At 65.3% G+C, this 55,297-nt stretch carries 60 protein-coding genes, 1 tRNA gene and 1 other RNA gene (2 of these 62 only partly in view); 27 read left to right on the top strand and 35 right to left on the bottom strand.

From position 1 onward, the window contains the following. Positions 1–61 carry the end of an NAD(P)/FAD-dependent oxidoreductase gene (locus tag DES52_RS11435; RefSeq protein WP_110886946.1) on the top strand. Its footprint begins 956 nt before the window's first position, so the window shows 61 of its 1,017 coding nt (coding positions 957–1,017); the start codon falls outside the window, past its left edge; its stop codon occupies positions 59–61. Here DES52_RS11435 and DES52_RS11440 read toward each other — a convergent pair. From DES52_RS11440 to rpsF, 8 genes are all read right to left on the bottom strand, one after another. Then, positions 13–1,197: a molybdopterin molybdotransferase MoeA gene (locus DES52_RS11440; protein WP_245900944.1), complete on the bottom strand. Its 1,185-nt coding sequence runs from the start codon at positions 1,195–1,197 to the stop codon at positions 13–15. The two genes, DES52_RS11435 and DES52_RS11440, sit on opposite strands and share 49 nt — an antisense overlap. Before the next feature lie 119 nt (positions 1,198–1,316). Continuing rightward, positions 1,317–3,311 (bottom strand): transketolase, encoded by a 1,995-nt coding sequence (gene tkt / locus DES52_RS11445; RefSeq protein WP_110886947.1) that lies wholly within the window; start codon positions 3,309–3,311, stop codon positions 1,317–1,319. 224 nt (positions 3,312–3,535) lie between these two features. Then, the gene (locus DES52_RS11450) at positions 3,536–4,345 is read right to left on the bottom strand and encodes a helix-turn-helix domain-containing protein (RefSeq protein ID WP_110886948.1); all 810 of its coding nucleotides are present in this window, start codon (positions 4,343–4,345) and stop codon (positions 3,536–3,538) included. A 227-nt stretch (positions 4,346–4,572) separates the two neighbouring features. Then, positions 4,573–5,322 (bottom strand): metallophosphoesterase family protein, encoded by a 750-nt coding sequence (locus DES52_RS11455; protein ID WP_110886949.1) that lies wholly within the window; start codon positions 5,320–5,322, stop codon positions 4,573–4,575. Positions 5,323–5,461: 139 nt separating this feature from the next. Beyond that, the gene (gene rplI / locus DES52_RS11460) at positions 5,462–5,908 is read right to left on the bottom strand and encodes a 50S ribosomal protein L9 (protein ID WP_110886950.1); all 447 of its coding nucleotides are present in this window, start codon (positions 5,906–5,908) and stop codon (positions 5,462–5,464) included. Next, positions 5,905–6,168, bottom strand: a complete 264-nt coding sequence (gene rpsR / locus DES52_RS11465) for a 30S ribosomal protein S18 (protein WP_110886951.1) — start codon at positions 6,166–6,168, stop codon at positions 5,905–5,907. Before rpsR ends, rplI begins: the two co-directional genes overlap by 4 nt. Before the next feature lie 60 nt (positions 6,169–6,228). Next, positions 6,229–7,104, bottom strand: coding sequence for a single-stranded DNA-binding protein (locus tag DES52_RS11470; protein WP_110886952.1), 876 nt, complete (start codon positions 7,102–7,104; stop codon positions 6,229–6,231). A gap of 151 nt (positions 7,105–7,255) precedes the next feature. Further along, positions 7,256–7,564, bottom strand: a complete 309-nt coding sequence (rpsF, locus tag DES52_RS11475; protein ID WP_110887044.1) for a 30S ribosomal protein S6 — start codon at positions 7,562–7,564, stop codon at positions 7,256–7,258. A gap of 127 nt (positions 7,565–7,691) precedes the next feature. Between rpsF and DES52_RS11480 the strand changes: the two genes are divergently transcribed. Next, positions 7,692–8,726, top strand: coding sequence for an AfsR/SARP family transcriptional regulator (locus DES52_RS11480; RefSeq protein ID WP_110887045.1), 1,035 nt, complete (start codon positions 7,692–7,694; stop codon positions 8,724–8,726). 130 nt (positions 8,727–8,856) lie between these two features. Beyond that, on the top strand, positions 8,857–9,525 hold the full coding sequence (locus DES52_RS11485; protein WP_110886953.1) for a response regulator transcription factor: 669 nt from the start codon (positions 8,857–8,859) through the stop codon (positions 9,523–9,525). Positions 9,526–9,587: 62 nt separating this feature from the next. On the opposite strand, the gene DES52_RS11490 is transcribed toward DES52_RS11485, so the two are convergent. From DES52_RS11490 to cmk, 3 genes are all read right to left on the bottom strand, one after another. Continuing rightward, positions 9,588–9,971, bottom strand: a complete 384-nt coding sequence (locus DES52_RS11490) for a Fur family transcriptional regulator (protein ID WP_110886954.1) — start codon at positions 9,969–9,971, stop codon at positions 9,588–9,590. Between the two features lie 307 nt (positions 9,972–10,278). Beyond that, on the bottom strand, positions 10,279–10,866 hold the full coding sequence (locus DES52_RS11495; RefSeq protein ID WP_110886955.1) for a lysophospholipid acyltransferase family protein: 588 nt from the start codon (positions 10,864–10,866) through the stop codon (positions 10,279–10,281). Continuing rightward, complete coding sequence (gene cmk / locus DES52_RS11500; protein ID WP_110886956.1) at positions 10,863–11,483, bottom strand: (d)CMP kinase; 621 nt, start codon at positions 11,481–11,483, stop codon at positions 10,863–10,865. Before cmk ends, DES52_RS11495 begins: the two co-directional genes overlap by 4 nt. A 77-nt stretch (positions 11,484–11,560) precedes the next feature. On the opposite strand from cmk, the gene DES52_RS11505 reads away from it, so the two are divergent. From DES52_RS11505 to lon, 5 genes are all read left to right on the top strand, one after another. Continuing rightward, positions 11,561–12,358, top strand: a complete 798-nt coding sequence (locus tag DES52_RS11505) for a peptidylprolyl isomerase (protein ID WP_110886957.1) — start codon at positions 11,561–11,563, stop codon at positions 12,356–12,358. A gap of 139 nt (positions 12,359–12,497) precedes the next feature. Next, an RNA gene (gene ffs, locus DES52_RS11510) (signal recognition particle sRNA small type) lies at positions 12,498–12,596 on the top strand. Positions 12,597–12,693: 97 nt separating this feature from the next. Next, positions 12,694–13,311 (top strand): ATP-dependent Clp protease proteolytic subunit, encoded by a 618-nt coding sequence (gene clpP / locus DES52_RS11515; protein WP_110886958.1) that lies wholly within the window; start codon positions 12,694–12,696, stop codon positions 13,309–13,311. Then, the gene (gene clpX, locus DES52_RS11520; RefSeq protein WP_110886959.1) at positions 13,304–14,500 is read left to right on the top strand and encodes an ATP-dependent Clp protease ATP-binding subunit ClpX; all 1,197 of its coding nucleotides are present in this window, start codon (positions 13,304–13,306) and stop codon (positions 14,498–14,500) included. Before clpP ends, clpX begins: the two co-directional genes overlap by 8 nt. Positions 14,501–14,597: 97 nt before the next feature. Continuing rightward, positions 14,598–17,027 (top strand): endopeptidase La, encoded by a 2,430-nt coding sequence (lon, locus tag DES52_RS11525; protein ID WP_110886960.1) that lies wholly within the window; start codon positions 14,598–14,600, stop codon positions 17,025–17,027. Between the two features lie 54 nt (positions 17,028–17,081). On the opposite strand, the gene DES52_RS11530 is transcribed toward lon, so the two are convergent. The 4 genes from DES52_RS11530 to DES52_RS11545 all read right to left on the bottom strand — a co-directional run bounded on the left by DES52_RS11530 (position 17,082) and on the right by DES52_RS11545 (position 21,734). Beyond that, on the bottom strand, positions 17,082–19,133 hold the full coding sequence (locus DES52_RS11530; RefSeq protein WP_211317915.1) for a prolyl oligopeptidase family serine peptidase: 2,052 nt from the start codon (positions 19,131–19,133) through the stop codon (positions 17,082–17,084). A gap of 78 nt (positions 19,134–19,211) precedes the next feature. Further along, positions 19,212–19,451 (bottom strand): hypothetical protein, encoded by a 240-nt coding sequence (locus DES52_RS11535; protein ID WP_110886961.1) that lies wholly within the window; start codon positions 19,449–19,451, stop codon positions 19,212–19,214. 148 nt (positions 19,452–19,599) lie between these two features. Continuing rightward, entirely contained in the window at positions 19,600–20,691 is a 1,092-nt protein-coding gene (locus DES52_RS11540; protein WP_110886962.1) for an LptF/LptG family permease, read from the bottom strand. Further along, the gene (locus tag DES52_RS11545; protein ID WP_170131018.1) at positions 20,688–21,734 is read right to left on the bottom strand and encodes an LptF/LptG family permease; all 1,047 of its coding nucleotides are present in this window, start codon (positions 21,732–21,734) and stop codon (positions 20,688–20,690) included. The genes DES52_RS11540 and DES52_RS11545 overlap by 4 nt, the downstream gene beginning before the upstream one ends. 76 nt (positions 21,735–21,810) lie before the next feature. On the opposite strand from DES52_RS11545, the gene DES52_RS11550 reads away from it, so the two are divergent. Next, on the top strand, positions 21,811–21,993 hold the full coding sequence (locus tag DES52_RS11550) for a hypothetical protein (RefSeq protein WP_110886964.1): 183 nt from the start codon (positions 21,811–21,813) through the stop codon (positions 21,991–21,993). Here DES52_RS11550 and DES52_RS11555 read toward each other — a convergent pair. After that, complete coding sequence (locus DES52_RS11555; protein WP_110886965.1) at positions 21,981–22,337, bottom strand: 2Fe-2S iron-sulfur cluster-binding protein; 357 nt, start codon at positions 22,335–22,337, stop codon at positions 21,981–21,983. The genes DES52_RS11550 and DES52_RS11555 overlap by 13 nt on opposite strands. A gap of 122 nt (positions 22,338–22,459) precedes the next feature. On the opposite strand from DES52_RS11555, the gene DES52_RS11560 reads away from it, so the two are divergent. Continuing rightward, positions 22,460–23,524 carry a DNA topoisomerase IB gene (locus tag DES52_RS11560; protein WP_110886966.1) on the top strand — a complete coding sequence of 355 codons (1,065 nt, stop codon included), beginning with the start codon at positions 22,460–22,462 and terminating at the stop codon, positions 23,522–23,524. Positions 23,525–23,790: 266 nt separating this feature from the next. On the opposite strand, the gene DES52_RS11565 is transcribed toward DES52_RS11560, so the two are convergent. Continuing rightward, a complete protein-coding gene (locus DES52_RS11565; RefSeq protein ID WP_170131019.1) occupies positions 23,791–25,260 on the bottom strand; it encodes a serine hydrolase in 1,470 nt (489 codons plus the stop codon). Positions 25,261–25,346: 86 nt separating this feature from the next. Next, entirely contained in the window at positions 25,347–25,580 is a 234-nt protein-coding gene (rpmB, locus tag DES52_RS11570) for a 50S ribosomal protein L28 (protein ID WP_110886968.1), read from the bottom strand. Positions 25,581–25,787: 207 nt separating this feature from the next. On the opposite strand from rpmB, the gene mntC reads away from it, so the two are divergent. The 10 genes from mntC to DES52_RS11620 all read left to right on the top strand — a co-directional run bounded on the left by mntC (position 25,788) and on the right by DES52_RS11620 (position 34,796). After that, positions 25,788–26,669: a manganese ABC transporter substrate-binding protein MntC gene (mntC, locus tag DES52_RS11575; protein WP_110886969.1), complete on the top strand. Its 882-nt coding sequence runs from the start codon at positions 25,788–25,790 to the stop codon at positions 26,667–26,669. Continuing rightward, positions 26,666–27,424 carry a manganese ABC transporter ATP-binding protein MntA gene (gene mntA / locus DES52_RS11580; RefSeq protein WP_245900945.1) on the top strand — a complete coding sequence of 253 codons (759 nt, stop codon included), beginning with the start codon at positions 26,666–26,668 and terminating at the stop codon, positions 27,422–27,424. Before mntC ends, mntA begins: the two co-directional genes overlap by 4 nt. A gap of 7 nt (positions 27,425–27,431) precedes the next feature. Beyond that, positions 27,432–28,241: a manganese ABC transporter permease MntB gene (gene mntB / locus DES52_RS11585; RefSeq protein ID WP_110886970.1), complete on the top strand. Its 810-nt coding sequence runs from the start codon at positions 27,432–27,434 to the stop codon at positions 28,239–28,241. 56 nt (positions 28,242–28,297) lie between these two features. Beyond that, positions 28,298–28,984, top strand: a complete 687-nt coding sequence (locus tag DES52_RS11590; RefSeq protein WP_110886971.1) for a metal-dependent transcriptional regulator — start codon at positions 28,298–28,300, stop codon at positions 28,982–28,984. Further along, a complete protein-coding gene (locus tag DES52_RS11595; RefSeq protein ID WP_110886972.1) occupies positions 28,981–30,207 on the top strand; it encodes an Nramp family divalent metal transporter in 1,227 nt (408 codons plus the stop codon). The genes DES52_RS11590 and DES52_RS11595 overlap by 4 nt, the downstream gene beginning before the upstream one ends. Before the next feature lie 13 nt (positions 30,208–30,220). After that, the gene (locus DES52_RS11600; protein WP_110886973.1) at positions 30,221–31,123 is read left to right on the top strand and encodes a metal ABC transporter solute-binding protein, Zn/Mn family; all 903 of its coding nucleotides are present in this window, start codon (positions 30,221–30,223) and stop codon (positions 31,121–31,123) included. Positions 31,124–31,131: 8 nt separating this feature from the next. Further along, positions 31,132–31,905, top strand: a complete 774-nt coding sequence (locus DES52_RS11605) for a metal ABC transporter ATP-binding protein (RefSeq protein ID WP_245900947.1) — start codon at positions 31,132–31,134, stop codon at positions 31,903–31,905. After that, positions 31,898–32,794 carry a metal ABC transporter permease gene (locus DES52_RS11610; RefSeq protein WP_110886974.1) on the top strand — a complete coding sequence of 299 codons (897 nt, stop codon included), beginning with the start codon at positions 31,898–31,900 and terminating at the stop codon, positions 32,792–32,794. Before DES52_RS11605 ends, DES52_RS11610 begins: the two co-directional genes overlap by 8 nt. Then, on the top strand, positions 32,791–33,708 hold the full coding sequence (locus DES52_RS11615) for a metal ABC transporter permease (RefSeq protein WP_110886975.1): 918 nt from the start codon (positions 32,791–32,793) through the stop codon (positions 33,706–33,708). The genes DES52_RS11610 and DES52_RS11615 overlap by 4 nt, the downstream gene beginning before the upstream one ends. Before the next feature lie 107 nt (positions 33,709–33,815). Beyond that, positions 33,816–34,796, top strand: coding sequence for an alpha/beta hydrolase family protein (locus tag DES52_RS11620; protein ID WP_110886976.1), 981 nt, complete (start codon positions 33,816–33,818; stop codon positions 34,794–34,796). 10 nt (positions 34,797–34,806) lie between these two features. Here DES52_RS11620 and DES52_RS11625 read toward each other — a convergent pair whose 3' ends face one another. From DES52_RS11625 to purE, 7 genes are all read right to left on the bottom strand, one after another. Continuing rightward, positions 34,807–35,280 carry a response regulator gene (locus DES52_RS11625; protein ID WP_110886977.1) on the bottom strand — a complete coding sequence of 158 codons (474 nt, stop codon included), beginning with the start codon at positions 35,278–35,280 and terminating at the stop codon, positions 34,807–34,809. Positions 35,281–35,350: 70 nt separating this feature from the next. Further along, positions 35,351–36,148 carry an enoyl-CoA hydratase-related protein gene (locus DES52_RS11630; RefSeq protein WP_110886978.1) on the bottom strand — a complete coding sequence of 266 codons (798 nt, stop codon included), beginning with the start codon at positions 36,146–36,148 and terminating at the stop codon, positions 35,351–35,353. Between the two features lie 9 nt (positions 36,149–36,157). Continuing rightward, complete coding sequence (locus DES52_RS11635) at positions 36,158–36,709, bottom strand: 5-formyltetrahydrofolate cyclo-ligase (RefSeq protein ID WP_110886979.1); 552 nt, start codon at positions 36,707–36,709, stop codon at positions 36,158–36,160. Next, complete coding sequence (gene mltG / locus DES52_RS11640) at positions 36,706–37,704, bottom strand: endolytic transglycosylase MltG (protein WP_110886980.1); 999 nt, start codon at positions 37,702–37,704, stop codon at positions 36,706–36,708. Before mltG ends, DES52_RS11635 begins: the two co-directional genes overlap by 4 nt. After that, a complete protein-coding gene (locus DES52_RS11645; RefSeq protein WP_110886981.1) occupies positions 37,701–38,690 on the bottom strand; it encodes a carbohydrate kinase family protein in 990 nt (329 codons plus the stop codon). The genes mltG and DES52_RS11645 overlap by 4 nt, the downstream gene beginning before the upstream one ends. Then, positions 38,680–39,795 (bottom strand): 5-(carboxyamino)imidazole ribonucleotide synthase, encoded by a 1,116-nt coding sequence (gene purK / locus DES52_RS11650; RefSeq protein WP_110886982.1) that lies wholly within the window; start codon positions 39,793–39,795, stop codon positions 38,680–38,682. The genes DES52_RS11645 and purK overlap by 11 nt, the downstream gene beginning before the upstream one ends. Continuing rightward, complete coding sequence (purE, locus tag DES52_RS11655) at positions 39,792–40,325, bottom strand: 5-(carboxyamino)imidazole ribonucleotide mutase (protein WP_110886983.1); 534 nt, start codon at positions 40,323–40,325, stop codon at positions 39,792–39,794. Before purE ends, purK begins: the two co-directional genes overlap by 4 nt. A gap of 36 nt (positions 40,326–40,361) precedes the next feature. On the opposite strand from purE, the gene DES52_RS11660 reads away from it, so the two are divergent. Further along, positions 40,362–41,546, top strand: coding sequence for a bifunctional folylpolyglutamate synthase/dihydrofolate synthase (locus DES52_RS11660; RefSeq protein WP_110886984.1), 1,185 nt, complete (start codon positions 40,362–40,364; stop codon positions 41,544–41,546). On the opposite strand, the gene DES52_RS11665 is transcribed toward DES52_RS11660, so the two are convergent. Then, entirely contained in the window at positions 41,534–42,004 is a 471-nt protein-coding gene (locus DES52_RS11665; RefSeq protein ID WP_110886985.1) for a DinB family protein, read from the bottom strand. The genes DES52_RS11660 and DES52_RS11665 overlap by 13 nt on opposite strands. Positions 42,005–42,076: 72 nt before the next feature. Here DES52_RS11665 and DES52_RS11670 point away from each other — a divergent pair, with 72 nt between their 5' ends. From DES52_RS11670 to DES52_RS11685, 4 genes are all read left to right on the top strand, one after another. Further along, positions 42,077–43,066, top strand: coding sequence for a helix-turn-helix transcriptional regulator (locus DES52_RS11670; protein WP_110886986.1), 990 nt, complete (start codon positions 42,077–42,079; stop codon positions 43,064–43,066). 15 nt (positions 43,067–43,081) lie between these two features. Beyond that, positions 43,082–43,157: transfer RNA gene (locus tag DES52_RS11675), tRNA-Lys, on the top strand. Between the two features lie 143 nt (positions 43,158–43,300). Beyond that, positions 43,301–44,149: an IS5 family transposase gene (locus tag DES52_RS11680; RefSeq protein WP_110886987.1), complete on the top strand. Its 849-nt coding sequence runs from the start codon at positions 43,301–43,303 to the stop codon at positions 44,147–44,149. Between the two features lie 96 nt (positions 44,150–44,245). Beyond that, positions 44,246–45,121, top strand: coding sequence for an alpha/beta fold hydrolase (locus DES52_RS11685; protein ID WP_110886988.1), 876 nt, complete (start codon positions 44,246–44,248; stop codon positions 45,119–45,121). Between the two features lie 217 nt (positions 45,122–45,338). Here the strand turns inward: DES52_RS11685 and DES52_RS11690 are convergent, their stop codons facing one another. The 4 genes from DES52_RS11690 to DES52_RS11705 all read right to left on the bottom strand — a co-directional run bounded on the left by DES52_RS11690 (position 45,339) and on the right by DES52_RS11705 (position 48,683). Further along, positions 45,339–45,629: a hypothetical protein gene (locus DES52_RS11690; protein WP_110886989.1), complete on the bottom strand. Its 291-nt coding sequence runs from the start codon at positions 45,627–45,629 to the stop codon at positions 45,339–45,341. Between the two features lie 414 nt (positions 45,630–46,043). Beyond that, complete coding sequence (locus DES52_RS11695; protein WP_110886990.1) at positions 46,044–47,156, bottom strand: L-dopachrome tautomerase-related protein; 1,113 nt, start codon at positions 47,154–47,156, stop codon at positions 46,044–46,046. A gap of 116 nt (positions 47,157–47,272) precedes the next feature. Further along, positions 47,273–48,475, bottom strand: a complete 1,203-nt coding sequence (locus DES52_RS11700; protein ID WP_110886991.1) for a zinc-dependent alcohol dehydrogenase — start codon at positions 48,473–48,475, stop codon at positions 47,273–47,275. A 16-nt stretch (positions 48,476–48,491) separates the two neighbouring features. Next, on the bottom strand, positions 48,492–48,683 hold the full coding sequence (locus tag DES52_RS11705) for a hypothetical protein (RefSeq protein ID WP_146237268.1): 192 nt from the start codon (positions 48,681–48,683) through the stop codon (positions 48,492–48,494). A gap of 408 nt (positions 48,684–49,091) precedes the next feature. On the opposite strand from DES52_RS11705, the gene DES52_RS11710 reads away from it, so the two are divergent. Then, the gene (locus DES52_RS11710; RefSeq protein ID WP_110886993.1) at positions 49,092–50,084 is read left to right on the top strand and encodes a WD40 repeat domain-containing protein; all 993 of its coding nucleotides are present in this window, start codon (positions 49,092–49,094) and stop codon (positions 50,082–50,084) included. Between the two features lie 228 nt (positions 50,085–50,312). On the opposite strand, the gene DES52_RS11715 is transcribed toward DES52_RS11710, so the two are convergent. After that, a complete protein-coding gene (locus DES52_RS11715; protein WP_110887049.1) occupies positions 50,313–50,744 on the bottom strand; it encodes a hypothetical protein in 432 nt (143 codons plus the stop codon). Positions 50,745–50,953: 209 nt separating this feature from the next. Here DES52_RS11715 and DES52_RS11720 point away from each other — a divergent pair, with 209 nt between their 5' ends. Next, on the top strand, positions 50,954–52,135 hold the full coding sequence (locus tag DES52_RS11720; protein ID WP_110886994.1) for a YaaC family protein: 1,182 nt from the start codon (positions 50,954–50,956) through the stop codon (positions 52,133–52,135). Positions 52,136–52,138: 3 nt separating this feature from the next. On the opposite strand, the gene DES52_RS11725 is transcribed toward DES52_RS11720, so the two are convergent. The 4 genes from DES52_RS11725 to DES52_RS11740 form a co-directional block, all read right to left on the bottom strand. Continuing rightward, positions 52,139–53,023 carry an ion transporter gene (locus DES52_RS11725; protein ID WP_110886995.1) on the bottom strand — a complete coding sequence of 295 codons (885 nt, stop codon included), beginning with the start codon at positions 53,021–53,023 and terminating at the stop codon, positions 52,139–52,141. Between the two features lie 194 nt (positions 53,024–53,217). Beyond that, entirely contained in the window at positions 53,218–54,336 is a 1,119-nt protein-coding gene (locus DES52_RS11730; protein WP_110886996.1) for a DUF8189 domain-containing protein, read from the bottom strand. A gap of 56 nt (positions 54,337–54,392) precedes the next feature. Continuing rightward, complete coding sequence (locus DES52_RS11735) at positions 54,393–54,608, bottom strand: YwbE family protein (RefSeq protein ID WP_110886997.1); 216 nt, start codon at positions 54,606–54,608, stop codon at positions 54,393–54,395. Then, on the bottom strand, positions 54,605–55,297 hold the 3' portion of the coding sequence (locus DES52_RS11740; RefSeq protein WP_110886998.1) for a ring-cleaving dioxygenase. Its footprint extends 246 nt past the window's final position; only the last 693 of its 939 coding nucleotides appear in the window; the start codon falls outside the window, past its right edge — the gene reads right to left on this strand; it ends in the stop codon at positions 54,605–54,607. The genes DES52_RS11735 and DES52_RS11740 overlap by 4 nt, the downstream gene beginning before the upstream one ends.

Below are 55,297 nucleotides of genomic sequence, written 5' to 3' on the forward strand. Positions count from 1 at the left end.
CGTGATCGCGCACTACGAGAGCAGCATGACCTCGACCTCGTCGCCCACGTCCACGGCTTGACCCTCGGGAATCACCACGAGGGCGGGCGCGTCGCTGAGAGACCTCAGGACGCCGCTGCCCTGCTCGCCGTAATCGCGCACGCTTCCTTCCTCGACCACGCCACGCCAAAAAGCCGTTTTGTCGGGCAAGCTCTTGAACTTCGACGCGGCGCGCAGACGCACCGTGCTCGGGGCTCGACCGGTCAGGGCGGGCTTCACGATGACCTCGAACACCACGAGCGCCGACACCGGATTGCCCGGCAAGCCGAACAAGGGCAAGCCGCGCCACACTCCGAGAATGGCGGGGCCGCCCGGACGGACGCGCACCTTCCAGAAGTCCACCTCGCCCTCCTCGACGAGCAACGTTCGCACGAAGTCGTAGCGCCCCATGCTCACGCCGCCCGACGTGAGCAGCAAGTCCGCGCCGCCCGCGTCCTCCAAGCGCGCCGAGAGCTTTGCGGTGTCGTCCGGCGCGCTTCCGAGTTCGATCACCTCCGCGCCGACTTCCTGTAACGCTCCGACGAGGCCGAAGAGGTTCGAGTTGTACACTTGCCCGGGCGCGAGGGGTCGCCCCGGCTCCACGACTTCGTCGCCCGTCGAGAGGACCGCTACGCGAAGAGGGGAGAGCACGGGCACCTGCGGGTATCCCAGCGCCGCCGCCAGCGCGACCCTCGACGGAGATAGTCGCTGCCCCGCGCGCAAGATGACGTCACCCGCCTTGAAGTCGTGACCTTCGCGTCGCACGTCCGATGGTGACGCGGGAGAGAGAAGCTCCACGAACGCTCCGTCGTCCCGCAATTTCTCCACGGGGCAGATGGCGTCGGCACCTTCGGGAAGAGGCGCGCCCGTGTAAATGCGAATCGCCTCGCCCGCCTCTACGCGTCCCTCGAACGCCGCGCCCGCCCGCGACTCTCCCACGAGCTTCAACCGAGCGGGCGTGTCCGCCGAGGCGTGCGCGGAATCGTCCGCGCGACACGCCACGCCGTCAAGCGCGCTCTCGGTCGCGCTCGGGTGGCTCACGAGCGCCGCGAGGTCACGCGCGAGCGTCCGCCCGTACGCCGCGCGAAGCGGCATGAGGACGTCAGGGCGAACGGGAAGGCGCGCCGCGAGCTTCGCGCGCGCCTCCTCCACGCTCACGAACATCGGAAAGGGCGGCATCCCTCACCCGCCGATCCCCTCTCCCGCCACGGGAGAGGGGGAGGAGATCGGGGAAGCTGGACGTGGCGCTTTCCCCGCTCGCGGCTGGGAAGCAGGAGGCTGGCGAAGTGAGGAGTCCCTCAAAGCAGTCCCTTGGCCACCTTCGCGATGTTCTGACCGGTGAAGCCGAACTTCTCCAGCAAAGTCTTGTAGGGAGCGCTCGCTCCGAAGCCTTGCATGGCGACGACCGCGCCGTCCACGCCGACCCACTCGTGCCAACCGAACGGAGTCGCCGCTTCGATCGCGACGCGCTTCACGCCCGGCGGGAGGATGCTGTCGCGGTATGCCTGATCTTGCGCCCGGAAGACTTCCATGCTCGGCATGGACACAACGCGCGCCCCGACGCCCTCGGCGGAGAGGACGTCAGCGGCTTCGAGGGCGACGGAGACTTCACTGCCCGTCGCGATCAAGACGACCTTGGCGCCACCGTCCGCTTCCTTCACGACGTACGCGCCGCGCCGTACGCCTTGATGGTTGCGCGGCAAGATCGGGAGGTCTTGGCGTGAGAACACGAGGGCGGTCGGGCCGTCCTTTCGCTCCAGAGCCATCTGCCACACGGCGGCCGTCTCGTTGGCGTCGGCGGGACGGTAGACGTGGGTGTTCGGCGTGGCGCGCAGTTGAGCGAGTTGCTCGATCGGTTGGTGGGTCGGGCCGTCTTCGCCCAGACCGATGGAGTCGTGCGTGAACACGAAGATGACCGGCTGGTGCATGAGGGCTGAGAGACGCAAGCTCGGCTTGAGGTAATCGCTGAACACCAAGAAGGTCCCGACGTAGGGACGCAGACCGCTGAACAAGCTGATGCCGTTGGCGGCGGCGGCCATGCCGTGTTCGCGCACCCCAAAGTACAAGTTGCGGCTCGCGAAGTCGTGCGTGGCGACGAACGGCTCGCCGTTGATGGTCGTCTTCGTGCTGCCCGCGAGGTCCGCGCTGCCTCCGATGAGGTTCGGCACCCGCTTGGCGATCGCGTTGAGGACCGTGCCGCTCGCGTTGCGAGTCGCCATGGGCTTGCCGCCCGCCTCGAAGGTCGGAATGTCCGCGTTCCAGCCTTCGGGCAACTCGCCTTTGAGGGCGAGCTCGAGTTCTCCGGCGAGTTCCGGATGCGCTTGCTTGTAGCGCACGACAAGATCGTTCCAGGCTGCTTCGAGTTCGGCGCCGCGCGCCGTCGCGTCCATGTGCGCCTTCACTTCGCTCGGCACCGTGAACGGCTCTTCGTACGGCCAGCCGAGCGCCTCCTTCGTCGCCTTCACGGCGTCTGCCCCGAGCGGTTCGCCGTGGGCCTTGCTGGTGCCCGCCTTCGGTGAGCCGAACCCGATGATCGTCTTCACGCGGATGAGCACCGGGCGGTCTTGGTTTTCGCGCGCCGTCCGAAGCGCGGATTCGAGCGCTTCGAGGTCGTTGCCGTCCTCGACCAGCAAGACGCGCCAACCGTACGCTTCGAAGCGTTGCGTCGTCTCGTCGCTGAATGAAACGTTCGTCGCCGAGTCGAGCTGCACGTCGTTGTCGTCGTACAACCACACGAGCTTGTCGAGCTGCAAGTGACCCGCGAGGCTTGCCGCTTCGTGGCTGATGCCTTCTTGGAGGTCGCCGTCCGACACGATCGCGTACGTGACGTTGTCGAAGAGCTGGAAGCCGTCCTTGTTGTAACGAGCGGCGAGGTGCGCCTCGGCGAGCGCCATGCCGACCGTCATCGCGCAGCCTTGCCCGAGCGGGCCGGTCGTCGCGTCGAGGCCGTGAGTGTGGAAGAACTCCGGGTGGCCGGGCGTCTTGGAGCCCCACTGGCGGAAGTTCTTGATTTCGCTCAAGGGCATGTCGTACCCGGCGAGGTGCAGCAGCGAGTAGATCAGCATCGACGCGTGGCCTGCCGAGAGCACGAAGCGGTCGCGGCCCATCCAGTACGGATTCTTGGGGTTGTGACGCAAAAAGCGTTGCCACAGCACGTACGCCATCGGCGCGGCGCCGAGCGGCGCGCCGGGGTGGCCGGAGTTCGCCTGCTGCACCGCGTCGATGCTGAGGGTACGAATCGTATTGACCGAGAGCTGGTCGAGGTTCGTGGAGGGCTGAGGCGTGGCAGTCATGGCGCCAGTGTAACCCGCTTCTCATGGAAGGTTGGCAGGAGTGTTAGAGCTTTCGTGAAGGTTTCGCGCTCTCCGCTCGGCGTGTAAAGGGCCCACACGACGAGCCTCGCGGCGAGCACGAACGAGGCGGCGGGAGTGAAGCGCGCCTACAGCGGCTCCGCGAGCAAAGGTCGGACGACGGCCCGCCCTTGCCGTGACGGCTCTGCGGCGTCAGCACGCCCGGGTCACGCCGATTCTTCCTGCAGGTCGCGACGCCGCTCGACAAATCGCGCGTACTCGCTGGGGCTGACGTGGGCGAGCGCGCGAAATTCTCGCGCAAGGTGAGCCGAGTCCGAGTATCCGAACGCGTACGCGACGTCCGTCAGGGACCGCCTCGGATCGAGCCACAAAGCGTTGTACGTCTCCTCGAAGCGAATGAGGCGCGCGAGCTTCTTTGGCGACACGCCGACGTCCGACCGGAAGCCTCGTTCCAAGGCGCGCGGCGAGAGGTGGTGCCGCTCGGCGAGCTCCGCCACGCGGGCCTGTCCACGCGAGCGGTACAAGTCCGCCGCCGCCCGTACGGCCTTGCCGGGCTCGCGCGCCTCACTTGCAAAACGCCGCCGCAACCACGTTTCCAGAGCTTCGACGGCTGCGTCCACTTGGTTCGAGGCGAGCAAGCCGCTTAATTCGCGCTCCACACTCGCCAAGCCCCACGCCTTCGGTGGAACGCGCAGGGTCGTCTCGACCGTCTCGAGCCCGAACAAGGCCATGGCGCCCCACGGAAACAAGTCCACTCCGAGCGCGCGCGTGAAGCCGCGCGACACGGCGAGCAGTGGCGAGTCGTGCAGCCCGACGAGGTATGCCGAGGGCAGAGGTCGCATAGCCCGGGCCGCGTCGCTCACGTACGACTCGCCACTGTAGAACGTGAGGCGCACCGCCCGCTCGGGCAGGAAACTATGCAGTTCCGTCCGCCTGTCGTGCCATTCCTCCACGAGCCAATACGACCGCACGACGTCCTGTAAGTCCGGGTGCGACGCAATCTCGTGGTAGGCCATGCTCCAGCTTAGCCTTCGCGCTTCGCGGCCCGCTTGGACAAACGCGACATGTCACGGTCTCGCGGCGCCTTCGTCGGTACGACCTCTGCATCATCGAGGGTAAGGTCAAGATCGTCCCGAGTCCGCCGCGCTTCTCGAAGAGCCGTCGTACGCGGCGAACTCTTCGAGGTGGGCGGTCGGGACTTTGGAAAAGCACGCGGACGATGCCCGCCACTTCACCTCGTGGGCTAAGACGCGTCCTGCGTCTCGTCGAGCAGGCTGCCTCTCGAGCGGCGCTTTTGGTACGCGCCCGTCATGAGCTCCAAGATGTACTCGCGCGTGAACGGCATTCCGCTCGTTTCGGCCGCCGCGATCTCGCCCGCACGGTCGTACGCGAGACGCACGAAGGACGCGCTGTATCCGCACGCGCCGAATTCCAGCACGAGGTAGCACGCCAAGGTCGAGTCGAGCGGGTTTCCGACCGAGCCGCAGTTCATGAGGGGCCGCCCTTCGACGTCCAGCATGAGCGCCTCGTGGATATCGGCGTACACCAAGGCGTCCGCGCGATTGGCGAGACCCGCCTCCGGGTTCGGCTCGAACGCCTCGAGTTGCTCGGCGAGGCTGGCGTGCGGATACAGGCGGTGAAAGACGCTTTTGGCAGAGGCGTGCAAAAAGCGCCAGCTCAAGCCGCAATGACGCTCCTCGAACGCGAACGGCAGCGTCGCGAGGTAACTGAGTTGTCCTGGCGTGAGCTTCGTGCGCGGCCACAAGTCTTGCGGTCGGTGACTCGCCCCGGCGACCCGCGCGTCCCAATTTCCCTGCACGACGCGCGCGCCGTACTCTGCTACCCAATCCACGACTTCGCGCGGCCTCGGTCCCTTTCCGACGAGATCTCCCAATATCCAGATTTCGCCGATCCCCCGCTTTTTGATGTCTTCGTGGACAGCGAGCGTCGCGCTCAGGTTCGCGTGCAAATCAGCGATGACGGCCACCTTCATGCAAGCAGTGTACTCATCGCCTTCACGTTCGGCATGGCGAGATCGACAATCGGGAGTGATGACGCCGCTCGGCACTTTGCAGAGGTGCGTCAAAGAAGGAGGGCCGCTCCTACGAGCGGCCCTCCGGAAGCGCTGGTTTTTACGCTTGTTGTGCGGTGATGACGACCTTGAGCGGAATGACCACTTCCGGGTGCGCCTTGTACTGGACGTCGTACTCGCCGAGTTCCTTGATGGCCTTCGGCATGTCGAGGCGGCGGCGGTCCACGTCGAAGCCTTGCGCGGTGAGCGCACTGGCCACGTCGCTGGAGGTCACGGCGCCGTAGATCTTGCCTTCGCCGGCGCGAACGCTGAGGCTCACACTGGCGCCTTGCAGACGCTCGGCGAGCGCTTCGGCGGTCGCCTTCTCGGCGGCGAGCTGACGTTCACGCACGCGCACCTGACCAGCGAGGCTCTTGAGGTTGCGTTCTGTGGCGGGAAGCGCCAGGCCGCGCGGCACGAGGAAGTTGCGCGCGTAGCCGGGCTTGACCTTCACGACGTCGCCCGTCGTGCCGAGTTTCGCGACCGGTTCGAGCAAAATGACGTTCACTTGCGCACCAACTTCTCGGTGTACGGCAAGAGGGCGAGTTGACGCGCGATCTTGATCGTACCGGCGAGACGACGCTGGTTCTTGGCCGAGAGGCCCGTGCGGCGGCGCGGCAAGATCTTGCCGGTGTCGCTCACGAAGCGGCGCAGCATCTTGACGTCTTTGTAATCGGTGATTTCCAGTTCGCCAATGGCGAACGGATCGACCTTGGGCTTGCGGGGACGCTTCGGACCCTTGGGCCGAGTCTTGCGTTCAGTCGCCATGTAACACTCCTTGTGACTGTCCCCTCGCGAAGGTGACAAATACCTCCTGGACGGCGAGGGTTAGAACGGCAGGTCTTCTTCTTCCGGCGGGAAATTGTCGAGACCTTGATCGATATCCAAGCTCCCCGAACGGGACCCCGTGTTCGCGCGGCTGGGGGCAGCCGGGCGGGCCGTGCTCCTCGTGGTCTCACGGGTCATGGCCGGGGTGGCTGCGGACATGCCGGTGCCCGCGCCTCGGGTAAGAGCTTCGACTTTCGTCGCTTCTACTTTGGTGGAGTTGCGCTTGTTGCCTTCGCGGTCCGTCCACGCTTCGTTCATCAAGCGGCCGGTGACGAGCAGAGGATCGCCCTTCTTGAGATTCGCGGCCGCCTCGGCGAGTTCTCGCCACAGCGTCACGTCGATCCAGTGGGTCTTCTCCTGCTGGTTGCCCGTTTTGTCGCGCCACTGCTCGTTCACGGCGAGGCCGACTCCGAGCACGGCGTCACCGCCGGGCGTGTAGCGAAGTTCCGGGTCGCGCGTGAGGTTGCCGAGCACCATGACGACGTTCCAGCCGCCACCGAGTCGAATGCCGCCTCCGGCGTCCTGCACGTTCTCGGCGCTGGGCGCGATCTGTTCGATGCGCTGCGCCTTGACGCGCACTTGACTGCGCTTCTGACCGCTCTGGGCGTCTTCCCAGGAGCTGTAGTCCAGGGAACCTTCGACCATCACGACGTCGCCCGCCTTGAGGTTGCGCTCGCTGATCCACTCGGCGGGTTTGCCGAGAATGGACACGCGGTGGTACCAGGGCAGCTTGCGTTCACGGCCGTCGTTGCCGACGACGTGGTCTTCTCCCGCGATGGTCGCTTCGAAGACCGGTACACCGCTGGGGGTGTAGCGAAGTTCAGGATCGCGAGCGAGAGCGCCGACCAGGTACACGTGATTCATTCCTCGAGCCATGTCTGTTTCTCCTTCGTAGTAGGGGTGCTTAGAGTCCGATTGCGTTACAGGCTAGGCCCGAACAATGAAGCGCACATTGAATGTAGCTGCTTCGTTACCAGCATAATTGCTACGTTCCGCTTCGTCAAGAGTGGTTTCGTTCGAGATGGAATCAGGCCTTCTTCGTCTTCCACTCGGGGCGGTCCTTGACCACCAGCACGCGGCGGATGTTGTCGCGCAAGCGCAAAACGCTCGCCACGGCTCTTTCCGGGTTGCCCGTCATGTGGACTTGGTAGAACAGGAAGTAGCCTTCGCGGTCCTTCTCGACCGAATACGCGAGGCGACGGTTGCCCGCCTCGTCGAGGTTCACGATCTCGCCGCCAGCGGCCTTCACGGTGTTCTCGACGTACTCCTTCTCGGTCACGACCTGATCGGCCGAAAGGTTGGGGCTGAGGATCAGGTTGAGGTCGTACGTGTTCATCATTACACCTCCTTTCCGCGCGCGCGATACCTCGGCGCACGATCGAAGATTCTAGCAAACTCGGCGCCACTTGTGCAGCTTCGACGTCGGTGCTCGCAAGACAGCGGCCCTGAGCTACACTGAAAACATGCCGCGTGTCCTGGTCGTTGATGACGACGCCGCGATTCTCAAGCTCGTCAGTGTCATCCTGGCGCGGGCGGGATACACCATACATGCCTGCTCGCATCCTGTGGAGGCCCTCGCGTGGCTCGATCGTGAAACGCCTGACCTCGTCATCTCCGACGTCGTCATGCCCTACATGACAGGCTACGAGTTTTTGGAGCAATTGCGCGAACGCACCGAGTTGTCGCACCTGCCGTTCATGCTGTTGTCGAGTCACGCCGAGCGCGAAGACGTGCGGCGCGGCATGAACCTCGGCGCGGACGACTACCTGCCCAAACCCTTCACTCCCCACGATCTCACGGCGGCCGTCGAGGCGCGGCTGCGGCGCGTCGGCGCGAAGGTCGTGCCCACCACGCACCTCGACGCACGCGCTCTCGGCACGTGCAGCGTCTTGTGGAAAGGCGAAAGCGTGCAGTGGGTGTCACGCAAGGCGATGGAGCTTTTCTTCCTGCTCGTGGAGCGCAAGGAAGTCACGAGCTGGGAAGCGGCCGAGGCATTGTGGCCCGAGAAGGACGAGTCGCGGGCGTCCAGCCTCTTCCACACGACGCTGCACCGTCTGCGCCGCTCGCTGTCGTCCGACGCCGTCGTCAGCCAAAGCCGCCGCTACGCGCTGAGCTCGGACCTCAGCCTCAAGTACGACGTTCACCGCTTCGAGGAGCGCGTCGAAACCTTGCTGCGTGCGCCGACGTCCTTCGAGGATGCCCGCGACGTCGCCTCGCAGTACGGACGCTTTCTTCCCGACGTCGACTCCGATTGGTGCGAAGACGTTCGCCACCGCTTGGAAGAAAAGCAGCTGATGGTCCTCAACCTCGCCGCGAGCCTCGCGAACGCGGCGGGCCGCACGCGTGAAGCGGCCGCGCTGCATCAGCAGGCCCTCACCCTCGATCCGCTCAGCGAGCGCGATTGGGAAGGACTCGCCAAGACGCTGGGCGAAATCGGCGATCCGCGCGCTCAGCTCGCGCGTCGCCGCGAGCCGTGGTGGACGACCGATCTCGTGTGACGCGCGGTCGCTTGGCGGTTCTAGCCACGGCTTGCATTAAGGTTCGCCCCCGAATAGCCTTACATGCCTCCTAAGAGCATTCATTAAGATGCGTGGCGATTCCAACCGCGTGGAGTGGAGGACGACTTGCATGGAACAACGTATCCTGCTCATTGAAGACAACCTGGACATCACGCGGGTCGTTCAGTACGAACTCGAACAAGCGGGTTACAAAGTCCTGACCGCCCCCGACGGCGTTTCCGGCCTTACATCCGCCCGTGAGAACAGCCCCGACCTTGTCATTCTCGACCTTGGACTGCCCGACTTCGACGGCGCGGAAATCGCACGTCGTCTGCGTAAAACGAGTTCGGTGCCCATCATCATCTTGACGGCCATGGACGCCGTCGACCGCAAGGTGAACTTGCTGGAGGCAGGCGCCGACGATTACATCACCAAGCCGTTTCACCCCGAGGAACTCGTCGCGCGGGTGAAAGTGCAACTGCGTCACCAGCAGCACGGCGAAGTCATCACGATCGGCGCGCTGGAAATTCACCCACAAAAACGCTTGTGCCACTACAACGGGCACGAGGTGCGCCTCTCGCCGAAGGAATTCGACTTGCTGACCTTTCTCGCGCGTCAGCCCGGGCGCGTGTACTCACGCGACGAAATCGAGCGCGAAGTGTGGAACGGCGAACTTCCGAGCAACTCGAACGTCGTGGACGTGCACATGGCGAACATGCGCGCGAAACTACGCGACCTCGACGGCTACGGCATCATTCGCACGGTCCGCGGCATCGGCTACGCTCTCAAAACCCCTTGACCTTCACGCGACGAAGCTGAGCGAGGGGGCCGTGACAGCCCCCTCGCTCAGCTTTAGCCACGTCAATGCTCCTGCTGGCACTTCTCGCACAGCCCGTGGTACTCCAGCACCACTTCCGTCACGCGGAAGCCTGACGGGAGGTCGCTGGGCAGGGGCGGCGTCAAGGAGGGCGGCACGTCGAAAATCGCGCCGCACCCTCGGCACACGACGTGATGGTGATCCTCGTGGCGGTAATCGTACCGAGCGCGCTCTCCGGCACGCTCGATCACCATGACGACTCCTTCGCTCGCGAGCGCGTCGAGCGAACGGTACACCGTCCCGAGGCTGATGTTCGGCATCGCGCGGCGCACTTCCTGGAAGACCCACGCGGCGTCCGGGTGTGTTCGCGTGGAGCGCAGCACCTCCAGCACCGCTTGACGTTGCCGAGTTTGGCGCACGACTTTCATGGATTTAGAATAGCGTACCCGACTTCCGGAAGCAGGATGCGCGCCGAGCGGGGTCTCCTCGCCCTCCTCGTCAAGCGGCCCTCGGAAGGTCTCGCTTGAGCGGTGAAGCTTCATTCCAAGGAACGCGGTGTGCGTTGGCGCTCTGAAGCGGCGCGACGTGGACCACATCGTGGTCCCGTCATAAACCGCGGCTGCCTCGATAGACGGCACCAGTCCGCTTCGACCCGAAGAATGCGGTTGCACTCGGCCAGCGCTGAAAGATGCGCCGCAGAAATCGGAAGCGCGCTTGCACCTCCGGGCATGGTGTTCAGGTCGGCCTGAGCTCGGCGATGGTTCGCCCGACGCGTTCGGTCAACTCCCTGATTCGGCCCTCGGGCGGAATCGGGGCGCCGAACCGTACGAGCCAGCGTCGCTTCACCTTCGCGACGCTCACGGGCACGATCGGCGCCTTGGCTTTGAGGGCGATGAGGGCCACACCGCCGTGCAACTCCGTGCCGCCCCGCGTGCCCTCGGGGAAGATGCCGACCATGCCTTCGGCTTGCAAGATTCTCAACGCCGTTCGAACCGCGCCGACGTCGTTGCCTTCTCGGTCCACCGGAAAGCTTCCGCCCGTCCCGATGACGTAACGCAGCACGGGGTTTTGAAAGAGTTCTTTTTTGGCCATGAACTGCACCTTGCGCTCTTTGGGCAACGCCTGCGCGATGACGAACGGATCGAGGCCCGACTCGTGGTTTCCCGCGACGATGACGCGGCCCGTCAAGGGCACGTGCTCGCGGCCTTCCACGTGCAGCGTTCCTTGCAGGTAGATGGGAATGCCCGTCGTGAAGCAGACGAGGGCGTACATGAACGGGTTGACCGTCGGGGCCTTGGCGGTTGGAACGTCGGTCTTCGTCATGCGCGCACCGCCCGGAGGACGTTGGCGACGACGTCGTCGAGGCTGAGGTTCGACGTGTCGATCAGCACCGCGTCGCGCGCGGGCGCGGACTGCGCCGCGTCCTTCTCGTCGCGCAGACGCAACGCCGCCTCGACCTCGCCGATGTCCTCGTCACGCTCCTGCACGCGCCGCTGCGCTCGCACGCGCGGACTCGCCGTGAGGTAGAACTTGGCGTTCGCCTGCGGAAATACGGCCGTTCCCATGTCACGTCCCTCCACCACGAACGAGCCCTGCACGTGCCGCAGTTGCTCGTTCACCCAGTCACGCAGTCGAGGATGCTTCGCGACGTGAGAAACGGTCTCGTCGACTTCGTGGGTGTGCAGTTCGCCGGTGAGGTCTTGGTGACCGCACCATATCTCGTTGCCTTGCTCGCGTGGCCGTAAGTCCAAGGGGCAGCGACGCACGAGGTCGAGCAACGCGTCCTCGTCGTCGGGATTGACATGCTCGCGCAGACACAGACGCGCCACGCCTCGGTAAAGCAGGCCGCTGCTCACGAAGGGAACGCCGAGTTCGCGCGCTACGCGAGCGGCGACGCTGGACTTTCCGGAGGCGGCCACACCGTCGATCGTCACTATCACGAGCCCGATTGTAGAGCCTGACGGAGGGGCCCGGACACTTCGCCGCTTTTCATTCGCCGCGCGCTAAACTGCGAAACGTGAAGAAGATTGCTCTGCTCGCCCTCATGCCTTTGATGTTGCTGAGCTGCCGCAACGACAACGCCAGTTCCGACAGCAGCAGTGACACGTCCACGAAGACGACCAGCGAGGCGTCGAAGACGGACGAGACCGAACCCAAGACGGCCGCCGAGGCGCTGGAGAACGTCGCCACCAACGCCAACAAGACCACCGAAGCGGCCGCGGCGAAGCCCGGCGCCGTTCCCTCCGGGTACACGCGCGTCGCCGCCGTCAGCGCAAAGCCCGTGCGTACGTTCAAGTCCGAGCCTTCGTATCAACTCCAAGACGGCAAGGATTACGCCGCCGTCATCGACACGACGCAAGGGCAGATGGTCATCGACCTCTACGAGGACGTTCCCACGACCGTCAACTCCTTCGTGTGGCTCGCGCGAAACCACTTCTACGACGGCATCGCCTTTCACCGCGTGATCGACGGCTTCGTCGTGCAGGGCGGCGATCCGAACACCCTCAAGACCGACCGCAACGTTTGGGGGCAAGGCGGCCCGGGCTACGAAATTCCTTTGGAAGTCCGCACGAAGTACAACTTCGACGAGAAGGGCGTCATGGGCATGGCGCGCGCGCAAGATCCGAACTCGGGCGGCAGCCAGTTCTACATCACGCTGGCGCCCGCCTCCAATCTCGACGGGCAGTACACGGTGTTCGGCAAGGTCGTGCAAGGCCTCGACGTTCTCGACAAGATCAAGAAGTACGAGGCGCCCGCCGAGGGCACGCCCGACAAGATGCTCGACGTGTACATCGTCACGAAGAACAAGAGCTGAAGTCGATCGGCGGCGCGAGAGCTCGCCCTGAGCGAAGCGCCTCCGACGTCGAGGACGCCACGGCCCATTTCCGTCTCCCCTTCGCGGGGAGACGTTGCGTTGCGACAAGCGAATTTTTTCGTGCTACACTTCCTTCGCATTGCTGGCGCAGCGCAGCGGCGACGCTCGAACCTGGTCAGGGCCGGAAGGCAGCAGCCATAAGGGATGATCGTTGGGTGCCGCTGCTTACCGGCAATGCTTTTTTATTGCCTGAGCCTGCCCCCCCGTTCGGGTAGGAACTTCCCGCTTATGTGCGCTTGCACGTTCAAACGCGAATCCCGTGCGATAATGCCCGCATGAGCGTCATTCCATACGTGATCGAGCAGACGGGGCGCGGCGAGCGGACGTACGACATCTACTCGCGTCTACTCAAGGACCGCATCATCTTCCTCGGCACGCCGATCGACAGCCAAGTCGCGAATACCATCGTGGCGCAGCTGCTGCTGCTCGAAAGCCAGAATCCCGAGCGCGAGATCCAGTTGTACATCAACTGCCCGGGCGGCGAGGTGTACGCGGGTCTGGCGATCTACGACACGATGCAGTACATCAAGGCGCCGATCTCTACGATCTGCGTCGGCATCGCCATGAGCATGGGGAGCGTCATCCTCATGGCGGGCGACAAGGGCAAGCGTTTCGCGCTTCCCAACAGCCGCATCATGATTCACCAAGGCAGCGCGGGCTTTCGCGGCAACACGCCCGACCTCGAAGTGCAGGCGCGCGAAGTGCTGTACTTGCGCGACCGGATGTTCGACCTCTACGAGAAGCACACGACCGCGCCGCGCGAGAAGCTGTCGCGCGACATGGAGCGCGATTACTTCATGAATCCGCAGGAAGCCAAGGCGTACGGTCTGATCGACTCGGTGGTGGAGCACGTGCGTGACACGGGCATGGAAGTGGGGGTCTCCGATGGCTGACCGTTGCTCTTTCTGCGGCCGCTCGTATCCGCAGATCGCTCAACTGATCGAGGCGCCTTCGCGCGCCGCGTTCATCTGCAACGAGTGCGCCGAGCGCGCGCACGAACTCGTGAAGGCGAGCAAGCCCGGCAGTGGCGGCTTCGACCTTTCCGAACTGCCAAGTCCGCGCGACATCAAGGCGTACCTCGACGAGTACGTGATCGGGCAGGATGAAGCGAAGAAGGCGCTCGCCGTGGCGGTCGTGAGCCATTACCAGCGACTCGCCCATCCTGACGCGCACCTTGGCAAGTCGAACATCTTGCTGATCGGTCCGACGGGAACGGGCAAGACGCTGTTGGCGCAAAGCCTCGCCGAGATGCTGGAAGTGCCGTTCGCGATCGCGGACGCCACGACCTTGACGGAGGCGGGCTACGTCGGCGACGACGTCGAAAACGTCATCGTGCGTTTGCTGCAAGCCGCCGAGTACGACGTGGAGGCGGCCGAGCGAGGCATCATCTACATCGACGAGATCGACAAGATCGCGCGCAAGTCCGAAGGCACGAGCATCACGCGCGACGTGTCGGGCGAAGGCGTGCAGCAGGCGCTGCTCAAGATCATCGAGGGCACGGTGAGCCAAGTGCCGCCGCAAGGTGGCCGCAAGCACCCGCAGCAGGAACTCGTGCAGGTGAACACGAAGAACATCCTCTTCATCGTGGGCGGCGCATTCGACGGTCTCGACGAGCTCGCGCGTTCGCGCGCGAACGTGCGCTCGCTCGGCTTCGGCCGCGAGCTCAAGGGCGAGGAGACGACGGACTTGCGCTTCATCCCCGAGGACCTCGTGAAGTTCGGGCTCATTCCGGAGTTCGTGGGACGTCTGCCGCTGGTCGTGCAATTGCAGGATCTCGACGAGGAGGCGCTGGTGCGCATTCTGACCGAGCCCAACGGTGCGATCGCGCGTCAGTACGAGACCCTGTTCGGCTTCCAGAACGTGCGCTTGGAGTTCACGGAAGCGGTGCTGCGTGAAGTGGCACGGCGCGCGAAAGCGCGCGGTACGGGCGCGCGCGGGCTGCGCGCCGTGCTGGAAAAGGCGATGACCGACCTTCTGTTCGAGTTGCCGCTCGACGGTCTGTCGCACATCCACTTCGACGTGGAGAATCTCGACCAACCCCTCAAGGCAATTGAGTCAAAGGGACTCAAGAAGTCTGCTTAAAGCAACTTAAATTACAGCCATTTGCCTCACCGGTGCTTACAATTCGTGCATACCGGTGGGGTTATTCTTTATCATTCCACCCACCTCTAGGAGAGCAATGATCTGGGAACTTCCCGTAATCGCACTGAGAAGCACCGTGGTGCTACCTGGCACCACCACCAACATCGACGTGGGGCGTGCGAAGAGCAAGCGGGCCATCGACGAGGCGCAAGCTTCCGATCGCCGCGTGCTCCTGCTCACCCAACGTGATCAACGCACGGACGACCCCACCCTCGGCGAGATGTTCGATCTCGGCGTGCTCGCCGTCATCAAGCAAGTCGTGCGTCTGCCCGACTCCACCTTGCAAGTCCTGGTTGAAGCGCAAGAGCGCGCGCGAGTCGCCGGAACCGTTCCGTCCTCGTACCTGCGCGTGCGCGCCGAAACGCTGCCCCGCGAGGAAGGCGACAAGCGCGAAACGGAGGTGTTCCTCGCGGAAGCGAAGACGGCCTTCGAAGAGTACGTGCGCCAAAACAAGAACTTACGCCTCGACAACTACCAAGTCGACGCGATTCGCACCATGACGGACGCCGGTCTCGCCGCCGACACCATGGCGCACCACGCCACGTGGAGCGTCGAGGACAAGCAAAACATCCTCGAACTCGTCAACATCACGGCCCGCATCGAGAAGGTCGTCACGCTCCTCGGCCGCGAGCTCGAGCGCTTCAACATGGACAAGCGCATCTCCAGCCGCGTCAAAGAGCAGATGGACCAAAATCAACGCGAGTACTACCTGCGAGAGCAGATGAAGGCCATCTCCAAAGAGCTCGGCGGCGGCGAGGACGGCCCTGCCGAAGTCGAAGCGCTGCGCGAGAAGATCGAAGCGGCCGGCATGCCCGCCAACGTCAAGGACAAGGCCCTCAAGGAACTGCAACGCTTGGAGCGCACTCCCGGCGGCAGCCCCGAAGGCACCGTCATTCGCAACTACATCGACTGGTTGCTCGACACGCCTTGGAGCAAGCGCGACGAGGAAGTTCTCGACATCAAGCGCACCCGTGACATTCTCGACGAGGACCACTACGGCCTCGAAGACGTCAAAGAGCGCATCCTCGAGTTCCTCGCCGTACGCCAACTCACCCACAAGCCTCAAGCTTCGGTCGAAGGTGACCAAGCCAAAGCCGAGGACCGACCCGAGGACCGCGAACTGCGCGCCCCGATCTTGTGCCTCGTCGGCCCTCCGGGCGTCGGCAAGACGTCGCTCGGTAAGAGCGTCGCTCGCTCGCTCAACCGCAAGTTCGTCCGCATGGCCCTCGGCGGTGTGCGTGACGAAGCCGAGATTCGCGGCCACCGCCGCACGTACATCGGCTCCATGCCCGGCCGCATCATCCAAGGCATGAAGACGGCGGCCGTCGTCAATCCCATCATGCTGCTCGACGAAATCGACAAGATGTCGAGCGATTGGCGCGGCGATCCGTCGAGCGCCATGCTCGAAGTCCTCGACCCCGAGCAGAACCACACCTTCCAAGATCACTACCTGGAAGTGCCGTACGACCTCAGCCAAGTGATGTTCATCACGACGGCGAACTCTCTGCAAACGATTCCGCGTCCCCTGCTCGACCGCATGGAAGTCATCCAGATTCCCGGCTACACCATGCCCGAGAAGGTCGCCATCGCCCGGAAGTACCGCGTGCCGCGGCAACTCAAGGCGCACGGCCTCGAAGGCCGCGTGGAGATCACGGACGCCGCCCTCACGCGCGTCGTCGAGGAGTACACTGCCGAGTCGGGCGTGCGCAACCTCGACCGCCAGATTTCCAAGGTCGCCCGCAAGGCGGCGCGTGAACTGCTCGAGCAACCGTGGGACGGCTTGAAGGTCATCGACGCGACGGACGTTCCTCACTACCTCGGCGTGCCCCTGCACCGCCCCGAGCGCATGGAGAAGGAACCGCAAGTCGGCACCGCGCAAGGTCTCGCGTGGACCTCGGTCGGCGGCACGATGCTCGTCGTGGAAGCCCTCGCGACGCCGGGCAGCGGCAAGATCAACATGACGGGCTCCCTCGGAGACGTCATGAAGGAGTCGGTGCAAGCCGCCGTGGCGTACTTGCGCGCCAACGCCGAGAAGTACGGCGCGGACCCCGAGTTCTACAAGAAGCTCGACTTGCACGTCCACTTCCCCGACGGCGCCACGCCGAAGGACGGTCCCAGCGCGGGCATCACGATCGCCACGGCCGTCACGTCCGCCATCACGGGCCGCGCCGCCCGCATGGACATCGCCATGACCGGCGAAATCTCGCTGCGCGGCAAGGTCTTGCCGATCGGCGGCGTGAAGGAGAAGCTCCTCGCCGCGCACCAAGGCGGCATCCGCACCGTCATCGTGCCGCAGGACAACGAGCCGAACTTGCAAGACGTGCCGGAAAGCATTCGCGGCGAATTGACGATTCACCCCGTCGAGAACGTTTCGCAAGTCCTCGACCTCGTCCTCTTGCCCTTGCCCGAACAGCCGACCACGCCGCCCCCCTTCGCGGGACGCGACGTGACCCAGCCGGGCGCGTAAATTCCGCCTCCGGCCCCCTCTCCCCTCCAAGGGAGAGGGGGCGTTCGTATCGGCTTACAGCTCGAGTTGAAGCGCGCGCACGAGGAACGCCAAGACGTCGGCCGTTTCCTCGATGATCAACTTCGTCGGCTTGCCTTGCCCGTGGCCCGCCTTCGTCTCCACGCGAATCAGGATCGGAGCGTCGCAGCCTTGCGCGGCTTGCAAGGCCGCCGTGAACTTGTACGAGTGGGCCGGGACGACGCGGTCGTCGTGGTCTCCGGTCGTGACGAACGTCGGCGGATAGCAGGTACCCGGCACGACGTTGTGCACAGGGCTGTACTTCAACAACGTCTCGAACTGCTCGGGATCGTCGCTGGAGCCGTAGTCGCTCACCCACGCCCAACCGATCGTGAATTTATGGAAGCGCAGCATGTCCAGCACGCCCACGGCCGGAAGGCAAGCGCCGAACAAGTCGGGGCGCTGCGTCATGCACGCGCCGACGAGCAAGCCGCCGTTGCTGCCTCCTTGAATGGCGAGCTTGTCAGGGCGCGTGACGCCCGAGATGACGAGGTGCTCGGCACAGGCGATGAAGTCGTCGAAGACGTTTTGCTTTCCGTGCACGGTGCCCGCTTCGTGCCACGTCTCGCCATACTCGCCGCCGCCCCGCAAGTTTGCCACGGCGAGCACGCCGCCCATCTCCAGCCACGGTAGGCGCGTCACGGCGAAGCTGGGCGTGAGCGAGACGCCGAAGCCTCCGTAACCGTACAGCAAGGTCGGACTCGAGCCGTCGAGCGCCAAGCCCTTCTTGTGCACGAGGAACATCGGGACGCGCGTGCCGTCCTTGCTGACCACGAATTCTTGGCGCGTCTCGTAGCGCGAGGCGTCGAAGGGCATCGCAGGCGTTTCGAGCGCGGTCGCTTCTCCCGCCGCGAGGTCGAGGCGATACGAAGTCGTCGGGAAGAGAAAGGAGGCGAAGCCGAAGAAAGCCTCGGACTCGTCGGGCTCGGTGTTGACGGTCGTCACGGTGCCGAGGGCGGGCAATTCGACGTCGGCCACGAAGGCACCCCGGCGGGTAAAGCGGCGCAAGCGGTGCGTCGCGTCCGCCTCGTAAAGCGCCAAGAGCTCGCCTTGCGCCAAGTCGACGCTCACCAACTTGTGCTCGCTTTCGGCGATCACGTCCTGCCAGCCTCGCTCGGGCCGCGTCACGTCGATCGACACGAGCTTTCCGAGCGGAGCCTTCGCGTCCGTCTGCACGTAGAACGTACTGCCGTCGCTTCCGACGAACGCGTACATCGCTTCGAACGACGACACGAGCTCCACGAAGTCACCAGTCGACTCGAGGGGACGAACGGCGAGGAGGCTCTTCGGGCTCGTGCCCTTCCACGTCGTCAAAACGAGGTAGCGACCGTCGTGCGTGACGCTCGCGTGAAAGCCGCGCTCGGGATCGTCGGGACGCTCGTACACGAGCTCGTCTTGCGCTTGAGGCGTGCCGAGACGGTGCAAGTACAACTGCTGCCCGTAGTTCGCGCTCGTCAGCGCTTCTCCTTCGCTCGGCGCGGGGTAGCGACCGTAATAAAAGCCGCTCGCGTCAGGCAACCACGCCGCCCCGCTGAACTTGCTGAGCTCGAGCTTGTCGGGCAGGTCCTCACCCGTCTGGACGTCGCGCACGAACCACGTCTGCCAATCCGATCCTCCTTGGCTGACGGCGTACGCGAGAAATCGTCCGTCTCGGCTCACCGAGAGGTTGCGCAGCGACGCCGTGCCGTCGTCGCTGAATCCGTTCGGGTCGAGAAGTTCGCGTTCACCGCGCTCGTCGGAAACGAACAGGACGTCCTGATTCTGCAAGCCGGTGTTCTTGAAGCGGAAGAGCTTGCCGCCGCGTCGCCACGGCACGCCGTTCCTCGGGTAGTTCCACAACGCCGTGAGGCGTTCGCGCAAGCGGTCCCGCTCGGGAATGCCAGCGAGGTACGCGAAGGTGAGGCGATTTTGCGCTTCCACCCACGCTTTCGTCTCGGCGCTGTTGGGATTTTCGAGCGGGCGGTAAGGATCGGGGATGGTGGTGCCGTGGTAGTCGTCGACCTGGTCGCCACGCGGCGCGGAGGGATAGGGAAGGCGGGTGATCGTCACCCGCCCAGCATACAGGCGGACGCCAAACGAGCCGTGCGTGAACGACTGAGGGGTCGTTCACGCACGGCTCGTTTGGCGTCAGACTTCTGCGAAAGCCTTGAAGTTCGCGGCTTTGTCGTGCAGACCCATGCGCTCGTACGTCTCGCCGAGCTTCAAGGCGAAAAATTGAATGGCCTGCGCGTCTTCGCGGCGCTCGGCAGCTTCGAGACACTGGCGGTAATGCAGGACGGCGAGGTGCAAGGCGCCTTCGGTAGAGGCGCGCTCGGCGCGGCAGTGACACAAACGCAGTGCAACGATGTCGAGCGGGGGGCGTTCCATGAGCAACCCAAGTGTAGGCGTGCGTGCTGCTTCATGACTGCGAGTTAACGCAGTTTTACTTTTCAAACCGTATTCATTAACCTTGCGCGCCTTCGTGTAAGACTTCGTGACCAGCGAAATGGCTCGACGTTCAACAGTTTTTTAGGTCTCAACGCCGATGAGCGGCGATCAACAAGCCGCCGCCCGCCGCGAGGTACAGCAAGTTGGGCGCCCACGCGGCGAGAGCCGGGTCGAGCGCGCCTTGCTCGCCCATCACGCGAAAGACGCTGGACGTCGCGTAGTACGCGAAGGTCAACAGCACCACCCACACGAAGCCGACGCTCGTGCCACTACGAAACGAGAAGAGCGCCAGGGCCACCCCGAAGAACGCGAAGGCCAGAGCGGCGAGCGGCTGCGCGAACTTGCGTTGCAGCGCCGTCGCCTCCAAGTAGGCCACTCCGCCGTTCTTCTTGACTTCCGTGATGCGCGTTCGTAACTCGGCGAGCGACAAGTTCACCGGGGCGAGCGAGGAATTGCCGACTTGCAAGTTCGCTTGAAGGTCCTGCACGGGCAAATCGACGGACGAGAACGTCATGATCATGATGGGTTGCGCGCCTTGGTACGTGACACGCTGACCGTCCTCGAGGCGCAGGGTTCCCGTCTTGAGATCGACGCGTCCGCGTGCCGCCGTGAACACTTCCTTCGGCGGCCCGCCTTCCTCGGTCTGCACGATCCGCACGCCTTCGAACCGCCCGTCGTCCAGCACGCGGTCGAAGCTGTAAGCGCGGCCGAGGGCGTCGCGCAAGACGGTCTTCGCTTGATCCAAACCCAGCACGCGCGGATTGTCGAGCAGGATCTCGCGGCCCGTCTGCTGAGCTTGGACGGCGGCGCGCGGCACGAGCGTCTCGCCGTTGAGGAAGCTCAGGACCGCGACGAGCAGCGCCAAACCCAACAACGGCCACAACAGCCGCGTGGCGGAAAAGCCGCCGGCGGACAAGCCCTTGAGCTCCGAATCGGACGCGAGCCGTGACAAGCCCAGCAGCACGGCGAACAGCAATCCGAGCGGCAAGCCCGTCGAGAGCCCGAGCGGCACGGCATACGCGGCGAGTTGCGCGACGAGCAGCGGCGCCGCTCCCTTCGCAATGAGCGGTGCGAGAACGTCGTACAACGCGCCCAGCAAAAAGAACAAAATCACGGCGACCGTACCCCCCGCGAGCAGCGGCAGGATCTCGGCGAGGACGTAGCGTGTGACGCGCGTCATCGCAGCCTCCACGACATGCCGAGCGCGAAGAGGAGCAGCAGCACGCTCGGAAGCCAAGCCGCCGTCATCTCGGAGATCGAGCCGACCCGGACGAGCTGTGGCATGAGGCTCCACACGATGTACGTTCCGAGGATCAGCAGCACCACGCTCGCGAAGGCCCACGCGCGATTAGGCAGCAGCAATCCGAGGGCGCCCGCCGCGAGCGCGAATCCCAGCGCGGCGAACGGATCGGCGAAGCGTCGGTACAACTCGAAGCGCGCGGCGCGCAGATCGCGCACGTCTTGCGACGTGTCGGCGGCCTTGGCGCGTAACTGCGCGAGGCCGAGTTGCTCGGGAGGCTTGGTGGCGGGCCGCAAGACGTCGCCTTGCTTGAATTCACGCGGCTGCGGCACGTACGTCGGGGATCCGCCGTCGCGCGTCTCCCAATACCCGTCGAGCGTCCACGTCTGGCGAGCCGCGTCCCACGAGCCGGTGGACGCGGTGTACGTCACGCCCGTCTGCTGCACGAGGATTCCTTGCAGCAAAGCTTTGGTGGCGACCTTGGGATCGGTCTGGACGGTGCCCGCGTAAAAGAACGAATCGCCTTCGCGGTGCGCGTAGCGTTTCTCGTTGGGCACTTGCGGCACCGAGTTGTACATGCGGTACCAAGCCGAGAGCATGCGAACGTTGCTGTCGGGCGCGATGACGTTCGCGTTGACGAACGTCAGGCCGGTCACGACGAGGCCGATGACTCCGAGCGGCCACAGCATGCTGAGAGGGCGGACACCCGCCGCCGCGATCGCCTTGAACTCGCTGTCCTTCGCCATGCGTCCGAACGCGATGAGCACCGCGAACACGACGGCGGCGGGAAGGATGCGCCCGAGAATCGTCGGGAGGTAGTTCACGTAGAACTCCAAGGCAAGCAGGGGCGGCGTTTGGCTGCGTAGCATGAACCCCGCGATGGTGCTCATGAGGTCGGTCGTGGAAAGCAGCAGGAAGAGGAGGAAGCCGACCGCGTACAGCGGCACGACTTCACGGGCGATGGACCAGGCGAGCCTCGGCACGCCCGACATTTTAGAGTGCCGAAGATGAAGAGTGCTGCGCGAATCGCGCGCATACGCGTCGGCCTAGACTGTCGTCATGCCCGACAAGGACTTTCTGAGGCGGCGCAACGAGGCGTGGCGGAACTTGCGCGAAGCGAAGCCCGACACGCCCGAATTCGAGACGGCCTTACGAGACTTGCAGCGTCTCATCGCTTGGCCGAGAAACCGCATCCTGGCGGGGTTGGGATGGACGCCGGACGAGTCGATTCAAGACGGTTGAATCCACTGAGGCTCGGGCTCGATGCCTTCGGCCGGAGCCTTTCCGGGCTCCAAGCCGGAGTTCGCGGTCGTTTGCACGGGGCGCAGCGTCATGTCGCGGTCGCACGTCATCTGGCACGACAAGCGCGCCGTACCCAGCAATCCCTTGCTTTCCAGCACGGCACGCTCGGCGACCGTCATTCGCTCGGGTTCGCCGCTCGTGAACTCGACGCGGCACGTCGTGCAGCGAGCCTGCCCGCCGCAGCGATGCAAAATGTCCACGCCCGCGCGCTCCAAGGCGAGCACGAGGCGCACGTCTGATTCGACTTCGAAGCTTCCGTATCCAGCCACGTCAAGGGTCGGCATGCCGAGGAGTGTACGCCGCGCGACACCTCCACTTCCTTTCTGAATGCCACACAATCGCTGGCTGAAGCTTCCTCTATGCCGCGTAGAACCCGCCGAGCCTCGTCGTTCTCTACGCTCGGAACATGACGTCACGCACGGAATTGCTGCAAGAAGAGTACTTGCGTCGAGAAGGCGAGAAGGCAGGCGAGTTCCGGTACTTCTATCCTGACGGAACCGAGCTCGCGGACGAGGCGGCGCTCGCGCGCATCGCGAAACTCGCCGTGCCGCCCGGCTACACGGACGTGTTCGTGTCGCCCGACCCGGACGCGGAATTGCAAGCGTTCGGCCGCGACGCGGCGGGGCGGTTGCAGTACCGCTACCATTCCGATTTTCTCCAGGAAGGCGCGACGCGCAAGTGGAAGCGCCTCGCCCAGTTCGCGCGCGCCCTGCCGCAAGTTCGGCAGCTCACGAGCGCCGACCTGCGCCGCCCGGGCTTGCCGAAGCGCAAGGTGCTCGCGCTCATGACGCGCGTGCTGTACGTCGCGCACTTTCGCGTCGGGTCCGAGGAGTACGCCGCGAAGAACAAGACGTTCGGCCTTTCGACATTGCACGAACGGCACGTGAAGGTGAACGGGAAGGTCGTGGAGTTCAAGTTCAAAGGCAAACACGGCATTTGGCAGCACAAGGCGACCACCGACGCCACCCTCGCCGCGAATGTTCAAAAGATCCTCGACTTGCCCGGCAAGCACTTGTGGAAGTACGTGGACGAGGACGGGGCGGTCGTTCGCTTGAAGTCGGGCGACCTCAACGCGTACTTGCGTGACGTGATGGGGCCGTTCACGGCCAAGGACTTTCGCACGTGGGGAGGCACGCTTCTCGCCGCCGAGTACCTCGCCGAGGCGGGCGTCGCCGACAGCGAGCGCGAGGCGCGCAAAGTCGTCGTGGCTTGCCTCAAGGCGGTCGCGGAGGATCTCGGCAACACTCCGGCGGTCGTGCGGGCGCACTACGTCTGCCCCGTGATTTTCGACCGCTACTTCGAAGGCAAGGTGCTCGACGACTACGAGCCGCGCACGTCGCGCGAACAAGCCAACGCCCTCGAGGGACTGTCCCGCTCCGAACAAGCGCTGGCGCGCATGCTCGACGAGGAGTTCAAGCCCAAACGTCGCGGCCGCAAACTCGTGGTGCCAAGCGAGCAGGCCGCCGACTGATCGTCGAGAGCGGCCTCAAGGGAAAAGGCGGAGTGGCTGAAGGTGAGTCGGAAGGCCCCGTCATTCGCGGCGGGGTTTCGGCGACAGGCCGCTCCTGGAAACGTGCGGGGCCGAGTTCGCTTCGCCCACCATTCGGCAACTTTCCAACAGCAGCGCTCCCGCGCCACGTCACCTACTCGGTTCGCCGCGCCAATCGAGAAGGTGGTCGTGTTGGCGTCGCCGCTTGCTCGGGCGCGTCTATCCTCGCCGCGCTGAACCGACTCCTCTCAAGGCCGACGAGCCTGAACCGCTCCTGAACGCTTCGCCGCCGCTTGCGGCACGAGTTGACCGATCGCCGTGTTGATCCACTCGAAGGCCGCCGGGATGTCCGAGAGGGTGTTGACGGTCTTTGCCGATCCGTGGTTCATGAACGCGTACACGATGTGCTCGCCGCTCGGAAGCTCCAGGTAACCCGTCATCGTGAGAATGCGCCATCCGCTGCCACCCTTGCCCCCGAAGTACGAGAACGGGCCGAAGGCGCGCTTTTCGCAGCAGCCGAGCTTGAGCGTGTCGCGCAAGAACTCTTGCGCGCCGAGCGAGAGGCCGCTCTTGAGATGCTCGTGAGCGAGGAGCGTGGCGAACTCGAAGGGCGTGGAGGCGTTTTGAGTGTCGCGGTCGATGTCGGGCGAGTACACCTTGCTCGCGAAGTAGCGGTCCAGCGCCGACTCCACGGTGTTCGCCTGAAGCGTCTTGGCGGTCGCGTCGAGGGAACGGGCGAGCTTGAGCTGCTCTTCGCGTGGCGCGCTCGCGAAACGGGCGGCGGCGTTCTTGAGGTTCTCACGTGGAAACTCCTTGCTGAGGCCCGCCTGCGCGGTCCACCACGTCTTGGTGGGGAGCAGAAGCCTCGTGCGGCACAACCCCAGCTCGTCGGCGAGCAGTTGTGGCTTCTCGAGGCCGATGCGGCGATGCAAGAGGTCCGTCGCGGTGTTGTCGCTGCGCGAAATCATGAGGCGCAGCAGGGTCGCGACATCGTTCGCTCCCTTCGGAAAGGCGCCGAGGCTGCGGTTGGCGTCGTCCGTGACGAGCCGATCCGAGAGCTTGAGGCGTCCCGCGTCCACTTCGCGCAGCACCGCCCACAGCAACGGGCCCTTGTACGAACTCGCGAGGGGAAACTGCGCGTCCGCGTTGCGCACGATCGCTCGAAGAGGCTGGGCGGTGACAGGATCGATGACGGCCACGTACAGGCCGAGTTCTCCCGTGAGGTTCTTGGCGGCGGGTGCGCTCAAGGTCAAAACGCCCGTACGACTCGTGACGCACGCCGTTGCTGGCGTGGACGCCGTCGCGTTCAGGACGCCCGGTCCGAGGTCGACTACGAGTCGCGCGCCTTCCGGCGAGGTGCCCGTCCCGGCGATCAGCGAAACTTGGAAGGCGCCGTTCAGCGGAAGGAACGTCTCGATGGTCCACACCGACCCGCTGCCTTCGCTCGAGAGCCGAGCGGATTTCACTTCGCGGCTCGTGACGGCGGGCGCCTCGCTCAAAAGCGTGTCGAACACGATCCTCAGGCCGTTCGACGTTGGCTCGACGCGGTAAGTCGGTGACGTGATCGGCAGATCGAGAACGAGACGGGTGTAGCCGTCGTGCTGCCCGACACGTTGCGTGACGGCGACGGCACTGGGGGCGGCGACGGGAGGCGTGGGGGTCGTGGCCGAAGCGACGGACAACAGCAGCGCGGTAAAGACGAGGTGAAGATGACGCATGTTGAGTCTCATCATGCCTCACGCGTCGTCGAATCGACATGAAAAAATCCGGCTCGGAGAAGAGCCGGATTCGTCGACGCCGTGCGTCAGAGAATTTGGATGTTCTCGGGAAGGCGACGCAGCGCCTTCGTGGAAATCCACACGCGCTTGACTTCGCCGTCCACGAGGACGGTCTTCTTTTGCAAGTTCGCGTGCTGACGACGCTTGGAGATGCCCGTGGTCTTGCGACCCACGCCACCTTGCGCCTTGGCTTTACCGCGTCGAGTGACGCTGTTCACGACCATGCTGCTCTTGCCCGTAACGAAGCACTTTTTCGCCATAGTTCTCACTCCTTGCGCCCGCTGACGAGTAGGGGCCAACCTTTGCCGCGAGGGCAACCAAGGGGAAAGTGTATCAGATTTGGTGCTGTTTGTCTCGCCTCGGCTCTCGATGCTCTGCCTGCCGCCGCGTCGCAAGGTTGGCGTCATTGACTTCTTAATGCAATTGCGTTATCAATATCGCGATTGGCGTTCGCCGAAGGAGTTTCCATGCGCCCCCTGCCTATCCTCACCCTGCTGCTGCTGAGCGCGGCCGCCGCGCAAAGCGCTCCGCTTCGCGTGGTCGCGACGTTCAGCATCCTCGGCGACTTCGTCCGGGTCGTCGGCGGCAAGCGCGTGAACGTCAGCAACCTCGTTCCCCCGAACGCGGACGTCCACACCTTCCAGCTCAGCACGGGCGACATTCGGGCGCTCGCCGGAGCGCGCGTCGTCTTTCAAAACGGCTCGGGCTTCGAACCTTGGTTCGAGCAGCTTCGCAACACCGTCGACTCGAAGACGCGCGTCGTCATCCTCACGAACGGCTTGTCGCTTCGAAGCGCCTCCGGTGGGCAGGGACGCGCCGACAAAGATCCGCACGCGTGGTGGAATTTGGACAACACGGCGCGCTACGTCGACAAAATTCGAGACACTTTGACGTCCCTCGATTCGGCGGGCCGATCGGTGTACGCATCCAACGCCGCCGCGTACGTCAAGCGACTTCGCGACCTCGATGCCTACGCCAAGCGCAAGGTCGCCACGTTGCCCGCCGCGCGACGTCTGCTCGTCACGAACCACGACGCCCTCGGCTACTTCGCCGACCGCTACGGCTTCAAGCTCGTCGGCGAAGTCTTCCCGGGACGTGGGACCGAGCAGGAGCCCAGCGCCCGTGAAACTGCCCGGCTCATCGACGCCATCGGCAAGACGGGCGTGAAGGCTATCTTCACCGAGAACACCGTCAATCCGCGCCTCGCGCAGAACATCGCCCGAGAGACGGGGGCGAAGATCGCGCCGCCCCTGTACACCGACGCGCTCGGTTCGAGCGGTTCGAGCGGCGACACGTTCCTCAAAGCCTTTCGCTTCAACGTCGACACGATCGTGAGCGCCCTCAAGTGACCGCCGCGTCCGCTCTCGGCACCGAATTGTTCGCCGCGCGCGATCTCGGCGTTCGCTACGGATCACATGTGGCGCTCGAGCACGCCACGCTCTCGCTTCACCGTGGAGAGTGCGTCGCCATCATCGGGCCGAACGGAGCAGGGAAGAGCACGCTGCTCAAGGCCCTGCTCGGCCTCGTACCGACGAGCGACGGCACCCTCGCCTTCGACGCGGCGATCGCCGCCAAGCCGCGCGACGCCATCGCGTACGTGCCTCAGCAGCAGACTCTGGACTGGACGTTTCCCCTCACGGTGTGGGACGTCGCGATGATGGGCCGCACCGGACGCCTCGGCTGGCTGCGCTTGCCTCGCGGGCGCGACCGCGAGATCGTGAAGGACGCGCTGACGGCGACGGGAGTGCTGAACCTCGCGCGACGGCCCGTCTCCGACCTCAGCGGCGGCCAGCGCCAGCGCGTCCTGCTCGCGCGCATGCTGGCCCGCGAAGCGGACTTGCTGCTGCTCGACGAACCGCTCACCGGGGTCGACGCGGCGACCGGCGCGAAGGTAATGGCCTTGCTGCGCGAGCAGGCCGAGCGAGGTCGTGGCGTGCTGCTCGTCACGCACGACTTGGAGGAGGCCGCCCGCTGGGCCGACCGACTCGTGCTCGTCAACCGCCGCGTAGTCGCACAGGGCATCCCGAGCGAGGTGTACACGCCGAGCAACGTCGAAGCGACCTTCTCCAGCAGCCACCTCGGTCACACGCACGCGGAAGCTTGAGGTCGGCGTGAACTGGCTGCTCGAACCCCTTCACTACGAGTTTTTCACGCGGGCCCTGCTCGGGGTCACGCTCGTGTCCGTCATGTGCGCCGTTATCGGCGTGTACGTCGTGCTGCGCGGCTTGTCGTACATCGGGGACGCGATGAGCCACGCGGTCTTTCCGGGAATCGTCGCGGCGTTTTTGCTGAAGACGAACTTGCTGCTCGGCGCGGTCGTCGCGGCGGTCCTGACGTCGCTCGGCATCGGCTTCGTGTCGAACCGCAGCGGTTTGAAGCAGGACAGCGCGATCGGGATCGTGTTCGTGGGAATGTTCGCCTTGGGCGTGGCCTTGCTGTCGCGCGCCCAAACTTACGCCGTGGACCTGGCGAACTTCCTCGTCGGCAATCCTCTCGGTGTGTCCCGCGCCGATCTGCTGACTTCCGCCGGGGTCACGGCCCTCATCGCCTGCGTGCTTGCCGCGTTTCACAAGGAACTCGTGCTGCTCGCCTTCGATCCGACGGAAGCGCGCGCCATCGGCCTGCCCGTGTCGCGGCTCAACAATCTGCTGCTGGTCCTGATCGGACTCGTCGTGGTGCTGACGATTCAACTCGTCGGAACGACCCTCTCGGTGAGCTTGCTGGTGACGTCTTCGGCGACGGCTCGTCTGCTGACGCGCGGATTGCGCTCGATGATGCTCGTGGCGGCGTTGCTGGGCGTCTCGGCGGGCGCGGTGGGTCTTTACGCGTCGTACTACCTCGATCTCGCTCCGGGCGCGACGATCGTCTTGGCGAACACCGTGATGTTTCTGCTCGTTTTGCTGACGCGCCGCAAAGCTTAACGAGAATTTGGTTTCGCATCACAAAATATTAGATTTAGGCATGCCTAAAATAGATCATGTCGCGCCGCCTTCTCTCCCACGCGGCCGAGGACTACCTCAAACACCTCTACCTCCTCGGTCAAGACGGTAAAGTCAGCACCCAAGCGCTCGCCGAAGCCCTCGACGTCACGCCCGCCTCGGTCACCGGGATGCTGCGCAAGCTCGCCGAGCAACACCTCGTCACGCACGCCTCCTACCAAGGCGCGAGCCTCACGGTGGAAGGCGAACGCATCGCCTTGGAGATCTTGCGCCACCACCGCCTGCTCGAACTCTACTTGCACCGCGCGCTCGGCTACGCCCTCGACGAAGTGCACGACGAAGCCGAGAAACTCGAGCACGTCATCAGCGAGGACTTCGAAGCGCGCATCGCCGACTGGCTCGGCCATCCGACCCACGATCCGCACGGCGATCCCATCCCGAGCTCCACCCTCGAACTGCCGCCGTCGGACTCGCAACCTCTCGGCAGCCTCGCCGTCGGCGAAAACGCCTTCGTGCGGCGCATTCCCGACGAAACCCTGCTGCTGCGCTCCCTGATGTCGAGCGGCCTCACGCCGAGCGCGAGCGTCACCGTCCTGCGCCGCGAGGAAGGACTCGGAACGCTCACCGTTCGCATCGACGGCGTCGAACGCACCCTCGCCCTCACCATCGCCGACCGCGTCCTCGTCACGCCCGCCGCCGTGCGCGAAGGCGGGGTGGGCGCGTGATTCTCTCTCGTCGTCGAGAACGCGGGCCCAAAGTTCCCCTCGGCGCGCGCCTCGCCTTTCTCGGCCCCGCCCTCGTCGCGTCCGTGGCGTACATGGACCCGGGCAACTTCGCCGCGAACATCTCCGGAGGCGCCGCCTTCGGCACGGCCCTCGTGTGGGTCGTGGTCGCCGCGAGCCTCATGGCGATCCTCGTGCAGATTCTGTCGGCGAAGCTCGGGCTCGCCACCGGCGCCAGCCTTCCCGAACTCATTCGCGACACGTGGCCCGACTGGGCGTCGAAACTCTACTGGGCGCAAGCGGAACTCGTCGCGATGGCGACGGACCTCGCCGAGTTCCTCGGGGCGTCCATCGCGCTGCAACTGCTGCTGCACTGGCCGCTGTGGCTCGGCGCGATCGTCACCGCCGTCTTCACCTTCGCCCTGCTCGCCGCGCAAGGCCGCAAAGGACGCGTCCTCGAAATCGTCGTGGGCGCCTTCGTGGGCTTCATCGCGCTGTGCTACGTCGTCGAACTCGCCCTCTCGCACGGTGCGAGCGCCGTCGCGCGCAGCCTCTTGCCGCACGCCTTGCCCGACGGCGCGTTGCTGCTCGCCGTCAGCATCGTCGGCGCGACCGTCATGCCGCACGTCATCTACCTCCACGGCGCCCTCACGAAAACGCGGCACACCACGCCCGCCCAAGCCAAGAGCGCCGGGCTTCTCAACGCCGTCAGCGTCACGGTCGCCCTCTTGATCGCGGGGTTCGTGAACGTCGCGATGCTCGGCGTGAGCGCCGCCACCTTCCACGCGACCGGCCACAACGACATCGCCGATCTCGCGACCGCCTACCATACCCTCACGCCGTTGCTCGGCGGTTTCGCCGCGACCGTCTTCGGCGTCGCGCTGCTCGCGTCGGGCCTCTCGTCGAGCGTCGTCGGCACGCTCGCTGGGCAGATCGTCATGGAAGGCTTCACGGGCTGGAAAGTTCCACTTTGGCTGCGCCGCCTCGTGACGCTGCTTCCAGCCGTCGTCGTGATCCTGCTCAACGTCGACCCGACGCGCGCCCTCGTGTGGTCCCAAGTCGCCCTCAGCTTCGGCATTCCCTTCGCCCTCGTGCCCCTGCTGATCTTCACGAGCCGCTCCAAGCTCATGGGCTCGCTCGTGAACACGCGTCTCGTCACGCTGCTCGGCGCGGTCGCCGCCCTGCTTGTGATCGGCCTCAACGTCGCGTTCCTGGTGCAACTGTGAATCGGGTGCGGCGATGAAAAGGACTTTGCTGCTGCTGCCACTCCTGACCGGTTGCGCCGCCACCGTGGCCGAAGAGGACTTGTCACAGCGCCGCATGCGCGTCACGACGACCGTCAACATGCTCACGGACGTCGTTCGGCAAGTCGGCGGGAAGCGCGTGACCGTCACGGGCCTCATGGAACCCGGCGTGGATCCCCACTACTACAAGGCGTCCGCCGGAGACGTCCGCACGCTCGCCAAAGCCGACGTCACCTTTTACGTCGGCCTTCACCTCGAAGGCAAGATGAGCGAGATCCTGGAGCGCATGGACCGCTTCCACCCGACCTTCGCCGTCGGCGAGGCCATTCCGACGAACCGTCTGCACCGCGTCGCCAGCGGCGTCGATCCGCACGTGTGGTTCGACGTGAGCTTGTGGAAGTACACGGTCGGCGCGGTGCGCGCGGGCTTGACGAAGATGGACCCCGCCAGCGCTTCTTACTACGCGAACAACGCACGCCGCTATCTCGCCGAGCTGTCACGCCTCGACACTTGGGTGGAGTCGGAACTCGGCCGCATTCCCAAGGCGCGCCGCGTCCTGATTTCCGCCCATGACGCCTTCGGCTACTTCGGAGAGCGCTACGACGTCGAAGTGCGCGGCTTGCAAGGCATCTCCACGGTCGCCGAGGCAGGCACGCATGACGTGCGCGGCCTCGCCGCCTTCATCGCCGAACGCGAAATCGGCGCGATCTTCGTGGAGTCCAGCGTGCCGAGACGCAACGTCGAAGCGGTACGCCAAGCCGTCCTCGCCCGCGGCCACGACGTCGAGATCGGCGGAGAGCTCTTCACCGACTCCGCCGGTGCCGAAGGCACGCCCGAAGGCACCTACGTCGGCATGATTCGTCACAACGTCGAACTTCTCGTGAAGGCCCTTCGATAGGGGAGCTGATGACCACCTCCATGAACACCGTACTGACCGCCGCACCTCTCGACGTGCGCGACCTCACCGTCGCGTACCGAGACACGCCCGTACTGCGAAACATCCACCTCTCCTTTCCGGCAGGGCAATTGTGCGCCATCGTCGGCCCGAACGGCGCGGGAAAGAGCACGCTCATCAAGGCGGCCCTCGGGCTCGTGCCGCTCGCGGCGGGCCGCGCCTTGTTCTTCGGACAAAACCTCAAGGTCGCGCGTCAACGCGTCGGGTACGTGCCTCAACGCGGCAGCGTCGACTGGGATTTCCCGACGTCCGCCCTCGACGTCGTCACGATGGGTCTTTACGGCCGCCTCGGATGGATTCGCCGCCCGGGCCGACACGAGCGCGACGTGGCGATTGCATGCCTGGAACGCGTCGGACTCGCCGACTTCGCGGCGCGTCAAATCTCCCAACTGTCCGGCGGTCAGCAGCAACGGGTGTTCCTCGCGCGGGCCTTGGCACAAGACGCCGACTTGTACTTCATGGACGAGCCGTTCGCGGGCGTCGACGAGCCTACCGAAAAGGCGATCTTCGAGGTACTGCGCGATCTGCGCGCGTCGGGCAAGACGGTCATCGTCGTGCACCACGACCTCGAAACGGTTCGCGACTACTTCGACTGGGTGGCCCTCCTCAACGTCTCCGTCATCGCGAGCGGCCCCTTGCCCACCGTGTTCACGCCCGAAAACCTCCACGCGACGTACGGCGAGCGCGCCCGCCTCTCGTTTCTGCGCGAGGCCGCCGATGATTGACGTCCTCACGGACTACACCTTGCGCAACGTCACCCTCGGCGCGGCCCTGCTCGGCGTGGTAGGCGGCGTTCTCGGGAGCTTCGCGGTGCTGCGCCGCCAAAGCCTCATCGGGGACGCGCTCGCGCACGCGGCGCTGCCCGGCATCGTCCTCGCGTTTCTCGCGACGGGCGCCAAGGCCGCCTTGCCCCTCCTGCTCGGCGCAGGCGTCGCGGGCTGGCTCGGCTCGCTCGCCGTGATCGCCATTCTGCGCGTTACGCGGCTCAAGGAAGACGCGGCCCTCGGCGTGGTCCTCTCGGGCTTCTTCGGCTTCGGCATCGCCTTGCTGACCTTCGTGCAACACTCGGGCCGCCCGAACCAAGCGGGCCTCGACGCCTTTCTCTTCGGACAGGCGGCGACGATCGTGGCGTCGGACGTCACGACCTTCGCCGTGCTGGGCGGCTTGGCCCTGGGCATCGTCGCGCTGCTGTACAAGGAGTTCAAGCTGCTGTCCTTCGATTCCGACTTCGCCGCGAGCCTCGGGCTGCCCACGGGTGTCCTGGGCGCCCTCTTGACGAGCCTCACCGTCCTCGCCGTCATGATCGGCTTGCAGACCGTCGGGGTCGTGTTGATGGCGGCGATGCTGGTCGCGCCCGCCGCCGCCGCTCGGCAATGGACGGACTCGCTGTCGAAGATGTTGCTGCTCGCGGGGGCCTTCGGGGGCGCGTCGGGCTTTTTCGGCGCGGCGATCTCCGCCACGCGCGACGGCCTGCCGACCGGACCACTCGTGATCCTCGTGGCGACGGGCATCGCCCTCGCATCGCTGCTGTTCGCTCCTCTGCGCGGCGTCGTTCCTTCGCTGCGTCGCGAGAAACGCGCCCGCGCCCGCGTCCGCTCCGAGGTGACGTCGTGAGCGTCGACGCGATCATTCTCGGCACGGCGATTCTCGTGGCGCTCGCCACGGCACCGCTCGGCGTGTTTCTCGTGCTGCGCCGCCTCGGCCTCATGGCGGACGCCATTTCGCACGCCGTCCTGCCGGGCATCGTCCTGGCGTTCTGGCTCACGGGCGGATCGTACTCCACCTTGCCGAACTTGCTCGGCGCGGCGTTCGTCGGATTGCTGACCGTCACGCTCGTCGAACTGCTCGCGAAAACCGGGCGGGTGCGAGGCGACACCGCGATCGGCTTGGTCTTCCCGGCGTTGTTTAGCTTCGGCGTGCTCGCCGTCTCGCTGTACTACCAAAACGTCCACCTCGACCTCGACGCCGTTTTGTACGGCGAAATCGCCTACACGCCCTTCAACGACTTCATCGTGGGCGACCGGAATGTCGGGCCCGCCAGCCTGTGGATTCTCGGCGCGCTCGCCCTCGTGAACTTCGCCTTCGTGGGCCTGCTTTACAAAGAGCTCAAAGTCTCCACCTTCGACGCCTCGCTCGCCGCCTCGCTCGGCTTCGCGCCCGCCTTGCTGCACTACCTTCTCATGGCGCTCGTGTCCATGACGACCGTCGGCGCTTTCGAGGCGGTCGGCGCGATTCTCGTCATCGCCTTCCTCATCGTCCCCGCCGCGACGGCCTACCTCCTCACGCGCCGATTGTCGAGGATGCTGCTCCTCACCGTGCTCGTCGGCGCGGTCGCCTGCGTCGTCGGCTACGCCGCGGCGATCTTCGTGGACGCCTCGATCAGCGGCGCCATCGCCACGGTTCTCGGCTTGCAGTTCGCCCTCGCCGCGCTGCTCTCACCGCACGGCGGCGTCCTCACGACCCTCGTTCGCCGCCGCGCCGGGTGGCAAGCCAAGTCGCGCCCCGAGAAGCGCGCGGGCCTCCACTGAGTCTCCCGGCGCGTCCTGGCGCGCTTTCAAGGCAACGGCGCTTGCTTCCCGGCGACCTGTAGCCGACCTCCTAGCGTTCGCGGCACGCCAAACCTCAAGCTGAGCGCGTGCGACCACTTCTTCTCGCCGTGCCCCTGCTGCTCGGGGCCGCCGCCGCGCAAAGCGCCGCGCCGCTTCCGTCCCTGCCGCCCGCCGCGACCTTTCCTCTTCGCATCGACATCATGAGCCAGCGCAGCTACCCTGGCAGCGACCTCGTCATCGAGCAGACGCTGAGCTCGGGCGTGAACTACAAGCGTTACATCGCGTCGTACCGCTCGGACGGCCTCAAAATCTACGGGCTCCTCACCGTTCCGAACGCCGCCGTCCCGAAAGGCGGTTTTCCCGGCCTCGTCTTCATGCACGGGTACATCCCGCCGAACGTGTACCGCACGACCGAGCGTTACATCGCGTACGTGGACGCGTTCGCTCGGGCGGGCTTCGTGGTGTTCAAACCGGACTTGCGAGGCCACGGCAGTTCGCAAGGCGAAGCGCAAGGCGCGTATTGGCGGCCTGATTACACCATCGACACCCTCAACGCCTTCGCGAGCCTGCGCCGCTTCAAAACAGTGAATGCCGATCGCATCGGCATGTGGGGCCACTCGATGGGCGGCTACCTCACGCTGCGGGCCATGGTGCTCGACAAGCGCATCAAGGCGGGCAGCATTTGGGGCGGCGTCGTCGCGCCGTACAACGACATCCTCAACAACTGGCATCGCCGTGACGGCGGCGGTCCGCCGCCGAACTCGCCGTCACGGCGCACGCGAACGCAGATCCTCGAGACGTACGGCACGCCGCAAACGAATCCGAGCTTCTGGAACGCCATCTCGGCGAACTCGTACCTCGCGCGCTTGAACGGCCCCGTCGAGCTTCAGCACGCCATCGGCGACGCCACGGTTCCCGTCGCGTTTTCCCGCTCGCTCGCGACGGGTCTGCGCGCCGCCGGAAAAACGTACACCCTCTTCGAGTATCCGGGTGACGACCACAACATCAGCCGCAACTTGTCCACGGCCCTGCGGCGCTCCGTGGAGTTCTTCCGCCGAAGCCTCTAAGACTCCGGACTTACTTTTCTCGCTGCGGCGAGTGCTCTTCGGCCTTGACGGTCGCGCTGAAGTCCTTGGGCGACAACCGCGCGACCGCCAACCAGAAGTCCTCGAAGGTCCGCACGACTTCCAGGAACTCCGGAAGGCTCACCGGCTTCGGAATGTACGCGTTGGCGTGCAGGTTGTACGAACGCCAGATATCCGCTTCCGCTTGTGACGTCGTGAGCACGACCACGGGAATGTTGCGCAACCGCTCGTGGCTTTTGAGCTCTGCCAGCACTTCCAAACCGTTCATACGCGGCATATTGAGGTCGAGCAGCACCACGTCGGGCGTCGGCGCGTTCACGAACGAGCCCTGCTTGTACAGGAACTCCAAGGCTTCCACGCCGTCACGGGCCACGTGCACGCGATTCTCGACACGCGCTTCCTCGAAAGCGAGCTGAGTGAGCATCACGTCCGCTTCGCTGTCGTCCACCAACAGAATATCGATCATCAAAGAGTCCTTGAGGTGTCACGACCGCGTGAGTCCACGCGAGACGCCGACATGATACCTCAACTTTCGCTCAACCCTTCGTGACGTTTACGCCCTTGAAGTTCGCGGGTCGACGCTCCTTGAACGCCGCGAGACCTTCGGCGTGTTCAGCGCCGCTGCCGACGATTTCTTGCACGTGCGCCTCGTACTCCAGCGCCTCGTCGAGCGTGCTCGACATCGCCTTCGTGAGGGCGCGCTTCGTGAGACCGAGAGCCTTCACGGGCCGCGCGGCGAGCTTCTCGGCGTAGGCGCGAACGTCCTCCATGAACGACGCCGCCGGAAAGACCCGCTCGCACAGGCCGAGCCGCAAGCCCTCGGCGGCGTCCACGCGATCCGCGAACGCCATGAGCTCGAACGCCTTGTTGAAGCCCACGAGGCGCGGCAACGTCCACGTGCTGCCCGAGTCGGGAACGAGCGCGATGTTCGAGAACACCTCGATGAACACGGCGCTTTCCGACCACAAGCGAATGTCGCCCGCGAGCGCGAGGCTGGCGCCTGCTCCGGCCGCGACGCCGTTCACCGCCGTGACGATCGGCTTCTCGATAGAGCGCATCTTGCTCACGAGCGGATTGTAGGTGTGCTTGAGGTGCTCGGCGAAGCCCATGTCACGCGCCGAGACGTCACCGAGGTCTTGCCCCGCGCAAAAGCCTCGGCCCGCGCCTGTCAGGACAATCACACGCACGGCGTCGTCACGCTCGGCTTTCTTCAACGCGTCGAGCAATCCGAGCAGCAACGCGTCGTTGGCGGCATTGAGCTTGTCGGGGCGATTCATCGTGAGGGTCAGCACGCCTTCACGCAGGTCTTGCAGCACCACGCTTTCTTGCGTCATGCGTTCACCTTAGCAAACGACTCGAGCGAACGCCCGTTCGCAATCGAAGACGCCGTCTTGCGTCGCCACGAACCGTACGCGCACGTCGTGCGGCTCGAGGGGCACTTCATCCACCAGCAACTCCGTCCAAGTCACGCCGACCGTGGGAACGTCCCAGCCTGCCAGTAGGCGGTCGTAGAAGCCGCCGCCCGTTCCGAGCCGACCGCCGCGCCGATCGAAGGCGAGGCCGGGCACGAGCACGACGTCGGCCGCACTTTTCGGAAGGTCCGGCGTGCCGAGCGGCGGCTGCAGGATTCCGAATCGATCACGCTCCGTCGCGCTGCTCCACACGTGGACGGTCAGGGCTCGCCGCGGCGCCCAGATCGTTCGCGTCGTCAACAACTCGAACGCGCTCGACAACTCGCTGACGTCCGGCTCGCTCGGCAGGGCGCGGTACGCCAGCACCGTTCGCGCACCGCTGGCCTCCAGCCAGTCGGCGAGATGCGCCGTCAACGCGCTCGACGCGTCGGGCACCTCACGGCGCCGTTGGCTCGCCCAGGCGCGAAGCTCGGCTTTGGTCATCGATAGCGGGCGATGTCGCGGTTGTGCGCCGCGTAATTCGAGTTCACGCGAAACTCGCCCTTCAGGCCGTGCAGGAAGTACAACGCGCGCTCGCCATTCACGAGGCGCCGCGCGTTCAGCACCGACAGCAGCGCCGCCTGGCCGGGATTGTTGATCGGCCCTTGAGGCAAGCCCGGGCGAGTGTAGGTGTTGTACGGCGTGTCCTTCTGGAAGTCGCCGGCGAAGCGGTCGAGCTCGGGCAAGTCCTTGCCGAGGCCGTACGCGACCGTCGGATCCGACCCCAGCGCCATGCGGTCGTCGAGGCGATTGAGGAACACCCCGGCGATGGCGGGCATCTCCTCGTCGTTCGCCGCTTCCGCCTGGACCATGCTCGCGACCGTCACCCAGCCGTACACGTCGAGGCCGAGCTTCTTGGCCGCTTCGACGTGCTCGGGCGTGAACTCCTCGGCCATGCGCTGCACGAGCGCGCGCACCATCTCCTCGTTCGTCGCCTCGGGCCGAAACGGATACGTCGCCGGGAACAGGAAGCCTTCGAGGTTCCCCTTGGCGTACTCGCTGAGAGACGCGTCCTTCAAGGTAGCGAGGAGCGTGCTCGCATCGCCGAGCTTCGCCTTCGCGAAGATCTCCGGCAAGTCCTTCAGGCGCTTGCCCTCGGGAATCGTGACGAGCATGATGCGCGGTCGGCCTGGCCGCGCGAGGCTGTCGGCGACTTCGAAGGCGTCCATGCGCCCGTTCAAATCGTAGAGACCTTCCTTGAGCCCCGTGGCGGTTCCTCGAAAGCGCATCACGGCGCGCAACGCGTCCGCGCTCTTCACGATTTTCTTCGCTTGCAGCTGGTCGGCGACCGCTGGCAAGGTCGTGCCGGGCTTCACCTCCAACTCGAACTTGCCGCCTCCGGCGGGCCGCGTCATGTCGTAAGCGTAGTAACCCAGCCCGCCCGCCGCCACGACGAGCAGCAAGACGAACACCAGCACGAGCCGAACGAAGATTTTCAAAGGGAGGACTCCGACTTCGCAGTCTGACGGCTGCCCACCCCGTGACGCCTTAAGCGTGCCTTAAGATCGTCGTCCATCGGAGCGCGCGCGCCGAAGCGGCTCACCACCCAGCCGGACACGTCCGCCGCGCACCGCGCCGCCGCGATCGGCTCGCCGTAACATAGAAGGTGCCCCAGGAACGCGCCGCCGAACGCGTCGCCCGCGCCCGTCGCGTCCAAGAGCTGGTCGTCCGTCGCCGGAACGTGCACGGGGTCGCGGCCCGGCAAGCCGATCAAAGCGCCTTGCGCGTCGAGCTTCAACAATATCGTCGCCTTGGGAAAACGGTCGCGCAACCACGCCAGCATCTCGTACGGCTCGCTGCGTCCACTGAGGGCGAGCGCCTCGTCGGCGTTCGGCAGCAGCAAGTCGAAGCCGATCGCGTCCAAAAGCTTCAAGAAGTCGTCGCGCCCGAACGACTGGATCATCTGGAAGGACCCCGGATCGAGGCTGATGGTCGCGCCGCCCTCCTTCGCGATTCGCGCCGCTTCGAGCGCTGCGCCGCGAGGAGGATCCGCGAAGAGACTCCACGCGGTGAGATGCAGATGTCGCGCGCCAGCCAAGTCCGCCTTGGGCAACTCCTCGGGCATCAAAAACCAGTCGGCGCCTTGACCCGACAGCATCGCTCGCTGCCCCGACTGCTCGATGAGGGCCAAAATCACCCCGGTCCGATGCTCGTCCGACTCGATGACGCGCGGCGTCACGCCTTCCTCCACGAGCTCCAAACGCGCGAGCTCCCCGAAGGTATCGCGCCCGATCTTCCCGACGAAGGTCACGTCGTACCCCACGCGGGCCGCCCACACCGCGAGGTTCGCCGCGCTGCCTCCACCCGACAACTCCAAGCGGCCCGTGGTATCGCCGCCGGGCAAAATCACGGTGTCGGGCTTGGCGAGCACGTCCCACGCGAGGTCGCCGAGGGACACGAGGGGCGTGCAACGATCACTCCACATTCGCCGAAGTATAAAGCACGTTGCGCACGCGGGCCATGGTCGCCGCGACTTCCTGCGGCGTCGAACCGGTCACGTTGACGTGGCCGAGTTTGCGACCCGGCCGATTCTCCTTGTGGTACAAGTGCAGTCGCGCGCCGCTCAAACGCAGGATCTCGCTCCAATCCGGCTCCGCGCCTTCCCATCCCAAGACGTTCACCATGCCGCTCGGACCGCGCGGCGCGAAGTCCAGCATCGGCAAGTCCAGCACCGCCCGCACCTGCGCCTCGAACTGGCTCGGGCCCCCGCCGTCTTGCGTGAGGTGGCCTGAGTTGTGCACTCGCGGCGCGATCTCGTTCACGAGCAACTCCCCGCTTCGCAATTCGAAGAATTCCAAGGTGAGCAGCCCTTCCAGTTCCCACGCTTCGGCGACCGTTCGCGCGATTTCACGGGCGCGCGACGCCACGCTCGCTTCGCTGCTCGCGGGCCACACCGACTCGTGCAGGATGCCGTTCGCGTGACGGTTTTCCACCAAGCCCGAGAACGTCACTTCTCCGGACGGCGAGCGCGCGACCGAGACGCTCACCTCCCGCACGAAGTCCACGAGGCCCTCCAAGATGCTCGGCGCGAAGTTCATCGCCTTTCTCGCCACGCGCAACTCTTCCACGCTTCGCACGCGCGCCTGCCCTTTGCCGTCGTAGCCGAATTCCGCCGTCTTCACGATGCCCTGGCCGCCCACCGCCGCGAGCGACACGCTGTCGTCTTCCTCGCCGAGCACCACGAACGGGGCCGTTTCGATGCCGAGCGCGCGAACCGCGTTCTTCTCCAGCACGCGGTGACGGCTGATCTCGAACAACCGCGGCGCGGGTCGCACGGGCACGCGCCGCGTCAGGAACGCCAAGGCCTCCACGGGAACGTTCTCGAACTCCAGCGTCACCGCGTCGCACGACGCGAGGTCCGCCAAGGCCGCCTCGTTCGTATAAGCCGCGCGAAGATGCCGAGCCACCAGCCGCGCGGGCGCCGCCTCGTCGGGCTCCAGCACCACGCACCGCACGCCGAGCGGCAAGGCGGCGGCGGCGAGCATCTGCGCGAGTTGCCCGCCGCCGAGAATGCCCAGCGTTCGCTTCACGTCTCGAACTCCGCCGGGCAGTAACCTTCGAAGAACGGATTTCCCAGCACCTCGGCCGTTTGTCGCTCGCGAAACGTGTTCAACCGCGCGCGCACGGTCTCGTCCTCGTTCGCCAGCATGGCCGTGGCGAACAGGGCCGCGTTGCGCGCGCCCGCCGTACCGATCGCGAAGGTCGCCACGGGCACTCCGCCCGGCATCTGCACGATCGACAAGAGCGAGTCGAGGCCATGCAGCGCGCGGCTTTGCACCGGCACCCCCAAGACGGGCACGCGCGTGAACGCCGCCAACATGCCCGGCAAGTGAGCCGCGCCGCCCGCGCCGGCGATGATCGCTCGCAAGCCGATCTCTTCCGCGCGGCGTCCGTAGGCTTCGAGAAGGCGCGGCGTACGATGCGCGGACAGCACGCGCGCCTCGAATGCCACGCCGAACTCTCCCAAGACGTCGAGCGCCGCCTTCATCGTCTCGAAGTCGCTGCGGCTTCCCATCACCACGCCCACCTTCACGTCCTGCACGCTCGTCACGCGCGCCATTGTACGCTACCCCGCCTCGTACGCTAGCCTGTCTTCGTGCAAAGCGTGTACGACTGGCTCTTCACCCGCACGCGCGGCGGCCAGCAACGCGGCCCCGAGCGTGCCGACGACCTGCTGGCCTGCCTCGGGCAGCCCGACCGCGCGTTTCGCAGCGTGCGCGTCGTCGGCACGAACGGCAAGGGCAGCACGGCCGCCATGCTCGAAGCGGGCCTGACGGCGGCAGGGGAGACGGTGGGGTGCTTCACGTCGCCTCACCTCGAAGCCTTCGAAGAGCGCGTTCGCGTGAACGGACGCGACATTTCGGCGCGGCGCACCGCCGAGTTCGTCGACTGGGCCAAGGAACACGCGCCGCACGCGCCGTTCTTCGAACTCACCCTCGGCCTTGCCTGCGCCACCTTTCGAGACGAGGGCGTCACGACCGCGGTCATGGAAGCGGGGGTCGGCGGCGCGTCCGACGCCACGCAGGCCCTTCGGAACGTCGCCGCCGTCCTCCTCACGAACGTCGCCGTCGACCACGTCCTCACCCTCGGCCCGACGACTCGCGACATCGCCCTCGACAAGGCTGCGGCCGCGCTGGAGGGCGTGCCCTTCCTGACGACCGCCACGGGAGAAGGCTTGGAGGTCGCCCTTCATGTCGCCTCGCAGCGTGGCGCGATCGTCTACACGCCGAGTACCCATCCCGACCTGTTCCACTTGCCGCGCCTTCCGCGCCTCGCGGGCGAGTACCAACGCTGCAATGCACGGCTCGCCCTGGCCACCCTGCGGCTCCTAAGGCGCGACGCGGGCATCGAAGCTGCTCTGGACGCCACGCACAAGGGGCGTTTGGAGCGCTTCGACGTGGACGGCCGCACCGTCCTGCTCGACGGCGCGCACAACCCGCACGCCGCCAACGCGCTCGCCGATTCTCTCGGCAGCGTCGACACGCTCGTCTTCGGCGTCATGAGCCGCAAGGACGTCGCCGACACCCTCGCTCCTCTGCGGCGCATCGCGCGACACGTCGTCTTCACGACGCCCGGCGAGGGCGGGACGGATCCTGCCGCCCTCGCGTCGTTTCACGACGGCACGGCCGCTCCCGATCCACGAGCGGCTCTCGCGCTCGCCCTTCGCGCCACACCGCCCGGCGGCCGTGTTCTCGTGGCGGGAAGCTTGTACCTCGCCGGGACGTTGCGTGGCGCCCTCACGAGCGTTCCTCGCACGTCCCTCACGGCTCAGCGCTCGTAGAACGCGGGCGGTTCGATCTCCAACAGCCTCAAGTAGACGAAGCCTTGCGCGCGGTGGTGCACCTCGTTGTCGATCAGGTACGGCACGGCCACGAGGTGGGGCAGGGGCGGCACGACCGCCCACACGCGCTCGCTCGGCACGCTCGTCCATTCGTCCATCAGACGGCGCGTCGCTTCGTCCCAAGCGGCGAGCAACGCCGTCTTCGACCGGACGTCCTCGAACCTCTCCATCGTCGGCGTCCACTCACCGCTTCGCAAGTAAGCCAGGGTCGGCTCGATCATTCCGACGACCTCCAACATCATCTCGCCAAACGATCGTAAGGTCGAAGTCGGCTTGAACGAGAACAACGCCTCGTCCGGAAACGCCTCGATCGTGCGCCGCGTGAGCACTCGGTGCCCCAGCCAGTAATCCAGCAAGGCTTGTTGCGAAAGGGAAACGGTCGAAGTCATGGTCGTCATGTCGGGCCTCCTCAACGTAGCGTACGAGCAATTCCCGTCAAGACTCGTCGCCTTTTCGTGCGACACTGAAGCGTGTACGACCCCTCCATGCGCGTCCTCACCGTGCTGGAACTCCTGCAGGCACGCGAACGCGTCACGGGCCCCGAACTCGCGCGTGTCCTCGAAGTCAGTCCGCGCACCGTGCAGCGGTACGTCACGCGGTTGCAGGACCTAGGCATTCCCGTCACGTCCACCCGCGGGCCGGGCGGCGCGTACCATTTGCGGCCCGGTTTTCGCCTGCCGCCCCTCATGCTCACGAACGACGAGGCGCTCGCCGTCACGCTCGGCCTGCACGCCCTCGCGCACCTCGGCCTCGCCGAGTTCACGCCCGCCGCGAGCGGCGCGCAAGCGAAGCTTCGGCGCGTTTTGCCCCGCGACTTGCAAGAGCGCGTCGAGGACGTCGAAGGTGCCGTCGACCTCTCCGCGCCGCCGTGGACAGTTCCCACTCCCGCCGCCCTGCTCGCCGACGTCGCCCACGCCATTCGCCAACGTCGCGTCGTCTCCTTCACGTACCGCAAGCACGACGGCGCCACGTCCCGCCGCAGGGTCGAACCGTACGGCACGGTGCACCTAGACGGTCGCTGGTACCTCGTCGGCCGCTGCCAGGCGCGCGCCGCCCTCCGCTCCTTTCGCCTCGACCGCGCCGCCGACCTCACGGTCGAACTCCAAGCCTTCGACCGTCCCGGCACGTTCGACGCCAAAGCGTACCTTCACGACACGCTTCCGTTCGCGCACGCTCCCCACCACGTGGACGTTTGGCTGGACTTGCCTCTCTCGGACGCCGAGGCGAAGCTCGTGCCTTGGCGCGTCACCCTCACGGCCGACGGCCCCGGCACCGTCCTGCGCTGTACCCGCGAGCACCTCGGTCCCTTTGCCGCGATGCTTCTCGGCCTGAACTGCGACTTCGTCGTTCGAGCGCCCGAAGCGCTGCGAGGTGCCCTTCGAACCCTCGCCGAACGCGCCGCGCGAGCCGCCGCCATACCCGGCGATTCTACGCTTGACAAGAAAGCGACCAAACCCTAGACTACTTTCCGCCTTGGGTCGTTAGCTCAATTGGCAGAGCAGCTGACTCTTAATCAGCGGGTTGTAGGTTCGATTCCTACACGACCCACCAAGCAAACCCCGTCTAAGACGGGGTTTTTCCGTTTGGATGTAAAAGGTGGTGGGGTGTTGGTCATCTCTTTTGCCCAAACGTTGCCCAAATAGATTTTGTTGCACTAAGAGGCCGTCTGAGAAGGGGCGGAGCTACGCTGAAGGATGGCACGGCACCCCTATCCCTCCGATCTGACGGACCGTGAATGGCGCATTCTCGAGCCACTCGTCCCGCTCGCCAAGCAAGGCGGCCGGCCTCGCAAGCATCCCCTCAGGGACATCCTCGACGCCATCTTCTACGTTGATCGCTCCGGGTGTTCCTGGCGCATGCTGCCCCACGAGTTTCCACCGTGGAAGACGGTCTACCATTACTTCCGTCAGTTCCGTCTCGACGGCACCTGGAAGCGAATGCAAGATGAGCTTCGCCGAATGGCGCGCATGGCGGCCGGGCGTTCACCCGAACCGACCGCGGCCATCCTGGACAGCCAAAGCATCCGGACCAGCCAGCGGGGTGGTCCAAGAGGGTACGACGGTGCCAAAAAGATCAGTGGCCGCAAACGACACCTGCTGGTGGACACCCTCGGTTTACCCCTGCTGATCAAAGTGCTTCCAGCGAACATCAGTGACCGTGATGGAGGTGAGGACGTCCTCCTGGAGGCGAAGCAAGCTATTCCGCCCCTGAGGCATTTGTTTGTCGATCAAGGGTATCGAGGGCAGTGGGTGAAGTGGGTTGAGGGCGAAGTAGGCTGGACGGTGGAGGTCGTCGCACGCCCTCGCAAGATCCGCGGAATCTGGTGGCCGAAGGACCAGCCGTTACCCGACTGGTATTTCGAGGCGTTGGAGGAACAGAAGAAGTTCAAGGTCATTCCAAGACGCTGGGTGGTGGAGCGTTCGTTCGCGTGGTACTCGTTCCACCGCCGCTTGGTGCGGGATTACGAGTTCTTACCGGAAACGACAGAAGCCTTTTTGCAGGTGGCCGCTACGCATCTTTTGGTTCGTCGCCTTGCCGCCTAAACCCCTTCTCGGACGGTCTCTAACACGACTCTGTCAAGCGTTCTGCGCGTCTGCACATGTGCCACACTCGCGCGAGACCGCTGGTACGCTGACCGCATGTCGCACCCCCCGCAAGTCGAGGAGTTCTGGGTTCGTCATCAAGGCCTTCGCGTGCACGCCACGACCACGGGTAAGGGCGATGTCCCCATCGTGTTGCTCACCGGCATGGGCGGTCCCGCGCGCCACTGGCGGCAAGTCCCCAGCCGTGAAATGCAAGAAGGCACCATGGCGACCGCACCGTGGAATGGAAGGTCTCTAATCGAGCCGGCCCTGGCCGCCCTCACGCGTGTCATCGCTTACGACCGTGGGGGCATCGACGCCAGCCAAGCGCCGAGCGCACCCCGGACCGTGGATGACTTCTGCGATGAGTTGCAAGCCGTCCTCGACGCGGCCAACGTTTCACGGGCGGTGCTGGTCGGGCACTCCTTCGGCGGCTTGATCGCCTTCACCTTCGCGCGTCAATGTCCGGAGCGCGTGGCGGGACTGGTGCTGCTCGACGCGTCGCACCCCAATCAACTCGCGCGCTTCACTGCCGTGTTGCCGCCCGAGGAGGGCGCATGGTGGCAAGAGAACGCGGAGACGCGCGCCGAGACGTTCCCGGAGCGACCTCTATGGTCGGGCATGCTGCGGCAAGGAGAAGCGGTGGCGAGCGAGGGAGTGCTGGGCGCCTTGCCGCTCGCGGTCGTGTCGCGCAGCCATACGGAACCGGTGGAGCGGTTGTGGCAGTGGGGCATGACGATGGCGACACGCGAGGGCGTGGCGGCAATGGACGTGGCGTGGAAGGCGATGCAAGCGGACTACGCGCGGTCGTCGACACGCGGGGAGTTGGTGGTGGCGCCGAATAGTTTTCACTACGTGCATTTCGACGCACCACTCGAAGTGGTGAGCGTGATCGAGCGGGTGTGGCGAGCAGCGCGTGATACCACGCTTTGACACTTGATCGTTTCCTGCCCGCACGCTCTGACCTCGTCAGAGCGTGTTGCTCAAGGACGACAGCACCGCCAAGGCGGCCCTCTGCCGACTGACCAAGGAACACGAATTTCCTCGGGCAACACCTCAAGCGGCGTGATGCACAGGGGCGCGGTGAGCAAAGAAGCGTGTGTCCCCCTCTCGCCTTCGGGCGGGGAGGGGCGCTTTTTCGTGGCGGCCGTCAGTTCGGCGCGTCCGGAAAGAACTCGCTTTCTCCTGCACCATTCGCCCGGAGATGAGCGGAGATGCCTTGCATTAGAGCATGCGCGTGGGTCGTGGCCTCCTCGGCAGTCGCGAAGCCATCCTCGGTGACGCGGTACTGCCGACCGAGCGTGGTGGTGACCCAGACGTGGTAAGCGCCTTCGGCGCCGTGGTGAGCGACGTAGAGGTTTTCAAGGTAGATGCTGAGGACGCGCGAGACCTCGGGCTCGTACGTTTCAAGGGCGATGATGGATTTCACTTCGTCCGGCATGGGGTCATTGTTCCACTCACTTGAGAACTCCAGGCACGACGGGTGCCGCGGGAAGTGGGGGCGTTCCTCTCGAAGCACGCGAGCGTCGACGCCAAGGGAGACTGATCGGCGCCACCCTGCCCGACGCTTCGGCACACGACTCCATCAGGAGAAAGGATGCTCGACGGTTCGATAGGACTTGGAAGAAGCTTCTCCCGCACTCTCTCAACGCTCATCAGCTGCTGATCGGCCACGCTTGCCCATCGCCTCTCCCTCGTGACGTCCGTGACCTGCCCGGCTCGCAAAAACTCGAGCATCACGCTCGGCCGTACTGGCGAGCCGTCCGAGAAGAACGATCGTCCCAAGTGACGAAAAAGGAGCCACGAACGCGTCGTGGCACCTTGAGGCGAAGACGACCGAAGCGCTTCGTTCTCGTCACACGAGCCGCACGGGCCGAGCGTTCACGCGCACCCGAAAGAGGGTGTACGGCTTGTGACGTTGATCCTTGCCTTCGTGGTAACGCGCTTGGCGATGCAATTGGTTCGCCGTGACGTACAAAAAGCCGTCCTCGGCCAGAGAGAGCGTGTCGGGCCACAACAGGCGCGGATCGCGCACGACCGTTTCCCACACGCCGCCAGGCTTGCGCCGGGTGATGCTTCCATGCTCGTAGTTCGTGGCGTACACGAAGCCGTCCGCGTCCGACTCCAGTCCGTCCGCGCCGCCGCCCTTGTCGCCCTCGTCGGTGACCGTCGCCGCGACAGCGTCGTCGTCCAGCGTTCGGTCGAGGAGGGCCGCCGTGCTGACGCTGTACAGCCGTCGGCTTCCCAACGGGCAGTAGTACAACCGCTCGCCGTCGGCGGAGATGGCGATGCCGTCGGCTCCCATGCCCGCTCCCGACTTCGGCGGGGCGTCGGGCGTGACCTCCAGAAACGGCCGTCCTTCCACGATCGGGACGAAGTCCGTGAGGTCACGCGCCTTGGTGGACGGGTGGTCGTGCCGCCGCCGCCAGCTCTCGCCCGTTTCGAGATTCACGACGATGATCCCGTTCGGACCGTCTTGCGCCGAGTCGGTGATAAAAGCGGCGTTTCGGCGCAAGTCGAAACGAATGTCGTTGAGGTACGTGGTGGGCAACGCCACGTCTGTCGGCAGCAAAATCTTACGAGTGACGCTGTTTGCGGCAAGATCCACGCACACGAGCTTCGGCCCCCCATAAGACGTGCGCTCGAACATCGGGCTGCCCGTATCGAGCATCCACAATCGATCGGCAGCGTCAACGACGACGCTCTGAACGCTCACGAGTGCGGCGGCGAGGTCGTCTTCGTTCGTGTCGTTCGTCGCTTGATCGGGGTACGCCACCGCCTCTCCTTGGCGAAGCTCGGCGACGGTGAACGTCACGTCGTCGCCCCACTTCGGGAAGTTCACGAAGATGCGCCCTTCGCGCGACACGGTCACGCCCGTCGGCATGGGCCCGTGAAAGTGCGCGACGATCTCGAGGACGCCCGTGAGGCGTTCCATCGGTAAGTTCGTGGTCCGTTCGGGGTCGCTCATTCGGTCTCCTGGGATGACGGCGAGAGGTGAAGCGGGGGTTCTCGCGACGCTCGAAACGAGAGGGTGGCAAATCGAGCTAAGCGCGACGTGGAACCGAGGTCGGCACGGCGCACCCGCTACAACCCGGGAACGACCTCGACTTTGAGCCAGCCGGGACGACGCTCGTCGAACGCTTGGTACGCCGCGACGGCATCGCTCATCTCCTCGACGTTCGACAACAAGGCCGTCGGGTCGAGCGTGCCGTTCTGAATGAGGTCCAGCAGCATCGGGATGTACTTGCGGTGGTGGCAGTTGCCCATGTTGATCGTCAGGTTCTTGTTCATCGCCGCGCCGATCGGGAAGCTCTGCATCGTCTGCGGGTACACGCCGATGATCGACAGCGTGCCCGCCTTCGCAAGTGCTTGCACGGCCCATTCCAGCGCTTGCGAAGGCGCGTCCCCGTGGTTGCCCGCCAAGCCTTGCGGCGCGACTTGCTGCAGCTGCTGCTGAAATTGCGCCTCCTCTTGGGCCGCCTGCTCGGCGGCGGGTCCGGCGTGCGCGTGCTTGGCGTCCACGCCGACCGCGTCGATCGCGCGGTCCACGCCGACGCCGCCCGTGAGGCGTTGAATGGTCGCCACGGGGTCTTCCTGCTCGAAGTTGATGACCTCCGCGCCTTGATACCGCGCGGTCTCCAAACGCGACTCGACCGCGTCGACGGCGAAGACGCGCCCGGCGCCCATGAGTTTGGCGGACGTGATCACGAACTGCCCGACGGGACCGCATCCGAACACCGCGACCGTGTCCCCTTCCTCGATCTCGGCGAGTTCCGCGCCGAAGTACGCGGTCGGAAAGATGTCGCTGCACAAGATCGCCTGCTGATCGGTCACGGAATCCGGAATTTTGACGAGATTCGCCGCGGCGTAGGGAATCCGGGCGAGTTCCGCTTGCAAGCCTTGAAAGGGACCGCTCATTTTCGGGCCGCCGAAGAAGGCGGTGCCCGCCGATGGACCGTTGGGGTTGGCGTTGTCGCACTGCGAGGTGTAACCGGCGCGGCAGTACGAACAGTATCCGCAGGCGATGGTGCTGGGAATGACGACGCGGTCGCCGGGGCGGAAGTTGCGAACGTCCGAGCCGACCGACTCCACGATGCCGACGCCTTCATGCCCGAGGATGGTGCCGGGCACCATCTCGCCCCCGGTGCCGTGCACGAAGTGCAAGTCCGTTCCGCAAATGGCAGAGGCCGTGAGGCGAACGATCGCGTCGCCGGGTTGTTCGAGGGTCGGTTCGGGAACATCGTCGAGACGGATGTCACCCACCCCGTGCCATACCACTGCTTTCATACGTTCCTCATGCCGCTCAGCTGTGCCCTGGATCGGAATCGTCGGACGGGCGACCGTGGCGCCCCTCGCGGTCGCTTTCGCCTTGCTCGTCCGGAGCACCTCGGTTGCCCGGCAGGTTTTGCGATGTTTGTTCCTTCGGCAATTGGGATTGCAGGCCGTCGCCGTGCTCGTCGGGCTTGCTCTTCGTCTGCTCTTCGTCCTGTGTCATGTCGACCTCCTGCTCCACCTCACACGACGCGCATGAGGCGAACTGCTCACCGCCCTTCATGCCTTGTCATGAAGGGCGGCGCGCGCACACTTCAGCTGACGCGTTGTTTTCCGGCCTCCTCGCTCGTCGGCACGGTCACGAGAGGGCGGCGTGTTCGACGTCTACGCGGCGCACTTGTTCTCGGTGGCTGGGCCGCTCATGGGCTGCTGCGTCCGGGATGGAGGCCGCGTACAAGCTTGGTGTGAAGGTCAGGACGCCTTTTGATTTCTTGATTTCGAGAGACACGTCCGTTGGCGCACACGTCGTTGCCATGACATGCGCCTTCCGACCGTCTTTCCATCCAAGGCGGAAGGTGGGACAACGACAGCCCGCTCACGCGGCGTCAGACGGGATCGAGGAAGCTGAAGAATGCCTACGCTGCTTCTCGGCGCTTTGCTCGCCGCCAGCGCCGCTTGGACGGTCCCGAACGTCTTCTCGCTCGGCTTCGCGCCGAACGGCGATGTGCTGGTGACTTCGCGCGCACGCGGCTCGGGCGCCGCTCCGCTCGATGTGAACGTTCGCAGCCTCGTCACGGGCAAGGTCGTCTCGAGCGTCTCGATTCCCGAGGTTGGCGACGACGTCAGCCTCGTCTCCGTGTCCTCCGACCTGCGCCTTGCCGCTTGGCTCGACAAGGCGCAGGACGTCCTCACTGTTCGCACGCCCACGACCCGCTGGTCATCCAAGCTTCAAGGGGTGCGGGGCACCACGGCCCTGACGTTCAGTCCCGACGGGCGCACCCTCGCTGCCGCGAACAGCAACGGGTACGTTCAACTGTGGGACGTCGAGCGCGGGGAGCGTCGCGCGACGATTTTGCTGAAATCCCGCCCTGACAGGCTCGCCTTTCGGCCCGACTCACGGGTGCTCGCCGTGAACATTCGATCGTACGAAGCTCCGAACGACGCGACGACGCTATGGAACGTCGCGGACGGCATGAAGCTCGGGAGCGTGCAGAGCCTTCCCGGCTTTTCGCCCGCGACGTTCGTCTTCGAGCCTGGTACGAGCATGTTGATCGCGGAGGCACCGAGGTACACCATCGGCTGGTTCGATTCCGAAAGCGGGAGCGTCTCGAAGACTTTGCCGATGTACGTCACGCCCTGCGAACAGCCCGCATCCTTCGTGAACTGCGCGCACGGTCCATTGAACGCCTCGCTGAGCCGTGACGGATCGAGAATCACGGTGACCGTCGATCCGCGAGACGGCCGACTGCTGGCGCTCGTGTACGACACCCGCACCCTGAAGCGGCTGTACCAAGTGCGAGTCGAAGGGTTCGCGGTCCTCACGCCGGACGGAAATTCGCTCTTGGTGTCGACGAGCTACCCCGACTCGCTCTCGAAAGTCGTTCTCGAAGGCGAAGTTCCCTGACTCGGACCCGTCACTCGCACGGCTCGGCGAAGAGCCGACGTGTCCTCCCCAACTCGCTTCGTGGGTCGCGCGAGCACGAAGCGCTTGCTCGTCACGCTCTCGCAGGACTCGTTCAAAACGTCGAGCATGTAGGTGCGTTTGCAAGAACGTCGGCTCGTTCACGGCGCCGTCGAGCGTAAGACGCGCTCGCCTCCGAAACCCGTGATGTCGCGGGCACTTTTCGGTAGATCAAGCCAGGGCGCGCAGGAGAATCGTCAGGATCAAGACACCTCGGGCCGTCCATGCGACCGTGCGAATCCAGTTCGTGCCGACCAAGGTCGAGACGAGCCCCGAGTCGAAGCCTGAGCCGAGCCGAGCATGAATCGGCACGGACACGAAGGCCGTCGACGCCCAGATCACGAGGACCAGTGCGAAGCCGATCCAACACGGCGTGGCTGACACGCTCGGCGGTGGGTGCAGGACCAGCCAACCCGCCGTGACGAGTTCGAGCAGCATGAGCGGACCGACGAGGAACGAGATGACGCTCGAGTGCCGCGTGTGGTACGCGGTGAAGCCCGCTTCTCCGACAAAATCGAACAGCGGGTAGTGCACGAGCTGAATCGTCCAGATAAGCCCCACGAGACACCACGTCACGGCCGCGTGAACGATCAGGAGGGTCACGTTCGGCAGCATAGGCCGCGCTTTCCAGGCGAGCCGTCACGGAAGCTACACGGCCTCCGTGCTGATAAAAAGCACTTCGGTCGAGGCGGGACGTGCCACGAGGCTCGGGGCTCGGCGGCTCCTGCGAACCGTCGTCATGGCTCGACGCGACCATCTTTCCAGGAGCCACGCAACGCCAACCTCACGCGTCTCGTAGGACAATACGAGGCATGCGCGAGATCAAGATCCTCTCCGAAAATCCCATCGAGCAGATTTGGCTGCACTTGTCGAAATGGGAAAGCAAGACGCTCGCGCTGCGCCTGATTCGCGAGCGAGCGAACGAGAGCGGCGAGGCGCTCGACGAGGAGCGGGCTGACGCCAAGGCGCAAGGGCTGGCGTACTGCTTGCGGAACGCCCGCGAGTACCTGCGCGACCCGGCGGCGAGTTGGAACAAGCGCCTCCTCAACGGCTACTACGGCTTGATGTCCCTCGTCGGGGCGATCATGATCGCCGATCCGCGCAACGACTACGACCTCGCGAAGTTCGAGCTCGCCGCGAAGATGGGTCACGGCCTGAACAACGTCGATGATCCGCACACGCCCTTTCCGGACGCCCAGAAGGTGTACGTGACGGAGGACGGCCTGCTCGTGCGTTATCTCGCGAGCCTCGGGGTGAGCAACCGCGACCTCAAGCTCGGCCGCAAGGACGCCGAGCGCGTGCTCGGCACGCCCGATCCGCGCCTGATGTCCCTCGATACGCTGCTGGCGAGCATTCCGGAGTTGCACGACCTCTACTTCGACGTGACGGGCCGCCAACCGCTCAGCGTCGGGGTGTTCTTCCACTCCGACTTGAACTGGAATAGCGCGCGTGGCGACGAGGGAGGCGACCTCGTGGGAGAATTCCTGCGCGCGATCCGCTTGTTCGACGCGTCCGTCGAGGAACCCGACCGCGGAGTGTGGCTCGGTCTGCGCTCGAACGCCGCCTTCGACGAGCACGCGGCGCGCTCGCAGTTCCGCTTGCCTTTCGAGAAGTACCAGACCTACCGCGACGACCACGACGGTCGCGAGTACCTCGCGGGGTTCCTACCGACGTCGAGTTCGGCGAATTGGAAGTCCAGCACGGGAGCGTACGGTTCGGCGATGGCGGACACGGTGTACGCCGCGCCGCTCGTCGGACGAATCACGGACACGATCGCCGTGCACTACTGCCTGATGTACGCGCTGAGCATCATCGTGCGCTACCGACCCAGCCTTTGGCGTGAAATCAGCGAGGGGCGGCACGACGACTACTTCGCCCTCATCAAGTACTACTTCGAGGCGTTCGTGCGCGTCGTTCCCGAATTGGCCCTCGCACGAATCGCGGCGGCGTCCGTGCACGCCTTTCAGCCGGGCTCGCTTCACGCTCCGAGCTGACCGTCACGGCGCCGAGGGCGGCGCGGGCAACTTCTCGCCACAATGAGGACAGTACGACCACGTGGCCGTCGCCGCCTTCTCCTGAGCGAGCAAGCCGAGCTCCTCGCTTTCTCGCTCTTCGCGCATCCTGCCCATTTCCTCGGCGAAGCCCGACGCGAGCAAGCCCGCCGGCAACGCGACGAGACCCACGCCGAACAGCGCGATCGTACCGCCGAGAATCTTGCCCAGAATCGTCTGCGGAAACATGTCGCCGTACCCCACGGTTGTGAGGGTCACGATGGCCCACCACATCGTCTGTGGAATGCTCGCGTACACTTGCGGTTGCGCCTCACGCTCGGCGAGGTACATCAACGTGGCGGCGCTCAGCATCAGCACGAGCACGAGCGTCACGGTCACGAACAACTCCTCGGCCCTGCCTCTCAGAACGCGGCCGAACAACTGCAACGTCTTCGAGTACCGCCCGAGGCGCAGCAAACTCAGGATGCGCAGCAGGCGCAGGGCGCGAAGCGCGACGAGATCCCCGGCGCTCAGCAGGCCGAACAAAAGGGGCAAAAGCGCCACGAGGTCGATCAAGGCGAGGGGCGACACGACGTACCGCAGGCGGGCCGCCCAGGGCTGCAAGTGCCCTCGGTGGACGTCGGCCGTCCAGACGCGCGCGGCGTACTCCACGGCGAAGACCATCAGGGACACGCGCTCGAACACCCCGAAGGTTCCCACGTACCGCGCCTGCACCGACTCTACCGTCGACATCACCGCCGCCGCGACGTTCGCCACGATCAGCGTGGCGAGGAAGCTGTTGAGCAGCTTCGCCGCCGTGTCGTCGTCGTCCGGGTGGAGCAGCCCGAAGACGCGGTCCTTCCAGGAAGGCCAACCCGCTCGGAGTTCCATACCGCATCTTAAGAAATTCTTCGCGTCTCATGGCCGTGCGCGTCATCGTGCCACGGCTCGCTCCTCTCGACCGTCGGCCTTCGAGAGCTTCAAGTCGTGCATGACGGTCGGAATGACGAGCCTGACGATGACGCCGCGCTGAGAAAAGCGAGGTCGGGCAGCGACAGCCGTACAAGTCGCCGCCCGACCTCGGCTCACCAGGTCGTGCCGACCGCCGTGGGGTCCGAGAGAACGGTGCCGTTCGGGACGATCTCCCACTTCGGCTCTTTGGCGAGCACGTCGTTGTCGTCACGCCACGCGTGCAGCACCTGCCCGTCGGCGCCGCGCGCGAAGACGTCCACACGGCCCGGTCCCCAAGACGTCGCGTCGGGACTGCCCGCCAAGACGGGGCCGCCCCACGGAAACCAAGCGGTCCACTGCTGCCCGCCTCGGAATTCGCGCACCCACAGCTTGTTGTCCATGCCGCGCGCGAACAGCAACAAGCCGCCGTTACGCCACGGCACCACCGTGGGATCGGACGTCATCTTGAGGCCGCCGAGCGACTCGAAGTTCAGCCACTTCGAATTGCCGTCGTCGGTGACGCGCCACCAGATGAAGTCGTCGAGGCCGCGCACGAACACGGCTTGCCGCTGCTTCGCGGGCGTTCCGAAGATCACGCCTTCGGGGCCGCCCTTGATTTGCCCGCCGAGTCCCCAGGCGCCGAGAACGTAGGGAACCGTGACGTAGAAAGGCTCGCCGCCCACCCAGTCCTTGTACTTTTGCCACAAGCTCTTCTTGACGGGCTGCGCCGCGCGTTTCTGCACGTCCTCGATCGCGAGGCCCACGGGCACCTTGTCCTCCGTGTACAGCGAGGACCAAGCGCCGTTCTCGGCTCCCGTCGCGTACAGTTCGGCGTTGTTGTGACCGCGCACGAACAAGCTCACCTTGTCGCCGGGCGCGCAGGCGAGGCCGGGATCGGAGCCGATCTTGCTGCCGTACCCCGACCACGTCGCACTCTTGCCCACGAAGTCGAAGGTGACGCCGTCGATGGTGTCGTCGTTCGCGCGCAACATCACGAGGATCTTGCCAGGATTCGGCGAGCAGGCGTCGGGACTTCCGTTGATCTTGCCGCCGAGGCGCTGCCAGCCTCCCCACGCGCCGTAACTCTTCTTGGTGAACCACAACGCGCGGTCCATTCCGACGGCGTACACGTACAAGTTGCCGCCTTCCAGATTCTGCGGCACGACGGGCTGGGCGATCGTGCGGGACGCGAACGGAAGCGCGGCGAGGCAAAGCGTGACCGACAGAATCGCGAGGCGGCGTTGCTTGTTCATGAAGCGCAGTGTAGGAACGAGACCGTCACATGAGCGTCACATGACGCGCCGAGGCGTCACCCGCTCGGCGCGGGCTCGTCGTGCACGGTCTTGACGCGTCCGACCACGCCGCTCGTGAGCCTGACCTTGATGCCGTGCGGATGCGTCGGTGAATTTGTCAAAAGCTGCGCCACGACGCCCTTCGTGAGGCGGCCCGTCGCCTGATCGGCTTTCTGGACGACACTGACGGTCGCGCCGGGCCGGACGTTCGCTCGAACACGTCCGTCGCTCATAGCGGCTTGAGTCCCCGCTCGATGCTCGCTCGACGAGGCTCCAAGAAGGGCGGCAGAGCGAGGCGTTCGCCCATCGTCGCCTCGGGTTCGTCGGTCGCGAAGCCCGGGCCGTCCGTGGAGATCTCGAAGAGGATGCCGTTCGGTTCGCGGAAGTACAGCGCCCTGAAGTAGTAGCGGTCGATTTCACCGCTCGTGCGAATCCCGAGGCGGGTGAGACGCTCGAACCACGCCTGATGCTGCTCGTCGGTCGGCGTGCGGAACGCGACGTGATGCACGCCGCCCGCTCCGGGCGTGTACGCGGGCAAGTTCGGCTCCACGGCGATGTGGACTTCCGCCGAAGGGCCGCCTTCCCCCATCTCGTACACGTGCACGGCCGTTGCGTCGAGCGTGTACTCGCGTACGCGGCGCATGTTCATGGCCTTCGAGAGGATCATGTCCGTGGGACGCAAGGTCGGGACGCTCAGCAGGACCGGTCCGAGCCCTCGAATCTGGCGCTCGGCGGGCACGGCGCTTCGATCCCACGGATGTGCTTCGCCTCGACCGCCGTCGTCGATCAAGCACAGGCGTTGCCCTTCGGGATCCTCGAAGTCGAGGACAAAGCGTCCGTCGCGCTCGCGCACGTCGCCGACCGTGACGCCCGCCGCCGAGAGTCGGTCGTACCACCAGCGCAGCGAACCTTCGCCCGCCAC

Origin of the sequence: Deinococcus yavapaiensis KR-236, assembly GCF_003217515.1 — a bacterium.
Taxonomy (GTDB): Bacteria; Deinococcota; Deinococci; order Deinococcales; family Deinococcaceae; genus Deinococcus_A; species Deinococcus_A yavapaiensis.

Bases quoted from the DNA above. Each gene is read 5' to 3' on its own strand.
- rpsF (WP_110887044.1), bottom strand. From the start codon at position 7,564: ATGAACACGTACGACCTCAACCTGATCCTCAGCCCCAACCTTTCGGCC.
- DES52_RS11735 (WP_110886997.1), bottom strand. From the start codon at position 54,608: ATGAGCGACGGACGTGTTCGAGCGAACGTCCGGCCCGGCGCGACCGTC.
- DES52_RS11635 (WP_110886979.1), bottom strand. From the start codon at position 36,709: ATGACCAAAGCCGAGCTTCGCGCCTGGGCGAGCCAACGGCGCCGTGAG.
- DES52_RS11695 (WP_110886990.1), bottom strand. From the start codon at position 47,156: ATGAGCGACCCCGAACGGACCACGAACTTACCGATGGAACGCCTCACG.
- tkt (WP_110886947.1), bottom strand. From the start codon at position 3,311: ATGACTGCCACGCCTCAGCCCTCCACGAACCTCGACCAGCTCTCGGTC.
- rpmB (WP_110886968.1), bottom strand. From the start codon at position 25,580: ATGGCGAAAAAGTGCTTCGTTACGGGCAAGAGCAGCATGGTCGTGAAC.
- mntC (WP_110886969.1), top strand. From the start codon at position 25,788: ATGCGCCCCCTGCCTATCCTCACCCTGCTGCTGCTGAGCGCGGCCGCC.
- DES52_RS11645 (WP_110886981.1), bottom strand. From the start codon at position 38,690: ATGTGGAGTGATCGTTGCACGCCCCTCGTGTCCCTCGGCGACCTCGCG.
- DES52_RS11730 (WP_110886996.1), bottom strand. From the start codon at position 54,336: ATGAACAAGCAACGCCGCCTCGCGATTCTGTCGGTCACGCTTTGCCTC.
- DES52_RS11480 (WP_110887045.1), top strand. From the start codon at position 7,692: ATGCCGCGTGTCCTGGTCGTTGATGACGACGCCGCGATTCTCAAGCTC.
- DES52_RS11565 (WP_170131019.1), bottom strand. From the start codon at position 25,260: ATGCGTCATCTTCACCTCGTCTTTACCGCGCTGCTGTTGTCCGTCGCT.
- DES52_RS11550 (WP_110886964.1), top strand. From the start codon at position 21,811: ATGCCCGACAAGGACTTTCTGAGGCGGCGCAACGAGGCGTGGCGGAAC.
- DES52_RS11705 (WP_146237268.1), bottom strand. From the start codon at position 48,683: ATGACACAGGACGAAGAGCAGACGAAGAGCAAGCCCGACGAGCACGGC.
- DES52_RS11535 (WP_110886961.1), bottom strand. From the start codon at position 19,451: ATGGAACGCCCCCCGCTCGACATCGTTGCACTGCGTTTGTGTCACTGC.
- DES52_RS11725 (WP_110886995.1), bottom strand. From the start codon at position 53,023: ATGGAACTCCGAGCGGGTTGGCCTTCCTGGAAGGACCGCGTCTTCGGG.
- DES52_RS11555 (WP_110886965.1), bottom strand. From the start codon at position 22,337: ATGCCGACCCTTGACGTGGCTGGATACGGAAGCTTCGAAGTCGAATCA.
- DES52_RS11560 (WP_110886966.1), top strand. From the start codon at position 22,460: ATGACGTCACGCACGGAATTGCTGCAAGAAGAGTACTTGCGTCGAGAA.
- clpP (WP_110886958.1), top strand. From the start codon at position 12,694: ATGAGCGTCATTCCATACGTGATCGAGCAGACGGGGCGCGGCGAGCGG.
- DES52_RS11540 (WP_110886962.1), bottom strand. From the start codon at position 20,691: ATGACGCGCGTCACACGCTACGTCCTCGCCGAGATCCTGCCGCTGCTC.
- DES52_RS11680 (WP_110886987.1), top strand. From the start codon at position 43,301: ATGGCACGGCACCCCTATCCCTCCGATCTGACGGACCGTGAATGGCGC.
- DES52_RS11720 (WP_110886994.1), top strand. From the start codon at position 50,954: ATGCGCGAGATCAAGATCCTCTCCGAAAATCCCATCGAGCAGATTTGG.
- DES52_RS11450 (WP_110886948.1), bottom strand. From the start codon at position 4,345: ATGGCCTACCACGAGATTGCGTCGCACCCGGACTTACAGGACGTCGTG.
- DES52_RS11590 (WP_110886971.1), top strand. From the start codon at position 28,298: ATGTCGCGCCGCCTTCTCTCCCACGCGGCCGAGGACTACCTCAAACAC.
- DES52_RS11700 (WP_110886991.1), bottom strand. From the start codon at position 48,475: ATGAAAGCAGTGGTATGGCACGGGGTGGGTGACATCCGTCTCGACGAT.
- DES52_RS11600 (WP_110886973.1), top strand. From the start codon at position 30,221: ATGAAAAGGACTTTGCTGCTGCTGCCACTCCTGACCGGTTGCGCCGCC.
- purE (WP_110886983.1), bottom strand. From the start codon at position 40,325: ATGGCGCGCGTGACGAGCGTGCAGGACGTGAAGGTGGGCGTGGTGATG.
- rpsR (WP_110886951.1), bottom strand. From the start codon at position 6,168: ATGGCGACTGAACGCAAGACTCGGCCCAAGGGTCCGAAGCGTCCCCGC.
- clpX (WP_110886959.1), top strand. From the start codon at position 13,304: ATGGCTGACCGTTGCTCTTTCTGCGGCCGCTCGTATCCGCAGATCGCT.
- DES52_RS11685 (WP_110886988.1), top strand. From the start codon at position 44,246: ATGTCGCACCCCCCGCAAGTCGAGGAGTTCTGGGTTCGTCATCAAGGC.
- DES52_RS11495 (WP_110886955.1), bottom strand. From the start codon at position 10,866: ATGACGAAGACCGACGTTCCAACCGCCAAGGCCCCGACGGTCAACCCG.
- DES52_RS11485 (WP_110886953.1), top strand. From the start codon at position 8,857: ATGGAACAACGTATCCTGCTCATTGAAGACAACCTGGACATCACGCGG.
- DES52_RS11610 (WP_110886974.1), top strand. From the start codon at position 31,898: ATGATTGACGTCCTCACGGACTACACCTTGCGCAACGTCACCCTCGGC.
- DES52_RS11690 (WP_110886989.1), bottom strand. From the start codon at position 45,629: ATGCCGGACGAAGTGAAATCCATCATCGCCCTTGAAACGTACGAGCCC.
- lon (WP_110886960.1), top strand. From the start codon at position 14,598: ATGATCTGGGAACTTCCCGTAATCGCACTGAGAAGCACCGTGGTGCTA.
- DES52_RS11490 (WP_110886954.1), bottom strand. From the start codon at position 9,971: ATGAAAGTCGTGCGCCAAACTCGGCAACGTCAAGCGGTGCTGGAGGTG.
- DES52_RS11470 (WP_110886952.1), bottom strand. From the start codon at position 7,104: ATGGCTCGAGGAATGAATCACGTGTACCTGGTCGGCGCTCTCGCTCGC.
- DES52_RS11630 (WP_110886978.1), bottom strand. From the start codon at position 36,148: ATGACGCAAGAAAGCGTGGTGCTGCAAGACCTGCGTGAAGGCGTGCTG.
- DES52_RS11605 (WP_245900947.1), top strand. From the start codon at position 31,132: ATGACCACCTCCATGAACACCGTACTGACCGCCGCACCTCTCGACGTG.
- DES52_RS11665 (WP_110886985.1), bottom strand. From the start codon at position 42,004: ATGACGACCATGACTTCGACCGTTTCCCTTTCGCAACAAGCCTTGCTG.
- DES52_RS11625 (WP_110886977.1), bottom strand. From the start codon at position 35,280: ATGATCGATATTCTGTTGGTGGACGACAGCGAAGCGGACGTGATGCTC.
- DES52_RS11710 (WP_110886993.1), top strand. From the start codon at position 49,092: ATGCCTACGCTGCTTCTCGGCGCTTTGCTCGCCGCCAGCGCCGCTTGG.
- DES52_RS11440 (WP_245900944.1), bottom strand. From the start codon at position 1,197: ATGCCGCCCTTTCCGATGTTCGTGAGCGTGGAGGAGGCGCGCGCGAAG.
- DES52_RS11455 (WP_110886949.1), bottom strand. From the start codon at position 5,322: ATGAAGGTGGCCGTCATCGCTGATTTGCACGCGAACCTGAGCGCGACG.